General features: G+C 57.9%; 45 protein-coding genes, 2 tRNA genes and 1 rRNA gene (1 of these 48 running past the window's edge). 37 read left to right on the top strand and 11 right to left on the bottom strand.

Features of this window, described 5'->3' with window-relative positions:
* The 13 genes from ACFQZG_RS13625 to ACFQZG_RS13685 form a co-directional block, all read left to right on the top strand.
* Positions 1 to 123, top strand: a 23S ribosomal RNA gene (locus ACFQZG_RS13625); the annotation flags it as partial.
* A 233-nt stretch (positions 124 to 356) separates the two neighbouring features.
* Positions 357 to 1,592: a putative glycoside hydrolase gene (locus tag ACFQZG_RS13630; protein ID WP_378153347.1), complete on the top strand. Its 1,236-nt coding sequence runs from the start codon at positions 357 to 359 to the stop codon at positions 1,590 to 1,592.
* Between the two features lie 151 nt (positions 1,593 to 1,743).
* The gene (gene guaB / locus ACFQZG_RS13635) at positions 1,744 to 3,201 is read left to right on the top strand and encodes an IMP dehydrogenase (RefSeq protein WP_378153349.1); all 1,458 of its coding nucleotides are present in this window, start codon (positions 1,744 to 1,746) and stop codon (positions 3,199 to 3,201) included.
* A gap of 136 nt (positions 3,202 to 3,337) precedes the next feature.
* Positions 3,338 to 4,702: a D-alanyl-D-alanine carboxypeptidase family protein gene (locus ACFQZG_RS13640; protein ID WP_378153351.1), complete on the top strand. Its 1,365-nt coding sequence runs from the start codon at positions 3,338 to 3,340 to the stop codon at positions 4,700 to 4,702.
* Between the two features lie 96 nt (positions 4,703 to 4,798).
* Positions 4,799 to 5,680 carry a pyridoxal 5'-phosphate synthase lyase subunit PdxS gene (pdxS, locus tag ACFQZG_RS13645; protein ID WP_378153353.1) on the top strand — a complete coding sequence of 294 codons (882 nt, stop codon included), beginning with the start codon at positions 4,799 to 4,801 and terminating at the stop codon, positions 5,678 to 5,680.
* A 117-nt stretch (positions 5,681 to 5,797) separates the two neighbouring features.
* Positions 5,798 to 6,388, top strand: coding sequence for a pyridoxal 5'-phosphate synthase glutaminase subunit PdxT (pdxT, locus tag ACFQZG_RS13650; RefSeq protein ID WP_378153355.1), 591 nt, complete (start codon positions 5,798 to 5,800; stop codon positions 6,386 to 6,388).
* 5 nt (positions 6,389 to 6,393) lie between these two features.
* Entirely contained in the window at positions 6,394 to 7,680 is a 1,287-nt protein-coding gene (gene serS, locus ACFQZG_RS13655) for a serine--tRNA ligase (protein WP_378153357.1), read from the top strand.
* Between the two features lie 77 nt (positions 7,681 to 7,757).
* Positions 7,758 to 7,846: transfer RNA gene (locus ACFQZG_RS13660), tRNA-Ser, on the top strand.
* 602 nt (positions 7,847 to 8,448) lie between these two features.
* Positions 8,449 to 8,796: a hypothetical protein gene (locus ACFQZG_RS13665; RefSeq protein ID WP_378153359.1), complete on the top strand. Its 348-nt coding sequence runs from the start codon at positions 8,449 to 8,451 to the stop codon at positions 8,794 to 8,796.
* Between the two features lie 14 nt (positions 8,797 to 8,810).
* Positions 8,811 to 8,987 carry a hypothetical protein gene (locus ACFQZG_RS13670; protein WP_378153361.1) on the top strand — a complete coding sequence of 59 codons (177 nt, stop codon included), beginning with the start codon at positions 8,811 to 8,813 and terminating at the stop codon, positions 8,985 to 8,987.
* Between the two features lie 18 nt (positions 8,988 to 9,005).
* Positions 9,006 to 9,158, top strand: a complete 153-nt coding sequence (locus ACFQZG_RS13675; protein ID WP_378153363.1) for a small acid-soluble spore protein P — start codon at positions 9,006 to 9,008, stop codon at positions 9,156 to 9,158.
* Between the two features lie 111 nt (positions 9,159 to 9,269).
* A complete protein-coding gene (locus ACFQZG_RS13680; protein WP_378153365.1) occupies positions 9,270 to 10,184 on the top strand; it encodes a YitT family protein in 915 nt (304 codons plus the stop codon).
* A 126-nt stretch (positions 10,185 to 10,310) separates the two neighbouring features.
* Positions 10,311 to 11,408: a hypothetical protein gene (locus ACFQZG_RS13685; protein ID WP_378153367.1), complete on the top strand. Its 1,098-nt coding sequence runs from the start codon at positions 10,311 to 10,313 to the stop codon at positions 11,406 to 11,408.
* A 120-nt stretch (positions 11,409 to 11,528) separates the two neighbouring features.
* Here ACFQZG_RS13685 and ACFQZG_RS13690 read toward each other — a convergent pair.
* Positions 11,529 to 11,605: transfer RNA gene (locus ACFQZG_RS13690), tRNA-Pro, on the bottom strand.
* A gap of 78 nt (positions 11,606 to 11,683) precedes the next feature.
* Positions 11,684 to 12,712: a LacI family DNA-binding transcriptional regulator gene (locus ACFQZG_RS13695; RefSeq protein ID WP_378153369.1), complete on the bottom strand. Its 1,029-nt coding sequence runs from the start codon at positions 12,710 to 12,712 to the stop codon at positions 11,684 to 11,686.
* Positions 12,713 to 12,871: 159 nt separating this feature from the next.
* On the opposite strand from ACFQZG_RS13695, the gene ACFQZG_RS13700 reads away from it, so the two are divergent.
* The 4 genes from ACFQZG_RS13700 (at position 12,872) to ACFQZG_RS13715 (ending at position 18,217) form a co-directional block, all read left to right on the top strand.
* Complete coding sequence (locus ACFQZG_RS13700; protein WP_378153371.1) at positions 12,872 to 14,194, top strand: sugar ABC transporter substrate-binding protein; 1,323 nt, start codon at positions 12,872 to 12,874, stop codon at positions 14,192 to 14,194.
* A gap of 63 nt (positions 14,195 to 14,257) precedes the next feature.
* The gene (locus ACFQZG_RS13705) at positions 14,258 to 15,568 is read left to right on the top strand and encodes a carbohydrate ABC transporter permease (RefSeq protein WP_378153373.1); all 1,311 of its coding nucleotides are present in this window, start codon (positions 14,258 to 14,260) and stop codon (positions 15,566 to 15,568) included.
* The gene (locus ACFQZG_RS13710) at positions 15,565 to 16,389 is read left to right on the top strand and encodes a sugar ABC transporter permease (RefSeq protein ID WP_378153375.1); all 825 of its coding nucleotides are present in this window, start codon (positions 15,565 to 15,567) and stop codon (positions 16,387 to 16,389) included. The genes ACFQZG_RS13705 and ACFQZG_RS13710 overlap by 4 nt, the downstream gene beginning before the upstream one ends.
* 40 nt (positions 16,390 to 16,429) lie before the next feature.
* Positions 16,430 to 18,217, top strand: a complete 1,788-nt coding sequence (locus ACFQZG_RS13715; protein ID WP_378153377.1) for an alpha-glycosidase — start codon at positions 16,430 to 16,432, stop codon at positions 18,215 to 18,217.
* A 67-nt stretch (positions 18,218 to 18,284) separates the two neighbouring features.
* On the opposite strand, the gene ACFQZG_RS13720 is transcribed toward ACFQZG_RS13715, so the two are convergent.
* Complete coding sequence (locus ACFQZG_RS13720; protein ID WP_378153378.1) at positions 18,285 to 18,587, bottom strand: hypothetical protein; 303 nt, start codon at positions 18,585 to 18,587, stop codon at positions 18,285 to 18,287.
* A 112-nt stretch (positions 18,588 to 18,699) separates the two neighbouring features.
* Between ACFQZG_RS13720 and ACFQZG_RS13725 the strand changes: the two genes are divergently transcribed.
* Positions 18,700 to 19,395: a cupin domain-containing protein gene (locus ACFQZG_RS13725; protein ID WP_378153380.1), complete on the top strand. Its 696-nt coding sequence runs from the start codon at positions 18,700 to 18,702 to the stop codon at positions 19,393 to 19,395.
* Between the two features lie 78 nt (positions 19,396 to 19,473).
* On the opposite strand, the gene ACFQZG_RS13730 is transcribed toward ACFQZG_RS13725, so the two are convergent.
* The 5 genes from ACFQZG_RS13730 to ACFQZG_RS13750 all read right to left on the bottom strand — a co-directional run bounded on the left by ACFQZG_RS13730 (position 19,474) and on the right by ACFQZG_RS13750 (position 24,533).
* A complete protein-coding gene (locus ACFQZG_RS13730; RefSeq protein ID WP_378153381.1) occupies positions 19,474 to 20,193 on the bottom strand; it encodes a YebC/PmpR family DNA-binding transcriptional regulator in 720 nt (239 codons plus the stop codon).
* A 165-nt stretch (positions 20,194 to 20,358) separates the two neighbouring features.
* Entirely contained in the window at positions 20,359 to 21,426 is a 1,068-nt protein-coding gene (locus tag ACFQZG_RS13735; protein WP_378153383.1) for an NAD(P)/FAD-dependent oxidoreductase, read from the bottom strand.
* Positions 21,426 to 22,436, bottom strand: a complete 1,011-nt coding sequence (locus tag ACFQZG_RS13740; protein ID WP_378153384.1) for an ABC transporter substrate-binding protein — start codon at positions 22,434 to 22,436, stop codon at positions 21,426 to 21,428. Before ACFQZG_RS13740 ends, ACFQZG_RS13735 begins: the two co-directional genes overlap by 1 nt.
* A gap of 79 nt (positions 22,437 to 22,515) precedes the next feature.
* Complete coding sequence (locus ACFQZG_RS13745; protein ID WP_378153386.1) at positions 22,516 to 23,523, bottom strand: FecCD family ABC transporter permease; 1,008 nt, start codon at positions 23,521 to 23,523, stop codon at positions 22,516 to 22,518.
* Positions 23,520 to 24,533 (bottom strand): FecCD family ABC transporter permease, encoded by a 1,014-nt coding sequence (locus tag ACFQZG_RS13750; protein WP_378153387.1) that lies wholly within the window; start codon positions 24,531 to 24,533, stop codon positions 23,520 to 23,522. Before ACFQZG_RS13750 ends, ACFQZG_RS13745 begins: the two co-directional genes overlap by 4 nt.
* A 171-nt stretch (positions 24,534 to 24,704) precedes the next feature.
* On the opposite strand from ACFQZG_RS13750, the gene ACFQZG_RS13755 reads away from it, so the two are divergent.
* On the top strand, positions 24,705 to 26,621 hold the full coding sequence (locus ACFQZG_RS13755; RefSeq protein WP_378153389.1) for an ABC transporter substrate-binding protein: 1,917 nt from the start codon (positions 24,705 to 24,707) through the stop codon (positions 26,619 to 26,621).
* A 67-nt stretch (positions 26,622 to 26,688) separates the two neighbouring features.
* On the opposite strand, the gene ACFQZG_RS13760 is transcribed toward ACFQZG_RS13755, so the two are convergent.
* Positions 26,689 to 29,031 carry a helix-turn-helix transcriptional regulator gene (locus ACFQZG_RS13760; RefSeq protein ID WP_378153391.1) on the bottom strand — a complete coding sequence of 781 codons (2,343 nt, stop codon included), beginning with the start codon at positions 29,029 to 29,031 and terminating at the stop codon, positions 26,689 to 26,691.
* A 250-nt stretch (positions 29,032 to 29,281) separates the two neighbouring features.
* Here ACFQZG_RS13760 and ACFQZG_RS13765 point away from each other — a divergent pair, with 250 nt between their 5' ends.
* From ACFQZG_RS13765 to ACFQZG_RS13835, 15 genes are all read left to right on the top strand, one after another.
* Positions 29,282 to 30,220, top strand: a complete 939-nt coding sequence (locus tag ACFQZG_RS13765) for an ABC transporter permease (protein WP_378153393.1) — start codon at positions 29,282 to 29,284, stop codon at positions 30,218 to 30,220.
* A 10-nt stretch (positions 30,221 to 30,230) separates the two neighbouring features.
* Entirely contained in the window at positions 30,231 to 31,115 is an 885-nt protein-coding gene (locus tag ACFQZG_RS13770; protein ID WP_378153395.1) for a carbohydrate ABC transporter permease, read from the top strand.
* A 75-nt stretch (positions 31,116 to 31,190) separates the two neighbouring features.
* On the top strand, positions 31,191 to 32,723 hold the full coding sequence (locus ACFQZG_RS13775; RefSeq protein WP_378153396.1) for a DUF3502 domain-containing protein: 1,533 nt from the start codon (positions 31,191 to 31,193) through the stop codon (positions 32,721 to 32,723).
* A gap of 31 nt (positions 32,724 to 32,754) precedes the next feature.
* Complete coding sequence (locus ACFQZG_RS13780; RefSeq protein ID WP_378153398.1) at positions 32,755 to 33,801, top strand: glycoside hydrolase family 130 protein; 1,047 nt, start codon at positions 32,755 to 32,757, stop codon at positions 33,799 to 33,801.
* A gap of 245 nt (positions 33,802 to 34,046) precedes the next feature.
* A complete protein-coding gene (locus tag ACFQZG_RS13785) occupies positions 34,047 to 39,485 on the top strand; it encodes a discoidin domain-containing protein (protein ID WP_378153400.1) in 5,439 nt (1,812 codons plus the stop codon).
* A 304-nt stretch (positions 39,486 to 39,789) separates the two neighbouring features.
* Complete coding sequence (locus ACFQZG_RS13790) at positions 39,790 to 40,389, top strand: hypothetical protein (RefSeq protein WP_378153402.1); 600 nt, start codon at positions 39,790 to 39,792, stop codon at positions 40,387 to 40,389.
* 2 nt (positions 40,390 to 40,391) lie between these two features.
* Complete coding sequence (locus ACFQZG_RS13795; RefSeq protein ID WP_378153404.1) at positions 40,392 to 42,470, top strand: 3-keto-alpha-glucoside-1,2-lyase-like domain-containing protein; 2,079 nt, start codon at positions 40,392 to 40,394, stop codon at positions 42,468 to 42,470.
* Between the two features lie 135 nt (positions 42,471 to 42,605).
* Positions 42,606 to 44,369: a sensor histidine kinase gene (locus tag ACFQZG_RS13800; RefSeq protein ID WP_378153406.1), complete on the top strand. Its 1,764-nt coding sequence runs from the start codon at positions 42,606 to 42,608 to the stop codon at positions 44,367 to 44,369.
* Positions 44,356 to 45,984 (top strand): response regulator, encoded by a 1,629-nt coding sequence (locus ACFQZG_RS13805; RefSeq protein WP_378153408.1) that lies wholly within the window; start codon positions 44,356 to 44,358, stop codon positions 45,982 to 45,984. The genes ACFQZG_RS13800 and ACFQZG_RS13805 overlap by 14 nt, the downstream gene beginning before the upstream one ends.
* Before the next feature lie 129 nt (positions 45,985 to 46,113).
* A complete protein-coding gene (locus tag ACFQZG_RS13810; RefSeq protein WP_378153410.1) occupies positions 46,114 to 47,532 on the top strand; it encodes an ABC transporter substrate-binding protein in 1,419 nt (472 codons plus the stop codon).
* A 119-nt stretch (positions 47,533 to 47,651) separates the two neighbouring features.
* Positions 47,652 to 48,551 carry a carbohydrate ABC transporter permease gene (locus ACFQZG_RS13815; RefSeq protein WP_378153412.1) on the top strand — a complete coding sequence of 300 codons (900 nt, stop codon included), beginning with the start codon at positions 47,652 to 47,654 and terminating at the stop codon, positions 48,549 to 48,551.
* 25 nt (positions 48,552 to 48,576) lie between these two features.
* The gene (locus tag ACFQZG_RS13820) at positions 48,577 to 49,476 is read left to right on the top strand and encodes a carbohydrate ABC transporter permease (protein ID WP_378153414.1); all 900 of its coding nucleotides are present in this window, start codon (positions 48,577 to 48,579) and stop codon (positions 49,474 to 49,476) included.
* A gap of 42 nt (positions 49,477 to 49,518) precedes the next feature.
* Positions 49,519 to 50,538, top strand: a complete 1,020-nt coding sequence (locus ACFQZG_RS13825) for a glycoside hydrolase family 130 protein (RefSeq protein ID WP_378153416.1) — start codon at positions 49,519 to 49,521, stop codon at positions 50,536 to 50,538.
* Positions 50,535 to 51,890, top strand: a complete 1,356-nt coding sequence (locus ACFQZG_RS13830; protein WP_378153418.1) for an FAD-dependent oxidoreductase — start codon at positions 50,535 to 50,537, stop codon at positions 51,888 to 51,890. The genes ACFQZG_RS13825 and ACFQZG_RS13830 overlap by 4 nt, the downstream gene beginning before the upstream one ends.
* Positions 51,891 to 51,918: 28 nt before the next feature.
* Positions 51,919 to 52,752, top strand: coding sequence for a helix-turn-helix domain-containing protein (locus tag ACFQZG_RS13835; RefSeq protein ID WP_378153420.1), 834 nt, complete (start codon positions 51,919 to 51,921; stop codon positions 52,750 to 52,752).
* Here the strand turns inward: ACFQZG_RS13835 and ACFQZG_RS13840 are convergent.
* The gene (locus ACFQZG_RS13840) at positions 52,740 to 54,263 is read right to left on the bottom strand and encodes an FAD-dependent oxidoreductase (protein ID WP_378153422.1); all 1,524 of its coding nucleotides are present in this window, start codon (positions 54,261 to 54,263) and stop codon (positions 52,740 to 52,742) included. The genes ACFQZG_RS13835 and ACFQZG_RS13840 overlap by 13 nt on opposite strands.
* 202 nt (positions 54,264 to 54,465) lie before the next feature.
* On the opposite strand from ACFQZG_RS13840, the gene ACFQZG_RS13845 reads away from it, so the two are divergent.
* The gene (locus tag ACFQZG_RS13845; protein ID WP_378153424.1) at positions 54,466 to 55,713 is read left to right on the top strand and encodes a glycoside hydrolase family 130 protein; all 1,248 of its coding nucleotides are present in this window, start codon (positions 54,466 to 54,468) and stop codon (positions 55,711 to 55,713) included.
* 59 nt (positions 55,714 to 55,772) lie between these two features.
* Positions 55,773 to 56,861, top strand: coding sequence for a S1C family serine protease (locus tag ACFQZG_RS13850; protein ID WP_378153426.1), 1,089 nt, complete (start codon positions 55,773 to 55,775; stop codon positions 56,859 to 56,861).
* Here ACFQZG_RS13850 and ACFQZG_RS13855 read toward each other — a convergent pair.
* Positions 56,821 to 57,117 (bottom strand): YkgJ family cysteine cluster protein, encoded by a 297-nt coding sequence (locus ACFQZG_RS13855; RefSeq protein WP_378153428.1) that lies wholly within the window; start codon positions 57,115 to 57,117, stop codon positions 56,821 to 56,823. The genes ACFQZG_RS13850 and ACFQZG_RS13855 overlap by 41 nt on opposite strands.
* A 312-nt stretch (positions 57,118 to 57,429) precedes the next feature.
* On the opposite strand from ACFQZG_RS13855, the gene ACFQZG_RS13860 reads away from it, so the two are divergent.
* A protein-coding gene (locus ACFQZG_RS13860; protein ID WP_378153430.1) for a carbohydrate binding domain-containing protein crosses the window boundary here: on the top strand, positions 57,430 to 57,671 show its 5' portion. The gene runs 2,536 nt beyond the window's last position; only the first 242 of its 2,778 coding nucleotides appear in the window; the start codon lies at positions 57,430 to 57,432; its stop codon lies off the right edge, out of view.

A 57,671-nucleotide genomic window follows, 5' to 3' on the forward strand; every position in this document is an offset into this window, starting at 1 on the left:
TGCCTCAAGATGAGATTTCCCAATTCGTAAGACCCCTTGAAGAACACGAGGTTGATAGGCTCGGGGTGGAAGCGCGGCAACGCGTGCAGCTGACGAGTACTAATCGGTCGAGGGCTTATCCTAATGACACGGATGGCCACGGATGTTTCAAACTTTCACCAACGCTTTGTTTCGCATCCAGTTTTCAAGGCGCAAGCCTTATATTAGTTCGTGAACCGTCCTTAGGGGCGGTTTTTTTGTTTTGCATAATGCAGCCACTTCATGCAAATCCGACCTGCCCTCCCACTAACTCCATTACACGTCAAGGCGCGACCGAGCAAACACTAAAGGCATTCTTAATGCGGAGGTGTCTTGTCATGCACATCATGCGCGGTCGTTCCTCCATTCGGAAGTTCCTGTCCATACTGTTAGTGTTGTCGTTGGCGATTAGCGGATGCATGCCGGTGAATACGGATTCTTCCGGTGGCGCTAAGACTCCGGCCGGACAGTCCGGAGCGGCGCCGATTCATAAGTCCCCCGACGCCAACACCAACGGCAATTCAATGACGACTTATGACGTATGGAAAGCCGAAGACGCGGAGAAAGTGAGCTTGCGTAAACCCGGCGAGCCGGTTCGCGGCATCTACGTCACTTCGCATGTCGCGCGCAGCCGTCGCATGGACGAACTCATCGCGCTCGTGGATCAGACGGAATTGAACGCGATGGTCGTCGATATTAACAGCGGCATGGCGTTGACCGCGCTTCCGAAGTCTCCGCGAGCCGCATCCTACCCGATATCGAACACGAAGTCCGCGAAGCAGATGAAGCAATTGATCGCGAAGCTGAAGCAGCATCGCATCTACACGATCGCGCGAATCATTACGTTCAAGAATCCCGAGCTCGCTCGCGCCGTTCCCTCATGGAGCATTAAGCGCAAGGACGGCCGGGTATGGCAAGATCGCGGGGGCTCCCCTTGGATCGATCCGTATCGCCAAGAAGCATGGGAATACCCGTTGAAGCTGGCGGAGCATGCGGCGAGCATCGGATTTGACGAGATCCAATTCGATTACGTGCGGTTCCCTGAGAACGAGAAGCGAGTGGATCGGGAAGTCGCATACGCGAATCCGAACAAGTGGACGAAGAGCGAAGCGATACGCAAATTCCTCCATCGCGCCTCGGTGAGAGCCCATAAGGCCGGAGCACGCATATCGGCAGACGTATTCGGACTCGTCGGCTCGTCCACCGACGATATGGGAATCGGCCAGAGCTGGAAGAGCATCGCGAGCGAAGTCGACGTCGTCTCGCCGATGATCTATCCGTCCCATTACGCCGACGGGATATGGGGCGTGGCGCATCCCGACCTTACGCCAAGTCCGATTATCGCGCGCGCGCTTAAGGATATTACTCGGCAGAATGAGCGGATGAACGCCCAAGGAATCGATACGGCGAAAGTCCGTCCATGGCTGCAGAGCTTCACGGCGACTTGGGTGCATCCGCATCAACGGTACGGCTTGCAGCAAGTAAAGGAACAGATCGCGGCATCGCGCGCGGCCGGCTATCCATCCTACTTGCTCTGGAATTCGGCGAACCGATACCCGCAATTCGATCGCTGACTAAGCAATGCCGAAGCGGCGAAAACGCTTTATTGGCGCGGTTTTCCACCCTTCCGATTGTGCTTGACAGTCACTAGTGCCTCTGCTAAGATTGCAGATAATCAATCGGAGACTAAACGCCGGAAGCATCCGGTACAGGGGGTAATTGCACGTGTGGCAAAATAAATTCGCCAAAGAAGGACTGACGTTCGACGACGTTCTGCTCGTTCCACGGAAATCTTCCATTCTTCCGCGGGACGTTGATGTATCGACGGTACTCAGCCCTTCGGTGAAGCTTAACATTCCGTTGATCAGCGCGGGGATGGATACGGTCACGGAATCGGCTTTGGCGATCGCGATTGCGCGCGAAGGCGGCATCGGCATTATTCACAAGAACATGTCCATTAGTCAGCAAGCGGAAGAAGTCGACCGCGTGAAGCGTTCGGAGAGCGGCGTTATTACGAATCCGTTCTCGCTGACGCCGGAGCATCACGTATACGACGCGGAAGAGCTGATGGGCAAATACCGGATTTCCGGCGTTCCGATCTGCAACGATCAAGGGAAGCTGGTCGGCATTCTGACGAACCGCGACCTTCGCTTCGTGCATGACTTCTCCATTAAGATCAAGGACGTCATGACGCACGAGAACCTCGTTACCGCTCCCGTAGGCACGACGTTGCAGCAAGCGGAAGGCATTCTTCAGAAGCATAAGATCGAGAAGCTTCCTTTGGTGGACGAGACGAACACGCTTAAAGGACTTATTACGATCAAAGATATCGAGAAAGCGATCCAGTTCCCGAACGCGGCTAAGGACAGCCACGGTCGTCTGCTCGTCGGAGCGGCGGTAGGCGTGTCCAAGGATACGTTCGAGCGCGCGGAAGCGCTCGTTCGTTCCAGCATCGACGTATTGGTCGTCGACTCGGCGCACGGTCATCACATCGACATCGTGTCGATGGTTCGCAAGCTTCGCGACAAGTATCCGGAGCTTACGATCATCGCAGGCAACGTGGCTACGGGCGAAGCGACTCGCGATCTGATCGAGGCGGGCGCATCTGTCGTCAAAGTCGGCATCGGACCGGGCTCGATCTGCACGACGCGTATTATCGCGGGTATCGGCGTACCTCAGATTACGGCGATCTACGATTGCGCGACGGTCGCTCGCGAATACAACATCCCGATCATTGCCGACGGCGGTATCAAGTATTCGGGCGAAGTAACCAAGGCGATCGCGGCGGGCGCAAGCTGCGTCATGCTCGGAAGCTTGTTCGCCGGTACGGAAGAGAGCCCTGGCGAATCGGAGATCTACCAAGGCCGCAGATACAAGTCCTACCGCGGCATGGGCTCCATCGGCGCGATGAAGGAAGGCAGCAAGGACCGTTACTTCCAAGAGAACGAGAGCAAGCTCGTTCCGGAAGGCATCGAGGGCCGAGTTGCATACAAAGGACCGCTCAAAGACACGATTCATCAGCTTCTCGGCGGCCTCCGTTCCGGTATGGGCTATTGCGGCACGGCATCGATCGACGAGCTGAAGAACGACACCGTGTTCGTTCGCATCACGGGCGCGGGCTTGCGCGAGAGCCATCCGCACGACGTTCAAATCACGAAGGAAGCACCGAACTACTCGCTGTAATTCGATAGGGCATTACGTCTAAATATTGGAAGCCGCAAGCTCTAAACATTAGGGCTTGCGGCTTTTTTCTTTCGGAATAGGTGTGTTACAATAAAGGCTGCTGAACGAGAATGTTATCGAAAAAGGAGAGAACGCGTTGAATCGCTATCATCTATTGTCAGGACTCGCCTCTAAATCATTGAAACGGTTCGTTGCCTATAGCGTACTGTCCTCCTTCTTATTCTTATACGTACTTACCGCGGGAGCGTCGATCGCATCGGCGGACGAAGCGACCGATTCTCTTACGACCGGCGCGGTGCAACTGAGAGCCAAGGCCGCCATCCTGCTCGATGCGGCGACCGGGCAAGTGCTCTATCAATACAACGCCGATGAAGCTAGACCGCCGGCGAGCATGGCCAAGGTCATGACGGAGTACTTGGTCAATAAGGCCGTCAAGGAAGGCAAGCTGTCTTGGGATCAGGAGATCGTCATCGGCGACAACGCCGCGAAGCAAGATCGCCGCGGCAGCTTGATTCTGCTCAGTACGGGCGAGAAGTACACCGTCAAGCAGCTGTACCAGGCGATGGCGATCTATTCGGCCAACGACGCGGCGGTCCAATTGGGCGAAGCGATCTCGGGTTCCGAAGCGAACTTCGTCGAGTTGATGAACGATACGGCGAAGCAGCTCGGCATGAACAACACGCATTACGTGAACGCGACCGGCCTTGAACTCTACATGATGCCGGATGGTTACCGCCCGGCGACGAAGGACGAGACGGTTATGTCCGCGCGCGATACGGCGACGCTCGCTTATACGATTATTAACGAATTCCCGGAGATTCTCGAGACGTCCCGCATTCCGAGCTTGAAGTTCCGCGAACGCGACAAGGATCCGATGATCAACTGGAACTGGATGCTCGAAGGCAATAAGTCGAATGCTAACTTCAAGAAGTTCGCTTATACAGGTGTTGACGGACTGAAAACGGGCAACACGGATTCCGCGGGCAAGTGCTTCGTCGGTACCGCGCTCGTCAACGGCACTCGTCTCATCTCGGTCGTCATGGGCGTCCCGGGAACGACCGAGCAAGGCTATCGGTTCATCGAGACGGCCAAGATGTTCGATTACGGCTTCAACGGCTTCGAGAAGCAGACCATTCTCGAGGCGAAAGCGACCGTGCCGGGCTTCGAGACGTTCAAAGTCAAGAAGGGCAAGTCGAAGACCGTGGCCGTCGTGACCGCGACGGACGTAACGCTGCTCGCGCCGAAGAACTCGAAGACGGCGCCGGAGCTCGTGGAAGCGAAGCCGAACGAGGATCCGCTTAAGGCCCCGATCGAGACGGGCGCTAAGGTCGGAACGGTCACTTACAAGTACAAAGACCCTTCGACGCTGGAAGAAGAGACCGTAACGATCGACCTGATCGCCGCGGAAGACGTCAAGAAGGCGGGCTGGTGGCAGTCGTTATTCCGCGCGATCGGAGACTTCTTCTCCAGCTTGTTCAAGGGGATCGTAAACCTGTTCTAACCGGATACCAGACCGCTTGATTCCGAGTGAAATGGTTGTATATTAAGCACACTTCATGTAAAATTAATGGTTAGAATCTTTGGGAGGCATGGAAACATGGAAACGGGTACTTCAAGAGTTAAACGCGGTATGGCCGAGATGCAAAAAGGCGGCGTAATCATGGACGTCATGAGCGCCGAGCAAGCTAAAATCGCCGAAGCGGCGGGCGCTACCGCCGTTATGGCATTGGAACGCGTACCGTCCGACATTCGCGCGGCCGGCGGGGTTGCCCGCATGGCGAACCCCGAATTGGTCGAGCAAGTCATGAAGGTCGTGAGCATTCCCGTAATGGCGAAAGCTCGGATCGGCCACTACGTAGAAGCGAAAGTACTGGAATCGCTCGGTGTCGACTACATCGACGAGAGCGAAGTGCTCACGCCTGCGGACGAAGTGTATCATATCGACAAATCCCTCTTCACGATTCCGTTCGTCTGCGGCGCGAAGGACCTGGGCGAAGCGTTGCGCCGTATTCAAGAAGGCGCTTCGATGCTCCGCACGAAGGGCGAGCCGGGAACGGGCAACATCGTAGAAGCCGTTCGCCATATGCGACTCATCAACGGACAAATTCGCAAAGTACAGAACCTGTCGAAGGACGAGCTGTACAACGAAGCTAAAGTTCTTGGCGTACCTTACGACTTGCTCTTGAACATTCACGAGACGGGCCGTCTGCCGGTTGTTAACTTCGCAGCCGGCGGCATCGCTACGCCATCGGACGCGGCGCTTATGATGCACCTTGGCGCTGACGGCGTATTCGTCGGTTCCGGTATTTTCAAATCGGACAGCCCGGAGAAGTTCGCTCGCGCGATCGTCGAAGCGACGACGCACTATACGGACTACGAGCTTATCGCCCGCGTATCCAAGGATCTCGGCGAACCGATGAAAGGTATCGATATCTCCAAGCTGCACGCTGCCGACCGGATGCAAGATCGCGGCCTGTAAGCCGAGGGACGACGTCGTCCGGTTAGCCGGACAAGCAACACGAATATCATCGAGCGGCTTCCACTCGGCTAATTAGGCCGAAGGAAGCCGTTTGAGATTAGGGAGAAGGAATACGGGATGAACATCGGCGTATTGGCGCTGCAGGGAGCAGTCGCGGAGCATATTCGAAGCATCGAATTGGCGGGCGGACAGGGCGTAGCCATTAAGAGAACGGAGCAGCTGGCCGACATCGACGGGCTGATCATTCCCGGGGGCGAGAGCACGACGATCGGCAAGCTGATGCGCAAGTACGACTTCATCGACGCGATTCGCGCGTTCGCGCTGGAAGACGGCAAGGCGGTATTCGGAACGTGCGCGGGATTAATCGTGCTCGCGGAACGACTCGAAGGAGCGGAAGAACCGCATCTGCGCTTGATGGACATGACGGTCGCGCGCAACGCGTTCGGCCGGCAACGGGAGAGCTTCGAGACCGATCTCGACGTGAAAGGAATCGACGAGAAGCTCCGCGCGGTATTCATCCGGGCGCCCCTCATCAAGGAAGTCGGCAAGCGCGTCGACGTGCTCTCCGTGTATAACGGCGAGATCGTAACGGCAAGGCAAGGGAATCTGCTGGCGTCGTCGTATCATCCCGAGCTGACGGACGATTACCGACTCCATTCGTATTTCATCGATATGGCTCGTCAAGCGGCGGGCGACAAAAGGGGTTAACGTTCATGTTAGATGTCAAATTGCTGCGCAACAACTACGATAAAGTGGAGCAGGCGCTTCGCAACCGCCAAGCTTCCCTAGAGCTGATCGCGGAATTCCCGAAGCTCGACGGCAGCCGCCGAGAGAAGCAGACGGAGAGCGACCAACTGAAGAACCGCCGGAATGTCGTATCGCAAGAGGTCGCCAAATTGAAGAAGAGCGGCGGCAACGCCGACGAGCTGATCGCGGAGATGAAGGAAGTCGGCGATCGCATCAAGCAATTGGACGAAGAAGTGCGAGAGATCGATGTCCAGCTTGACGCGTTGCTGCTATCGATCCCGAACGTCCCGCACGAGAGCGTGCCGGTAGGCGCATCGGAAGACGATAACGTCGTCGTCCGCAAGAACGGCGAGCCGCGCTCGTTCGAATTCGATCCGAAGGCGCACTTCGATATCGGCCACGATCTCGGTATTCTCGATTTTGAAGCCGCAGCGAAAGTAACGGGCTCCCGGTTCGTGTTCTATAAGGGTCTTGGCGCGCGTCTCGAGCGGGCGCTCATCAACTTCATGATGGATCTGCACGCCGATCAGCATGGCTACGAGGAAGTGCTGCCGCCATATATCGTGAACCGCGACAGCCTCGTCGGTACGGGTCAGCTTCCGAAGTTCGAGGAGGATCTGTTCAAGCTGGAAGGTACGGACTATTTCCTCATTCCGACGGCGGAAGTACCGGTGACGAATATCCACCGCGACGAGATCCTGTCCGCGGAATCGCTGCCGAAGCGTTTCGTCGCCTTCAGCGGTTGCTTCCGTTCCGAAGCCGGCGCGTCCGGGCGCGATACGCGCGGATTAATTCGCCAGCATCAATTCAATAAGGTCGAGCTTGTCCAGCTCGTGAAGCCGGAAGAATCGTACGAAGTGCTCGAGCAATTGACGAACCATGCCGAGAAGGTGCTTCAGCTGCTCGGACTTCCGTACCGCGTACTCGCGCTGTGCACGGGCGACATGGGCTTCGGTTCCGCCAAGACGTACGACATCGAAGTATGGCTGCCGAGCGCGGGCACGTACCGCGAAATCTCGTCCTGCACGAATTTCGAGGACTTCCAAGCTCGCCGCGCGGCAATCCGTTACCGGCCTGAGAGCGGCGCGAAACCGGAAATCGTGCATACGCTGAACGGCTCGGGCTTGGCGCTCGGACGGACGGTCGCTGCGATTCTTGAGAACTATCAGCAAGCCGACGGCACCGTCGAAGTGCCGGAAGCGCTGCGTCCGTATATGGGCGGTATCCAATACCTGTCGCCGCGCAAGGGTTGAACAACGAACGGGGCTTGTGATATGATTACGTGGCAGTAAGCCGACGTCGCCGCAAGGCGGACGTCCGCTGCCATCGTGGAGAGATACCGAAGCGGTCATAACGGGGCGGTCTTGAAAACCGTTAGGGTGCAAGCCCACGTGGGTTCGAATCCCACTCTCTCCGCCACCAACAAAAAACGAAGCCGATTCCCGAGAGGGAATCGGTTTTTTGTTGGTGGTGTGTGGGATTCGAACGGGCCGTAAAGCGAACATGCCGGGGGCATGTTCGTAGGCCCCGGGACTCGAATCCCACTCTCTCCGCCATTGCGAAAAAAACGAACCGATTCCTGAAAAGGAATCGGTTTTTTGCTCAATGGCGAGTGGGATTCGAACGACCGTTAAGCGGAGATGCCCGGGGGGCATGTCCGTAGGTCCGGGACTCGATCCCACTCTCTCCGCCACCAACGGTTTTATTAGCGGACACACGGGACGCTATTTTACAAAAACTCCCGATTAACGCCGTGGTTGCGGACACAGCGACCTTTATTCGGAATTCGACACTCCTAATACTGCATTTGATCAAGAATAGCGGCTGCTGTGTCCGCCAATTTCGATTAGACGCGGGTTTTCGGTTAGATAAGGTACTGTGTGTCCGGATGGACATCCGAAGCGGGGTTGTTTCGATTCGGCGGCGCGGATCCTGGCACGTTTGGCTTTCTCATTGAACGCGTTCGAACGCCGCATAACTTCACCCCATGTGGTCAACCTAACAAGGTGGAGGTGCTTATCATGGCAAGCAACGACGAATTGAACGTCCCGCAGGAAGATCTTGTGCGCGCGTGGCAGGAAACGCTCCCCGAGCGGTTGACGAACGGCGACAAAGCGGAAGTGATGTCGGACGAAGCGGATCCGAACGGGCTCAGAGTCCAAATCCGAACGGCCGGCCATCAGATGATGGAATTCGACTTCGCCGTCCGCTACATCGACAGCCGGGAGATCGACATCCAGCTCACCGACGTCGAAAGAGATGGCCAGACGATCGACGAGCGGGGAGATATCCCGCAGCAACTCATCGCCGACTATCGGCGCCATCTGCACGAGACGGCGCAAGCGTTGCATCATTATACCCATCATTAAGGAGGGAACCGGCAGTGTCTAACGCGAACGGCTTCGCCGATAAGAACTTAAGCAACGTCGCCGAGCAATTGGAGAACGATCCGGTGAACGCGCACCATGCCCAGCAATTGCAGCAGGACAAGAACGATCGCAGGCACCAAGCCGCGCTTAACCACGACGAACCCGTCGATCTCGCGCATCCGAAAAGCTAAGGAGGCGGACATAGCCGCATGAGCAAGCCGAAATCTCAAGCCGTCAATCAGCCGGGGCAACAGCACAACGCGCCCGACGTAACGAACAATCCTTTTCCGAACGAACCGCTATCGGGATCGAAGAAAGTGAAGAACCGCAACCATGTAAGTCATCATAACCCGCAAGGTTAAGCCGATAAATCCGAGTTCCCGGTGAAATTAACCGGGACTTTTTGTTGTCGGGATTATAAACCGATTGGTATAATAAAGCGATACATAATTATTCCGAAGGAGGAAATACCGATGACTGATCAGACGTTACCCGTACCGCCACGACCGCCTACAAAGACGAAGCAGATTCACCACCACAAGCTATCGCCGCTAGAGCTTGCGCGCCGGATATTATTAATCATTCTAGGGGCTACGCTCGTCGGAGTCGCGCTTGAAATTTTCCTTGTTCCGAATCAGGTCATTGACGGAGGCATTACGGGTCTATCCATCATGTCCTCGCACTTATCCGGAATCCCGATCGGGATCTTCCTAACCGTCCTCAACCTTCCCTTCTTGATTCTCGGTTATCGTACCATCGGCAAGACTTTCGCATTATCGACGCTGCTCGGCGTTATCGTCCTCTCGATCGCCACGACGCTGTTGCACCCGGTCCCTGCTTTTACGGACGAGATCTTCCTGGCTGCCGTATTCGGAGGCATCTTCCTCGGCGCGGGCACGGGTATCGTCATCAGGGCAGGCGGATCGCTCGACGGCACGGAGATCGTCGCGATTCTATTCAGCAAGAAGTCTCCCTTCTCGGTGGGCGAGACGGTTATGTTCATCAACTTCTTCATCCTCGCAACCGCCGGCTTCGTCTATTCGTGGGACCGCGCGATGTACTCGTTGATCGCTTACTATATCGCCTTCAAGGTGATCGATCTGACGATCGAAGGGTTGAACGAGTCCAAGTCTTGTTGGATCATTAGCGATAATTACAGGGAGATCGGCGACGCTATCGTTGACCGTCTCGGCAGAGGCGTCACGCTGCTGCACGGCGAAGGCGGTTATACGGGGGATCAGAAGAAAGTCATCTTCTGCGTCATTACCCGTCTGGAAGAAGCGAAGCTGAAGTCGATCGTCACGGAACTGGATCCGGTCGCTTTCTTGGCCGTCGGCAACATCCACGACGTGAAGGGCGGACGCTTCAAGAAGAAAGACATTCATTAGGAATTAGATATGGGAATTGCCGGCTTTATCGAAAATTTAACACAGAAAGTCTTTTCGCTCCTGCGGAATTGAGATAGAATTAGTTCTGTTGCATTAATAAGGTTAGGTGGAGAGGGGAACGTCCTAATGTTAAAGAGAAAATACGGCTTCGGGCTCGTCGCGATGCTGCTGGCGATCGCGCTCGTGCTGAGCGGATGCAATTCCAAAGATAAGTCGCCGAAAGACGCGCTGCAAGCTTCGTTGACGACGTCGAGCGAACTGAACTCCTATACGTTCAAAGGAAACATGAAGTTCGAAGAGTTCGATCTCGCGCTCGCGGAGATGACCGAAGACGACACGATGACGATGAACATGTTCAAGAACGCGGAGCTGTCCTGGACGGGCGCGTATAAGAAAGATCCAATGCTCGCGGAAGTCATCCTGAAGCTCGAGCTGAAAGGCGATATGGCCATCAACTTCACCATTCCGATCATCGTGTCGGAGAAGAAGCTGTGGGTGAAGGTGCCGAACGCCGCTATGCTTCCGATTCCGGAAGAGCTCGTAGGCAAGTACCTGGAGCTTGATATGGACCAGCTCGCGGAACAAGCCGGCCAAGAGATTCCGACCATCGATCCGGCGCTGTCCCAAGACTTCGTGAAAGACTTGGTCGATATCGTATTCAAGCATATCGAAGCGGACGATTACCTGTCCAACGTCAAGGCGAAGGACGCCGGCATACCAGACGACGTCGACGTGAAGCAAGTCGTTCAAGCGCATGTCGAGAAGTCCCAGATCGAACCGCTTCTGAAGACGATCATCGAGAAGATCGCTCCGGAAGTATTGGATCTGCTCGAGAGCAACGACAAGTACCGCGAAGTCGCGGGCTTGACGGCCGAAGAGATTACGGCTGCCAAGGACGCGCTGAAAGAAGCGGACACGAGCGAGCTCGACGCCGGCTTGGCGGAGATGAAAGAACAGCTGAAGTCGCTGAACATCGTCTCCAACATCGGCATCGATAAGAAAGATTACCCCGTGTACACCGATGCGACGCTCAAAGCCGCATTCGACGTAGACGGCGACTCGGGCAGCTTCGCGATCAAAGTCGTGTCTCAACTGTCCGACGTCAACGAAGAAGTCAAATTCGAAGTCGGGGAGCCTGACGCGAGCGAAGTGATTCCTTTCGAGGAAGCATTCGGCGATCTGGGCAGCCTGATGGGCGGCGTTGGCTTAGACGAATCGCTCTAATACGCGGTAATACGGAAAATACGGAACCCCTCGCCATTCGGCGAGGGGTTTTTCTTGCTTCCTCGGGTTCCGCGAACATAAAAAAATCACGGCAGGTATGCCGTGATCGGTTGCGTATGGTGGTCGGGACGACACGATTCGAACATGCGACCCCCTGGTCCCAAACCAGGTGCTCTACCAAGCTGAGCTACGTCCCGTTGATCGCCCGAAAGCAGCGAACGAAATTGATTATAGCACAGCCGCGGAGAAATGCAAAGTCAGTTATTGGATAAGTTTCATTCCGGTTGCCGAGCGTCTTGCCGGCGTGTCGAATCGCGCGAGATCAGCCTCGGCTCGAGCTTGTAGCTGCTCTGGACGGGCGCTTGTCCGATCTTCTCGAACAGCACCCGCGAGGCGAGCACGCCCAAGTCGAACGTGTCGTTGTCGATCGCCGTCAGCGACGGCGTCGTGAACGGAGCGAGCGGATAATTATCGAAGGCGACGATGCCGAGGTCGCGGGGAATAGACAGCTTGCGCTCCGAGGCCGCTTGAAGCGCGCCGAAGGCCACGTAGTTGTTCACGCAGATGACCGCGTCCGGAGGCTCCGGCAGCTCCAGCAGCGCCAGCATGTGCCGGCGGCCGGATTCTTCGTCGGCGCTGCCGAGGCGCACGTATAGATCGTCGTTCGAGGCGTTCAGCGATTCCATGACGCTCCGGTAGCCTAGCAAGCGGTTGTGGGAGATCGCTTCGCCCGGAACGCCGCCGATGAACGCGATTCGCCCATACCCTTGCTCGAGCAGGTGAGAAGCCGCCATCCGACCTCCCAGATGGTTGTCGATGTCGACGAACGTCACGTCGACGTCTTCCTTCGGTTGACCGACGACGACGTACGGAAAATTCAGCTCATTCAATTGTTCGGCCCTGCGCTTCGTCAGGACGGTCGTATGCAGCAGCATGCCGTCCAGCTTCTTGCTCTGCACGTACCTGGCGATGAAGTCGTCGTCGTCGCGGCTGCTGACGTTGGAGATCGTCATCTCGTAGCCTTGCTTGCAGACGACGCTCTCCGCGCCGCCGACCATGCTATACACGAACGGATTCAGGAAGTCGTCCTTATGGTCGACGTCCATGATGAACCCGATCGCGAAGCTGCTCTGGCGCGCAAGCTGCGTTGCGATGCTGCTCGGCGTGTAGTTCAATTCCTTCATGATCGCGCGCACTCTGCGCTTCGTCTCTTCCGGAATCGTCGGCGCGTCGTTGAGCACCTTCGACACGGTCGACTTCGCCACGTTAGCTGCGCGGGCGATATCGTTGATCGTTACTTTCATCGTTAAACCTCGCTTTGAACCTCATTATAACATAGTTATAATAGCAAATTTATATAAAAAAGTTATTGATTTCCTAAAAATCCTATGTTACCGTTGATTTAGGAAACCGGTTCCCTAAACGAATTATAAACGATAACGAGAGGCGGGTTCAACAGGATTATGGCAAAAAAATTAAGTTACGCGATCATTCTCGCGATGTTGGCGATGAGCGCGGCGGCATGCGGCAATTCGAACGACTCCTCGGAAGGATCGCAACCTACGGAGAGCGCGGAACAGACGCAAGGCGCTACGGAATCGGCTTCGGCGAGCAATGAAAGCGCTGCAACGGACGAAGAAGTGAAGCCGGAATCCGGCGCGGAGCTGAAAATCTGGGTAGACAAGACGGAGAAGACGTTCATCGAGGCGGTGCTCCCGCTCTACACGGCGACCTACGGCGTGCCGGTTAAGATCGAGGACGTGAACGCGCCGGACCAGCTCGGCAAGCTCGAGACGGACGGACCTGCAGGCGTCGCCGGCGACGTGCTCATGATGCCGCACGATAAGCTCGCGCAAGCGGCTTCGGCCAACTTGATCATGCCTAACGATCTGTTCGAAGAAGAGACGAGGGCGAACGCGCTCGAGACGGCGGTTCAGGCAAGCACGTACAACGGTATTCTGTACGGCTATCCGGAGACGATCGAGACGTACGCGCTCTTGTATAACAAAGACCTGATCGCGGAAGCGCCGAAGACGTGGGAGGAAGTCATCGCGTTCGCGAAGACGTACAACGATCCCGCGAACAAGAAGTACGCGATCGCATGGTTGCACAATCTGTACTTCAACAATATGTTCATGCAGCCTTACGGGGGCTATGTTTTCGGTAAAGACGGCACGGATCCGAGCGATATCGGGATTAACAACGAGGGCGCGATCGAGGGCATGAAGTTCTATCAGAGCCTGTACGACATCGTACCGATCAAGACGACGGACATGAAGTTCGATATCCAGACCGAGCTGTTCTCCACGGGCAAGCTGGCGATGACGATCGACGGTCCGTGGTCGGTCGGCAGCTACCAAGGCAAGGTGAACCTGGGAGTCGCTCCGCTTCCGGATCTGCCGGGCGGGAAGAAGTCGATCTCCATGGCCGGCGTTCGCTCGTTCTACGTTAACTCCTACACGAAGTATCCGAAAGCGGCGAAGCTGCTCGCGAGGTTCCTGATAACCAAAGAAGTGCAAATGAAGGACTTCGAGATGGCGCATATCATTCCGGCGAACAAGGAAGCGAACAACGAATCCAAGATCAAGGACGATCCGATCATCAGCGGGTTCGTCGAGCAATTCAAGAATTCGATCCCGATGCCGTCGATTCCGCAGATCAACAACATGTGGGCGCCGACGGACGCGGCATTCGCATCGATCTGGGATAGTAAGAAGGACGTCAAGGAGACGATGGACAAGGCGGTTGAGTCCATCAAGCAGCTTAACGAGACCGTCGGCCAATAAGGTCGGCCCCTTAGGCATCCGGCGCCCGCCGGGTGCCTTCGGAGAGAGGAGCGGAACATTCGAATGCGCAACAAGACTTGGGCGGCCGCGGCGTTGTCCGCCGCGTTCATGGGGCTGGGCCAGTGGTATAACCGGCAATGGCTGAAAGGGCTGCTGCTCTTCGCGATCGGAATCGGCGGCGCATGGTGGATCGTCGAGAGGCTGGCCCGGGACGTCGCGGGCATGATTACTCTCGGAGACGCGCCGAGAGAGATGGTCAAGGTCGGGAAGACCTATCAATTCGTGGACGGCGACCATTCGATCCAACTGCTCGTGCAGGGGCTGATCGCGCTGATCTTCGTCCTGCTGCTGGCGTCGCTGTACGCCATGAACGTGCGGGACGCATGGGCGACGGCGAAGCTGCGGGAAGCCGGCATCGCGCCGTATTCGTTCTCGGTCACGCTGCGACGCGTCGCGGAACGGCGATTCCCGCTAATGATCCTGGCGGTGCCCGTTACGGCCGCGATTCTGCTGACCGTCATGCCTATCCTGTTCAGCGTCCTGGTGGCGTTCACCGATTACGCGGCACCCAATCTGCCTCCCGCGAATCTCGTTCATTGGATTGGATTCGACACGTTCGGCAACCTGCTGCGCATGTCGAGCTGGAGCGGAACGCTCGTCTCGGTCGCGCTATGGACGCTGCTCTGGTCGGTCGCGGCGACGCTCACGACGTACGGTCTCGGAACGATGGTCGCCATCATGATCCAACAACGGGGAGTTCGCTTCAAGAGATTGTGGCGGACCTTCATGGTCGTGCCGTTCGCGATTCCGAGCTTGGTGTCGCTGCTCGTGTTCCGCAACATGTTCAACGAACAATTCGGACCGATCAACCAGTACTTGGAGATGATCGGCCTCGGCGCCGTTCCTTGGTTGAACGACTTGCTATGGGCCAGGATTACCATTATCGGGGTCAATCTGTGGCTCGGCTTCCCTCTGATCATGATTCTCGTATCCGGGGTGCTGACGACGATTCCGCGAGATCTGTACGAGGCGGCGGAAGTGGACGGCGCGAGCCGCGCCTACATGTTCCGGCACATCACGCTGCCGCTGCTGCTATTCGCCACGGCGCCGATCCTGATCATGCAATTCGCGTTTAACTTCAATAACTTCAACGTTATCTTCCTGCTGACGAACGGCAACCCGATACAACCGGATCTCATGTATGCGGGCGGGACGGACCTGCTCGTCACGTGGATCTATAAGTTGACGCTTACGAACAGCCAGTTTAACTTCGCGTCGGTGCTCAGCATCATGATCTTCCTCGTGATCGCGACGGTGTCCGTGCTGTACTACCGGAATACCCGATCGTTCAAGGAGGAGGACCTCATCCAATGAAGCTAAGACTGGGATTCACTTACGTCATCTTGAGCCTCATGACCTTATCGATCGTCTATCCCGCGCTATGGATCGTCATGTCGTCCTTGAAGTCGGGCAACGGCTTGTATAGCGAGACGCTCATCCCGCGGTCGTTCACGTGGGAGCATTACCGCGACTTGTTCTCGAGCGTGAAGTATCCCTATGTCCGCTGGTACGGGAACACGCTGAAGGTGGCGATCCTGTCGACGATTCTAGGGACGTTCCTGACGCTGCTCGGCTCTTACGCCATGTCGCGGTTCCGGTTCGTCGGCCGGCAGTTCGGTCTGACCGCCATGCTCGTACTCAACATGTTCCCGAGCTTCATGTCGATGATCGCCATCTACGTGCTGCTGGCGCAATTCGATCTGCTGAATACGCATTGGGCGCTGATCCTGGTGTATAGCTCGGGCGCTTTCATCAACAACGTTTTCGTGGCAAAAGGGTTCTACGATACGGTGCCGCGAAGCCTGGAGGAAGCGGCGCGCATCGACGGGGCGTCGCACTGGAAGACGTTCACGAAGGTGATGATTCCGCTCTCGAAGCCGATGCTGACGTACGTCAGCTTGGTCATCTTCAACGGGGCTTGGATCGACTTCATCTTCGCCCGGCTCATTCTGCGGACGACCGATCAAGAGACGCTCGCGGTCGGCTTGTACGGCATCGTGAACCAGCAGACGTCGACGGACTTCACGTTCTTCGCGGCGGGGGCGGTACTGCTCTCCGTTCCGGTACTGCTGCTCTTCATCTGGCTGCAGAAGTTCCTCATCGACGGGTTGACGGCGGGCGCTTCCAAAGGGTAATGAGCCTATTCTAAAGCTGCATAAGGAGTATGGAACCGATATGTTAAAAGAAGCGATCCATCATATTAACGACGTACCGTATCTGTTCCCGATCGGCGAGACGGAGGCGAAGGTTCGCATCCGGTCGAAACGCGGGGACGTCGAGAAGGCTTACGTCCTCCACGCCGATCGCTATACGCCGCCGGGCTCGGAGAAGGCCGAGCGGCTGACGAAGGTCGCGTCGACGGAGGCGCACGATTATTACGAAGGCGTGTTGCGCGCGGATACGCAGCGCATTCGCTACGCGTTCTTACTCGAGGGCCGAGACGGCGAGCGGGCATGGATCGGCGAGAACGGCGTATCGGAGGACCGGAAGCTTGCCGGCTACTTCCATTGTCCGTTCATCGGGGCCTCCTGGGAGGGGGCATATCCGACGTGGGCGGACGACGCCATCGTGTACGAGATCTTCCCCGAACGGTTCCGCAACGGGGATGCCGGCAACGATCCGCCCGGAGCCGAGCCATGGGATTCCCAGGCATCGCCGACGCCGCAGTCCCGCTACGGCGGAGACTTGCAGGGCATTATCGAGAAGCTGCCGTACTTGCGGGAGCTTGGCGTCAATCTCGTCTATATGACGCCGTTGTTCCGCTCTCCTTCGAATCATAAGTACAATATCGACGACTATTACGAGATCGATCCGGCGTTCGGCACGGCGGAGGACGTGAAGCGGCTCGTCGACGCCGCGCACGCGCTCGGAATGAAGGTGATGCTGGACGCGGTGTTCAACCATTCCGGCGACGGGTTCTTCGCTTTCCGGGACGTGATGGCGAACGGAGAAGCGTCCCCTTACAAGGATTGGTTCTTCGTCCGGGATTACCCGGTCGTCCAGCGGCCCGTCCCGAACTACGCGACGTTCGGGTCGGAGGTCACGATGCCGAAGCTGAACTGCGCCAATCCGGAAGCTCGCCGGTACATGCTGGACTTCGCCCGCCACTGGGTGGAGCGCTACGGCATCGACGGCTGGCGGCTCGACGTCGCGAACGAGGTCGATCATTCGTTCTGGCGAGAGCTGCGCGACGAGATCAAGGGCATCGACGGCGAGCTGTTGCTCGTCGGGGAGATCATGCACCATTCGGCGCCGTGGCTTCGCGGCGACATGTTCGACGGGGTCATGAACTATCCGCTGCGGGACGCGATAGTAGAGTTCTTCGCCGTGCAGATGATCGGCGCGAGGGCGTTCGTCGGCCGGTTCGAGTCGATTCGCATGCAATATACGGACCGGGCGAACCGGTGCATGTTCAATCTGCTCGGCAGCCATGACACCGAGCGCTTCCTGACAGCGTGCGGGCGAAGCGAGTGGGGCTGGAACGAGAAGCGGGAGAAGGATCGGCTGCGGCTGGCGATGGCGTTCCTGTTCACGTACGTGGGCATGCCGATGCTCTATTACGGCGACGAGGTCGGCATGGACGGCGCGCACGATCCGGGATGCCGTAAGCCGATGGAATGGGACGAGAGCCGGCAGGACGTCTCGCTGCGCGAATACTGCCAGCGATTGATCGCGCTGCGTAAGGAGCACCGGGCGCTTAGCGCGGGCGACCTGCGCGTCTGGTTCGCGGACGACGCGAAGAACACGTTCGGCTACATCCGCTACGACGAGGACGAGACATTGGGCGTCATCCTGAACAACAGCCCGGTCGCCCAGCGATTGGAGCTGCAAGCGCCGGAAGGGTTCGCCGTCCTGTCCGTCCAAGGACTGTTCGGCGGGACGTCGTTCAGTGTGAACGAGCGGCGCGCCATTATCGGGGAAGTGCCGTCATACGGGGCGGCCGTCATTCAATTAATGCCATAATGCAGCGCAACGCCCGCGAATCTTGAACTCGCGGGCGTTGTTGCGTTACATGGCGATGGGCGCAGGATCAGATCGCCGGACTGCCGTCGCGATCCGTATAGCGTATCGCCGTGCCGTACGCGTGCACGAGCTGACCGTTCGCGGCGATCGGAGCAATGACGAGGCCGATGACGGCGTCGCATTCCGGAATGGCGCCGCCGGCGGCGCCGAGCTTCTGCAGGACGTTGCTCGGATAGGCGGTGTTCACCTTGCCCGCGAACACGGTGCACAGCAATTCGTAGCTTCTCGGCATCGTATGCACGGTATAGACGGGCACTTCGCGCTGCGGCGAGGATTCCGGGCTTGGCTGTTGGGGTTTGTTGCCGAACATGGTCGAGTCCTCCGAACGAAGAAGAATTTTGACGAGCTTGCCATCCATATTTCCGCTTCCGGGGGAATACGCATAGTACAGACGAATCCACACCCGGGGAGGAAAGAGCGAAATGGCGGTTTCTTATATGGATTTCACTTCTCCTAGCGTACAATATTTCTTCGATCTGCGGAACAACCGATCGTTCACGAAGGACAATCGGAATTACATTAACGCGCTCGGCGTGCAACAGCTGAACACGCTGGGCAATGTCTCGTTGCTGGATATCTATCTATCCAGGGCCAACGTCGTCGAGCCGCACGTTCACCAGAACGCGTCGGAGCTCGTCTATTGCATCGCCGGCGCGGCGACCGTATCGATTCTTAATCCGTTCACGAAGACGGTGATTAACGTCAACATCGTGCCGGGCCAAGTCGCCAACATCCCGCAGGGTTGGTTCCACTGGGAAATCGCGACGGTGGACGATACGCACCTGCTGGCGATCTTCGACGCGCCGGTTCCGGAATTCATCGCCGTGTCGGACTTCCTCAGGCTCGTGCCGCGCAACACGCTTGCCCATACGTATTGCCTCGACGAAGCATTGATCGCGAAGGCGCTCGCGCCGATCAAGAGCACCGTGACGATCGGTCCGCCGGCCGATTGCCAGAAGAACCAGCGCCATGCCCCTCACGAGGGCCAGCCGCAGGGCCAACCGCCGCAACCTCAGCCGGGCGGCGGTCCCGTGCCGTATCCGGGTTATGCGCAGCCGAGCGCGCCGCAACAGCGGTATCCGGATTACCCGGGCATCGGGAACGGGTTTCCTCGTTGATCAAGTTATACGAATCCGCTGCGAATAATAACGAAAACCCCGCGCCTAGGCGCGGGGTTCGTGCGTATTCAGCTCCGTTCAATCTTCGAACTCGACGTTATGGAACACCCGTTGGACGTCTTCGTTGTCCTCCAACAAGTCGATCAGCTTCTCGAACTGGGCTTGTCCGTCCGCCGGCAGCGTAACGTACGTCTGCGGAAGCATGACGATCTCCGCCGTCGTGAACTCGGTAATGCCGCCTTGCTTGAGCGCTTCCTGCACGGCATGGAATTGGTCCGCGTCCGCGTAGACGATCGCTTCGTTGTCTTCGTCGACGACGTCGCGCACGTCCGCGTCCGCTTCCAGCAGCAGCTCCATGATTTCGTCCGCGGACTTTTCCGCGATGCCGAAGATGGCCGTCGAGTCGAACATGTAAGCGACGGAGCCGCCGACGCCCATGTTGCCGCCGTTCTTGTTGAACGTGGAGCGCACGTCGGCCGCGGTGCGGTTCACGTTATTGGTGAGCGCGTCCACGATGATCATCGATCCGTTTGGCCCGAAGCCTTCGTAACGAAGCTCGGAATACATCTCGTCTCCGCTGCCTTTCGCCTTCTCGATGGCGCGGTCGATGATCGCCTTCGGCACGTTGTACGTCTTGGCGCGTTCGAGAACGAATCGCAGCGATTGGTTCGACTCCGGATTCGGCTCGCCCTTCTTGGCCGCGACGTAGATCTCGATGCCGAACTTGGCGTATACGCGGCTCGTGTTGGCGTCCTTCGACGCTTTCTTTTCCTTGATATTGTTCCACTTGCGTCCCATGATCGTCCTACTTTCCGATTCCGATAATAAGTTGTCGCGAACATTGCTCTTTCTTTATTTTATCTTATAATTCGATCGAATCAAAGTGTTTCGAGCGGCCGGCGGGAGATAGCGCGTAGGCGCACAACAGCCGGAGTCCCAAAAGGACCCCGGCTGTATCTTTATTTATGCTCGTTCTTCCTTAGCCTGCAAAGCTTTGTTCCGCTCGTTGAAGATGCCATTATGGGATGACACGTATGCCATGCCGAACGCGGACGGCTCCAAGTACTTCTTGGCCCCGTTCACCGCGACTGCGGCGTCTGAGATCGCGCCCGCGATCAGATTCAGCTTGTTGGCGAACGACGCGGGATCGCCCGCGACGAAGACGCCGGGCAAGCTCGTCGCCATCTTGTCGAACGCCCGGATGCGGTAGTCGTCGAATTCGACGCCCCAACGCTTGAAGTCCTCCAGGTTGCCCTTGTAGCCGTGATTGATGATGACGGCATCGAACGCGATGCGCTCCTGTTCGCCGCCGGTCTGGCGGCCGTTCTCGTCCGCGGGGGCCAACGAGACCGATTCGATCGCGTTACCCGCGGCATTGCCGTACAGCTTGGCGATGACGTAAGGCGCCATGACCCGGATCGACGATTGCTCGAGCAGATACTTGACGTTCACCTCGTGCCCGCCGATCCGGTCGCGCCGGTGAACGAGCGTCACGGAAGCCGCGATCGGCTCCAGCTCCATCGCCCAATCGACGGCGGCGTCGCTGCCGCCGGAGACGAGCACGTGCTTGCCCCGGAAAGCTTCGAGGCTGGTTACCGTATAATACAGGTTCGATACCTCGTAACGGTCCGCGCCTTCGAGCTCGAGCTTGTTCGGATTCGCGACGCCGAACCCGGCGGCGATCAGTACCGTCCGCGTATGGTGGCGCTCCCCGGTGTCCGAGGTCAGAATCATCGTGCCGTCGTCGAGACGCTCCAACTCCTTGATCTGCTGGCCGAACGCGACGGTCGGCTCGAACGTAAGGGCCTGCTCCACCATCTGTCGAATCAGCTGCTCGCAGCGGATCGGCGTGACGCCGCCGACGTCCCAGATCATCTTCTCGGGATAGGTCAGCAGCCGTCCGCCCAGCTCGAGCTTGGCCTCGATCAGCTTCGTCTTCATGTCCCGCATGCCGCCGTAGAACGCCGCATACAGTCCGGCGGGACCGCCTCCGATGATCGTCAGATCATACAGCTCCAGGTCCCCGCTCATTACGCGCCACCCAGCAGGTATTCGCGGACTTGGTCGATGACCGCCATGTAGGCGATCGGCCCGTTGCCCTCAACCCATAGATCCGACGCGATCGGGTACACATGGTTGTTCTGTACCGCCTTCATGCTCTTCCATACGGCGCTGCCCGCGACCTGGTCGTCGAAGAACTTCTTCGAGCCTTCCGCCGTCGAACGCACTTCGAGGAAGATATGGTCCGCGTCGTAATCCGTCAACGCTTCGAGCGAGATGTCGGTCCAAGATTGCGGCAGGTTCGCCGGAGATTTAAGCCCGAGATCCTTGTACAGCACTTCTTCGGTGAAGCCGTCGCCGTTGCCCCACAGCATGATGCGGTTCTGCTCGACCCGCAGAATCATGACCGTCTCGTCCTTTAGCTTGGCCGCGAGCTCTTCCTTCGCCGCCGCCGCCTTCTCGTTATACTTCGCCATGAACGCGTCGTACTCGGCTTTCTTGCCGAACGTTTCCGCCAGATAGAGGAACACGTCGCGCCAAGTCATCGGCTTGTCTCCCTCGCCGAGCACGATCGTCGGCGCGATCTTCGAGAGCTGGTCGTACGTCGTCTGTTCCACCCATGGGTCGCCCAGCACGAAGTCGGGTTTCGCCGCGAGTACCGCCTCCGGCTTCGCCGGAAAATCGCTCAGGATGTTCACGCCGTCGATATAGTCCTTCAGGTGATCGACGTTGCCGAGGGCGATGATCGTGCCCGGCTTGATGCCGAGCGCGAGCAGCGGATCGGCGAAGCGCTGTAGCGTGACGAACGCGTTCTGAGGGTTGGCGGGAATCGTCGTAACGCCGTACTTGTGCTTGGCTTCGAGCGTCGTCGCGGCGGCCGGCTCAGCCGGCTCGGATGCGCTCGGCGAAGCCGCGGCGCTGGACGGCGCCGCGGACGATGATGCACCGGCGTTGTCCGAAGCGTTGTCGTTGTTGCCGCAAGCGGCGGTGAGGGCGATAACCAATACGAGCGCGAGGATGACTGCTAAATTCTTGTTCATGTGCGTGTAACTCCCCTTCTTAATCGTTGAATGTGTTGTATTCTGCAGGGACGACTCCGGCGTCCCGTGGAACCGAGGGTCAGACTCTCTTCATTAACAAGTAGATGAAATACGGCGCTCCGATAACGGCGGCCACGATGCCGGTCGGAATCTCCGTCGACTCGATGCCGTATCGGGCGATCGTGTCCGCCAATAGCAGCAGCAAGCCGCCGATGAACGCCGAGGTCACGATCAAGTATTGATGCTGCGGACCGACGAGCCTGCGGGCGACGTGCGGCGCGATCAAGCCGACGAAGCCAATCGTGCCGCCGATGGCGACGGAGGAAGCGGCGAGCGCGACCGCGACGGCCAGGAAGAAGAACCGCTGCCGGGATACCGACGAACCGAGTCCGACGGCTACGTGCTCGTGAAGGCTGATGACGTTCAGCGAACGCGAGCGGTAGATGGCCAGCGGAATGAGAATAAGGATCCACGGCAGCAGCACCAGGACGTGCTTGTAGCCGGTCGCCCAGATGCTGCCCGCCAGCCAGACGTTCACGAAGTTGAAAGTGAACGCGTCGAGCCGGATCGAGATCGCGAACGTGGCCGCGCTTATGCCCGCGGCGACGGCGATGCCCATCAGGATGAGCCGCATCGGGGAGATGCCCTCTCCCTTCTTGATCGAGAGCACGTAGATGAGCAGCGCGGCGGCGAATCCTCCCGCGAAGGCGATCATCGGCACGAACAAGGCGGGCGCCGCTTGGTTGATCGGGTAATACGCGAAGAACAGCAGCACCGCCAACCCGGCCCCCGCGTTGATGCCCATAATGCCGGGATCGGCGAGATCGTTGCGGGTAATGCCTTGCAGGATCGCGCCGGATACCGCCAGTCCCATGCCGATGAGCAGGGCGATGAGGATGCGCGGCATGCGGAAGTCGAACAGGATAAGCTCCTGCTCCCCCGTGCCCTGTCCGAAGAGAGTCGCGAACACGTCCTTCGGGGAAAGCCGAATCAAGCCGGAGTTGAGGCTGATCAGGAAGACGAGCACGATGAGCGCCGCGACCGCGACGTTGACGAGGGCGAAGCGGCGAAGTTTAGCGTCGGTCACGACAGATCCCTCTTTCCGGAACGGCACAAGTACACGAAGAACGGTACGCCTATGATCGCGGTGATGATGCCGAGCGGTGTCTCGTTCGGCGGGTTCAGGACGCGCCCGACGATGTCCGCGGCGAGCGTGAGCAGCGCGCCGTAGATCGCCGAGGCCGGGATGATCCATCGATAGTCGACGCTGAGCACGGCTCGCATAATGTGCGGCACGACCAGGCCGACGAAGCCGATCGGACCGACGACCGCGACGGACGCGCCCGCCAGCAGCAGCACGACGACGTTGCCCGCGAGCTTGATCCAGCCCTTGCGCATGCCGAGCCCCGTCGCCACGTCTTCCCCGAGGCTGAGGATGGTGATCGCCGGCGCGAGCAGCAGCGCCGCGGCGATGCCGACGACGGCGAACGGCAGCATCATGTCGATCTGGAACCACTTCACGTTGGCGATGCCGCCGGCCGACCAGAACGCCATGTCCTTGGCGACCTTGGCGTAGATCGCGATTCCTTGGCTAAGCGCGGTCAGCAAGGCGCTGACCGCCGCGCCGGCCAACGCCAGCCGCAGCGGCGTCAAGCCGCCCCGGACGATCGCGCTGATGCCGTAGACGAGCGCTACGCCTAATCCCGCCCCGATCATCGCGCAGACGATGACGCTTCTGAACGGCATGAGCGGGAAGAAGCTCAGCACGATCGCGAGAGCGAAGGTCGCGCCGGCGTTCACGCCGATCAGATCCGGGCTGGCCAGCGCGTTGCGCGTCATGCCTTGCATCATCGCGCCGGCGACCGCGAAGCTGGCGCCCGCGATGACGGCCATGACCGTGCGAGAGAGCCGCAGCTCGCGGACGATCTTATGCTGCAGGGTGTCCGGGCCGTTATGGAGGATCGCGTCCCATATCGTCCGGTTCGTAATGTCCTTGGCGCCGACCGTCATCGACAGGAAGAAGAAGAAGACGAGGAGCCCGAGGCCTCCGCAGACGATGAGCATTTTCAACGAAAGATCGAATCGCTTGGAGATCAAGCTTGCACACCAACTTATTATTATTAATAATGATAATCATTATCAGTAACTTATATTAAGCGCGGAAACTTAATCTGTCAATAGATGGTTGCGAAAGATGTCGATTATTCCAACAGGAATTGTCAATCCAATGTCGAAAAATGGAGAAGACACACTTAAGGAGCACCGCCCATGACGACGAACGACGACTTGAAGTTCTGGTACGAAGCCCATCTGGATATACGCGATATACGGCTGATCCGGCCGGATGAACCGTCGGAACGGTTCGCCTATACGTTGCCGTCGAGCGCCTTCGTCTACTTCGCGAGAGGTTCGGCAGCGGTAGGCATGGACGCGCATAGGCACCGGATCGGCGGCGACTTCTTGCTGCACGGAGGCAAGGGCATGTCGTTGACGATCGAGGCCGGAGATTCCCTGGAGTTCTACCTGATTCTCTATAAAGCCAAGCTTCCCTCGGCATCCTCGGGAACGGCGAACGATCATCCGTCCCAACGGCACTTCGCGATGACGCCGCTCTATCCGGGAGAGCTTCGCGAGACGGCGGAGCGAATGTACCGCGCCTGGCGCGCGGCATCGGCGCTGAACCGGCTGCAGGCCAAGTCGCTGTTCCAGCACTTCGTCTACCACGCGCACTGGCAGCTGCAACGCCAGCCGATCATTCCGCAGCGGCCGAGCTTGTTCGATCAGGCGATTCAATTCATGAACGATCATTACGCCGAACCGATTACGGTCGATTCCGTCGCCCACGCGGTCAGTTGCAGCCCGAGGTACCTGAACAAGCTGTTCCATCAGAAGCGGGAGGAGAGTCCGGCCCGCGTGCTGACGCGTATTCGTCTGGAGAAGGCGAAACAATTGCTCGCGGCTACGGACCTTCCGCTGCACGAGATCGCCAAGAGCGTCGCCTATTCCGATATTCGGGCGCTTAGCCGCATCTTCAAGAAGCTGTTCGGGGTGACGCCGCAGCAGTACAGATCGGATAGCGGCGCGAGCGGGGGGCTAGTTCCGAAACGGTCAGGCAACGGTGCCGATCGCGTCATTGTTGCGTCTTTTTCCCGGTGCTATATTGAGAATGGTAATCATAATCAATTAGACCAAGATCAAGGTCGCAAGGGAGAAGAATCGCACATGTGGAATCGCTCGAAACCATCGATCGCCGCCGTCATGCTCGTCTGTTTCGCGGTCATACTGGGAGCATGCGGAAGCGCGTCGAACAATAACGACGAAGGAACGGAGACGGCGAGCGTCAAGTCGTATACGGACCAATTCGGAACGCGCGACATCCCGACGGAGCCGAAGCGCATCTATGCGATCGGGGCGGCGTCGGCGCTCATCACGCTCGGCATCGAGCCGGCCGGGGCGCCGAAGTACGAGGTGGAGCCGGATTACTACCTCAGCAGCCATGAGCCTAAGATCAACGTCGTAGGCGACTATCCGCCGGATTACGAGGCGATTCTGGCGCTGAAGCCGGATCTGATCCTCGCTTCGGATTACATCGACGCGGAAGTGTACGGCAACCTGGCGAAGGTCGCGCCAACGGCGACGTTCCAATGGGCCGGGCAGGATATCTACGACCAGCTGAATCAGATCGGCGACATCGTCGGCAAGCCGGACGAGGCGAAGAAGTGGATCGAGGAGCACAAGGCGCGGGCGGAGAAGGCGAAGCAAGAGGCTTCGGGGCTCGTCGGAGCGGACGAGACGGTGTCGATCCTCTGGATCTCCAAGGATTCGTTCCAAGTCGTCGGCAACCGCAACGTCGGCCACGTACTGTACAGCCTGCTTGGCTTGAAGCCGCATCCCGCGATCCAGAAGCTGATCGACGACAACAAGGGCGAGCTCGTGTTCACGGACAAGCTGTCGCTCGAGGCGCTTCCGGAATACGACGCGGACCGGTTGATCGTCATGGTGTCCGACGTCGAAGCGGGATCGGTCGAGAATTTCAAGGCCATGCAGCAGTCCGGCGTCTGGAAGACCCTCAAGGCCGTCAAGAATAACCGCGTGTACGAGGTGCCGTACGACAAGTGGTGGTCGTATACGATCTTGTCGGCGGACGGCTTGCTGGAGGACGCGGCGGCTTTGTTCAAGAAGTAACTTTATCCGCTTATTAATAAGAACCGCGAGCCTCGGCGCCGCGGTTCTTTTGCTTCCAAGAAGTCGTTCAATCTTGGTGGGATACCCGATCCAAGGAATCGCCGTTGCGATGCGTCCTCCGGTATTGGGCAGGCGTCATGCCGTACGCTTTTTTGAAGATGGTATAGAACGTATTAAGAGACGTAAATCCGAAGTGCTGGACGATAGGCTCGATCGGCGAATCGGAGGCGAGCAATTCCCGGCAAATGCAATCCAGGCGCTTCTCCGATATCTTGTCCGTGACGGACTGGTTGGTTTCCGCCTTATACAAGCTGCGGAAATAATTTACGGACAATCCCAAATGATCGGCCAGCATGGTCGCGGACAAGTTCGGATCGGTTAATTGTTCGTCGATGAACCGGTCCGCTTGTTCGATCAGGGCCGCGTTCTTGGACAGGCTGCGGGCGGCCGCGATATCGTCGAGCGTCTTGGTCACCAATGCTTCTATCCAAGGAACGACGTTATCCATCGTCTCCTGCTGTGTGATCTGCTTCTCGATGGAAGTCAGCCCCCACGAGCTGGGAAGCGGCTGAACGGAGTACTCCTGCATGAGCCTGCGTATGTCCATGAACAAGGTAATCAACGACATTTTACATTCGAAATAGGGAATGGCCCGCAGCTTGTCCACGGAAGAGCGTATGACTTCCAGAACCGTAGCGGCATTCCCCTTGGGAAGGGCCTGGGCGATCTGCCGCTCTTTGTCCACGGGCAGATGATACAGCTCTCCGGGAGCGTCGGGCAGCCACGCCCTAACGACGAGCGCCCTATGCCCGAATCGGAACCGTTCCTGCGTCAGTTCATACGTCTCCATATAGATCTCGTGCATGTCGGTTAAGGCGGGAAGCGTCCGGCCCCAAGCGACGGTCGTTCCGACCGACAAGTACTGCTCGATTAACTGTTGGGATACTTGCAATTTCCTCGCGAATTCCTCGGACAACGGGGCGGATAAGACGACCGCCACGTGATCGTCTCCCATATCCACCGTCAGCAGCTTGTGCTTGGACGATTGCAGCGATTCTTGAATAATGTTGGACATGGCATATCGGAGCAGTCGCCGATCCTTCTCGGAGTAGGTGTCCGAGAATTCCGGGAATCGGTCGATCCGGAAGATGGCCACGGACAGCTGATCTTGCGGCAGAGCGATTTCCCACTCCAGGAACTGGGCTTCGATTTCCGCTGCCGAATAGTAGGTCTCCCCCAGAAAATCCCGCAAAAACCTCTCTCTGCCCCATGCTTTATTATGCCGGCGTTGCTCGGTCAGTTCATGAATCTGATTGCGTTGGGCCGTGAACACGTTGGATAAATAGTCAAGCTCGTTCGCGCTAAAGGCGGGGCCGGACTTCTCGGCTTGATGCTGTCGCATTACCCTGCTGATCAGTTCTTGAATCGGCGAGTAAACCCGTTTGGAAATCAGAACGATAACGGTTAGGGACGCGACGAACAGGACGAAGAACAAGATTAGGCTCGTATTGCGAAGAACGGTGATTTTCCCTAATATAACGGACTTCGGTATCGTCTCGATGAAGGTCCAATCCTGAATTCCTTTAATGGAAGAGTCCGCGTAAACCATGAGCTGCTCTCCCTGATCGCGAGGCTGGAAGAGCTCCCATCCGCTTGTCCCCTGACTCCCCTGGTTTCTAAGCTCCGCGATTCGTTCCCGATTCATGGGCGTACTGCTGAATACCGTCTCGTCCCGATCGTTCAGAACCGTAATCGACCTGTCGGCGTACTTCGAATTGTTCCGAAGCAGGGTCATGAGACTATGAGTATCTACGTTCAGAACGAATGCGGAGATCGAGCTGCCTTTTTCGTAAAATCTCACGATGGTAATGACGTCTTTGGGACGATTGCCGGTAAGAGGAAGCGACAGGGTTCTCGGAATGAGAACGCTGCGGTCCGCCGTAACTGGATCACGCAAACGCTCGAGGATGTCCTGATCGTAGAAGGTTTCCGCATCGTTCAATCCAAGCCTGGAATCGACGACCGTATTCGTGTAATCGTTGATGAGGTAAACCGAATCGATAGACGGATTGGCGTTCTTGATGTCCGTTAGCCGGCTCCATACCTCGAAGGTTTCAAAATCGCTGTATTGATCCGAAAGGGCGTACACTTTGAGCGTACTGTTATTGCTGGAGGAGAAGCTGAAGTCCAGAGCCCATTCCATCAGTCGAGCCGTGTTCCCGGCGCCGTTCACCAGCAAGGATTCGGAATGATCTCCGATCTCTTTCAACAGCGTTCTGGAAGATTGCCAGTAGAGCAGCGCGAAAGAAATCGCCAGAACGAGAACGTTGGCGCCGACGAAGTAGAAAATAATCTTCATATAGGTGGGATGCCGCTTCAGCGAAGCGAGAAGTGGAAGTCTGAATTTCATTGTTCAAGAACCCCCGATAATAGCTGCCGCGTTCAAATTGGTGGGTTCATTATAGCATAAGGAGCATTTTCGTCTGCCGAATCGTTTATTTTCGATAGAGTGTTGTTTTTGGGAAGTCCGTAAATCGGCGCTTGCAGGAATAATCGGAGCTTGTCGGAATTGTCGCGGCGGTTAGGGTTGGCTAGAGTAGCGTTATACAACGGTACGCCGATGCGATTGTCGGTCTCGAAGAAAGGAGGGAAACAAAGCGATGCACTATCAAGTTCAACCAAGTAAAACGTCCAAGCTGAAGCATATCGTTCGGAATCCTTTTCTCTACGCGATGGCCGTTCCGGGGCTGCTGTTCTTCCTCGTGTTCAGTTATTTTCCCATATACGGGATCATGATCGCCTTCAAAGACTATAACTATGCCAAAGGAATTACGGGCAGCGATTGGGTCGGCTTTCGAAACTTCGATTATTTCTTCACTTCGGACGACTTCTGGGTCATTCTGCGAAACACGCTGTCGTTGAACGTGCTGTTCATTGCGTTCACCACGGCGACCGCGATTATAATCGCGCTGGCGTTCAATGAAATTCGCAATAAGTATTTCAAGCGAATTTCGCAATCACTCATCTTTCTTCCTTATTTCATGTCCTGGATCGTGGTCGGCATGATCGTCCAATCGTTATTCGGCGGGGAAGACCCGATGATCAACAACTGGCTGCAAAATATCGGCTTGGAACCGGTGAACTGGATGTTCGAGTCGAAGCTGTGGCCTTACATTTTGACGGTTATCCGCGTGTGGCAGGGAGCCGGTTATCTTTCGATTATTTTTCTGGCCGCGATTACGAGCATATCGGAGGAAATGTACGAAGCCGCGCGAATCGACGGGGCATCCAAGCTGCAGATCATGCTGCGAATTACGCTTCCGTTGCTCGTTCCTACCATTATGATCATGACGCTGCTGGCGGTAGGCAAAATCTTCAACGGGGACTTCGCCATGATCTATGCCATCATCGGGGACAATTCCTTGCTGTATCCGACTACCGACGTCATCGACACCTTCGTATTCCGTTCCATGAGACAGCTGCACGACTTCGGGATGTCTTCGGCGGTCGGCCTGTTCCAGTCGGTTATGGGTCTGATCTTCGTCATTACCGCCAACTGGGTAACCCGGAGGGTGTCTAAAGAATCCGCTTTATTCTAGGAGAATAACGATGAGACAGAAACAGAGCGCCGCGGATCGAACTTTCACGGCATTTGCCTATGCGTTTATTATGTCGTTCACCTTATTTTGTCTGTTTCCTTTCCTGCTGATGATCGTCGGCTCCTTTACGGACGAGGGCGAACTGATCGCGCACGGCTATACTTTATTTCCGCAACAATTATCGCTGGACGCTTATCGGGCGGTATTGCGATCGGACGTGTTGTGGAGCGGTTATACGGTCACGATTTTTATTACCGTCGTAGGGGCATTAAGCGCGTTGTGCATTTCCGCGATGCTCGGCTACTCGCTGGCTAACAAACGGAATGTCGTGAGAACGCCCTTTCTGATTTTTTGCTACTTGCCGATGCTTTTCTCCGGGGGCATCATTCCTTTCTATATCGTGGTCAGCCAGTGGCTGCAGTTGCAGAATTCCATCTGGGTGCTCGTGTTAACCCTGCTCTGCCAGCCGTTCCTCGTCTTCCTGCTCGTCAGCTTCTTCCGAACGATTCCCGAGGAATTGGAAGAAGCCGCAAGAATAGACGGAGCGAACGAGATGAGGATTTTCTTCCAGATCATGATCCCCATCTCGAAGCCGATTCTGGCTTCCGTCGGTCTGTTCTATGCGCTGAACTATTGGAATGACTGGTTCATGGGACTGATGTTCGTGGACAACGAGAAGCTGTTCCCGCTGCAGTTGATTCTGCGCCGGATGGTATCCAATATGGAAGCCGCCAAGAATCTCATTCCCTCCGGGGTAGCTATCTCCGTGACGCCGCCGACCTACGGCGTGCGGATGGCGACGACCGTGCTGACGATCGGTCCGATCGCGTTGCTGTATCCGATGCTTCAGAAGTATTTCGTCAAAGGTCTGACGGTAGGCGCCGTCAAAGGGTAAGCGTCGATGTCCGGCATTAACCGGATTAGCCCGGTTAATCATAGATTTCTTCAATAGACATGGGAGGGTAACAGAATGAAATTCAGAAAAGCGTTTGGCGTAACGACGACGGCGGTATTGGCTTCGTCGCTGATGTTGGCGGGCTGCGGCAACAATACGGACAACGGCGGCAAGGAGGGGAACTCTCCGGCGAATACGGAAAGCGCCGCGGCCGGTCCGAAGGAAACGGTGACGCTGAAAGCTTATTTTCCGGGAGACAAGCCCGCGGGCTTCGACGACGTGCTGCAGGCCGTCAACGACAAGTTAAAGGCGGACAACGTCGGGGCGGCTTTGAATATCAACTTCTTGCCTTGGACCGACTACGGGAACGCGATATCCGTGAAGATGTCCGCCGGGGAAGACTTCGATATGTATCTGGATGCTCCGTGGCTGTCCATGAATCAGATGATCGCCAGTAATTCCTTGACGGAATTGGATGCTATGGTAGCCGAACGTCCGGAGCTCAAGGCGTCCATCCCCGCCGAGATGTGGGAATATAACAAGTTCGACGGCAAAATCATGGGCATACCTCTCGGTACGACCCAAGGTCAGCTGTACGGCGTGCTGATTCGCAAAGATTTGCGCGTGAAATACGGACTTCCCGAGCTGAAGACGCTCGACGACTTGGAGAAGTTCCTGTATGCGGTCAAGGAGAACGAGCAGGATATCAAGCCGTTCGTCATTAACGGCATCAAAGCCGATAAGCTTCCGTTCATTCTGAGCGAATCCGCGAATCAAGCGCTCGACGAAGTGCTCGAGATCGGCGTCAACATGTTCGCCTATTCGACCAAGGACAAGAAAGTCGTCGGCCAATGGGCAAGCCCGACGATTGCCGATGCGTACGAACGCGTCACTAGATACTATAAGGACGGCATCCTGTCGAAAAATATCGCGCAGGAACAAAATGCGGAAACGCTGTTCAAGCAAGGCAAATACGCGGCTACTTATTATGCGGCCGACGGCGTGGAAGGGCTGAAATATTCGGAAATGCTGAAGGACGGCAGCGACAAGCTTGAAGTGTTCGTGCCGAACGGCGATAAGGCCAAGCCGTACACCGCGTTCCAGCAATGGAATTTCCTAAGCATCCCTACCTCGTCCAACAATCCCGAGTTGGTCATGGACGTGGCCAACTGGTTGTCCATTAAGGAGAACCATGACTTGATGGAATACGGCGTTCAAGGGAAGGACTGGGAGCCGGTCGGCGATACGAGCTATAAGGTGCTGTCCGCCTATTCGTTCCCGGGCTACGTGCTGACCTGGCGGCCGACGTTGAACCGCACGCCGGACACGATGACGCCGGACGACAAGAAGTGGTTCGACTTCTCGACCGACCCGGCGAACTTCACGCTTAGTCCGACGGCGGGCTTCAACTTCGACGCCGAGAAGGTGAAGACGGAGTATGCCAAGATTACGCCGCTTCACGATTCGGTCTTCCTGCCGCTGAACCAGGGCGTACTGTCCGCGGATAAAGGCAAAGCGATGATGGACGACAAAATGGCGAGCCTCGGCGGACAAAAAGTGATCGACGAAATTCAAGCGCAAATCAACGCCGTTTCGTCCGGTAAGTAACGGCGCTTCCACGCTGAAAGAGGGATTGCACATGAACGTAAAACGCTATACGCAAAATCCGATTATACAGGCCGAAGACGTTACGCCTTCCCGTCCCGACTTCCGGGTGCTCGGGGCGTTCAACGCGGGCGTCGCGCAAGCGGGGGAAGAAACGATCCTGTTGCTGCGCGTCGCGGAGGCTCCGGTATCGGACCGCGAGGACGAAGTGCTCGTCCCCGTGCTGGACGAAACGAATTCCGCCGTCATCGTAGAGCGCTACGACGCGACCGATCCAAGATACGATTACTCCGATTCGCGCTTCATCGCGCGGAACGGAAGCACGATCAAGCTCACCTCCTTATCCCATCTGCGCGTGGCGCGAAGCAAGGACGGCGTTCATTTCGACATCGAGCCGCGGCCGGCTTTGTTTCCGGAGCACGCGCTGGAGGCTTGGGGAATCGAAGATCCGCGCGTGACGCAGATCGGGGACGTCTATTACGTCACGTACAGCGCTGCGTCCTTGCACGGCGTCGGCGTCGGCTTGGCGGAGACCCGGGACTTTCGGACGTTCAAGCGGCGCGGGATTATGCTGGCTCCCGAGAATAAGGATGTCATGCTCTTCCCGGAGACCATCAACGGCAAATATTACGCCCTGCACCGACCGGTGCCGAAGGCGTTCGGCTCTCCCGAGATGTGGATCGCCGAATCGCCCGATCTCGATCATTGGGGCAATCATCGCTTCCTGATGGGGCTGAGCGAGCAAGGCTGGGATTCGGCGCGCATGGGCGGAGGCGCGGTTCCGATTCGAACCGATCGCGGTTGGCTCGTGCTGTACCACGGTGCGGACGGCAATCATCGCTATTGCATGGGCGCCGCGCTGCTAGACTTGGAGAATCCCGCCAAGGTGCTTGCGAGATCCCGCGTTCCCGTGTTGGAACCGGAGGCCGATTACGAGGTGAACGGATTTTTCGGCAAGGTCGTGTTCTCGTGCGGAGCCATCCTGATGGATAAGACGGTCCGCATGTATTACGGCGCTGCGGACGAAGTGATGGCCGTGGCGGACATCTCCTTGGACGAGATCTATCGTACGTTCGATTAACGAGTCGAAGGCAGCGCAAGCTGCCTTCTTCCATACTTGTATGGGAAAGCGCTGTCAACGACTGTATACGCGTGTTAACAAAGGAGCGTATGTGAATGACCATTCCAATGAGAAGGTTCATGCAGAGGTGGGCCTGTCTTGCTATTGTCTGCGCAATGCTATCGTCAATCATGTTATATTCTCCCGTATCGGCGAGTACTTCCGAGTCGGCGAACGCCGCTCAAGAGATTGCCGATATCCGAACGATGAAAGAGCGAATGGTCGCGTTCTACATTTCCAGAGATATTATCAACGACGGAACGAACGGCCGGGTCGAATGGACCTTCAAGTCTCAAGCCGGAACGTACTTATCCATTCAGAACGCGGACGGAAGCTGGGCGGACGTCGATTACGCGAATACGACCTCCAGCGCCAACGGGCGAGCTTGGTCGCCCTACCTCGCGTTGGATCGAATGCAAGCGATGGCACAGGCGTTCGCGGACCCGAGTAGTCCGTCCTATCATAGCGAAGCCCTGTTAGCGGGCATTCAGAAGGGGCTGGACTATTGGTTCACGGCATTGCCGACTTCTACCAACTGGTGGGAGACCGGAATCGGCAAACAACTCCGGTTGGCGAAAATCGCGATTCTATGCGAAGGATATCTAACCGAGACGCAAGCCGCCAATATTATCGACACGTTAGATCGCGAACCGAACACGGTCGATGGCGCCAACTCGTCCTGGTACAATCAGAATTATATGATCCGCGGACTCTTGCTGGAAGATGTCCGGATCGTTCGCAGCGCCGTGAACGCGTTCAACGTGCTGTCGAACGTGACGACGACCGTGACGGGAATCCAGTCGGACATGTCGTTCTTCATGCACGGCAAGACGAACTATACGACGGGCTACGGCAGAAGCTTCGCCAGGGATATGTCCTTCTGGGCGTACGTGACCTCGGGTACCGTATTCTCATATAGCAAGGCGGCGATCGATTCGCTATCGTCCTACTTGTTGGACGGCACTAGGTATCTCGTGAGAGGCGACGTTGCCGATCTGGGCATGGGGATGAACGGACCCGAATGGCCGGGTTACGAAAGCTCGGCTTTGACCTTCTACGAAGATCCGTTGCAGTGGATGCTGACGGCCAACCCCGAGAGAGCCGCGGAGTTCGCGAGCTTCCTCCACAATATTCGCGAGGTCGGCACGAGCACGAGCAACGGACAGATCGCCAACAATACGACGCAATGGCAGACGCTGGTCTCCTCCCATATGCGCAACGACTATGGCATTACGGTCAAGATGGCATCGAGCACGGTCAAAGGCGGCGAGTGGAGAACGATCAATCCCGGCGGATATAACCTGTTGTATTGGACGAACCAAGGGGCCACCGCCATTCAGAGAACCGGCGACGAATACAGAACCATCTACCCGTTGATGAACTGGGCCCATGTTCCGGGCACGACGGCACCGAACGTGCTCACGAAAGACGGGAACTTCAACAATCCCAAGACGTTCGTAGGCGGCGTGACCAACGAACGCTATGGCGCGACCGCGTTCGACTTCAACAAACTCAGTACCAGCGGGAAGAAGGGCTACTTCTTCTTCGATGACGAGATGGTTGCGCTCGGCGCGGGAATTACTTCGACGAACGCGGCTGCCGTTCACACGACCTTGAATCAGAGCCGGGCGGTCGGACAAGCGCTCGTAGACGGCAATCCGATCGCGGACGGACCGTTGCAAACGACCGGACGCTGGGCATATAACGATAGCATCGGCTATGTATTCCCGACAGCGACGACCTTCCAAGTCAATCGGGAGACGAAGACCGGAAGCTGGAGCGATGTCGTTACGGGAAGCTCGACGGAGCCGATCACGGAATCGATCTTCTCCATCTGGCTCGATCATGGCGTAAAGCCCACGAACGCTTCCTATCAGTACATCGTATTGCCGAACAAATCTTCGGCCGAGGTGGGCGACTACGCGGGCAATATTCCGGTCACGATTCTGTCGAATACGCCGTCGATCCAGGCAGTCCGGCACAATACGCTGAATATTGTCGAAATGCTGTTCTATAAAGCCGGAACGGTGACGGTGAGAGACGGTTTGACCGTCAAAGTAGATCAGCCCTCGATGGTTATCGTGGACGAATCCGTAACGCCTGCGCGCATCTCGGTCTCCAATCCCGAAACGCCGGGAATGATCGTGAACGTGACGCTGGATCGTAACGGAGTAACGACCACGACAAGCTACAAGCTCGGCAAGGATACGTTCACGGGCCGAAGCGTAACGATGAACGAGGGCGCCTCCATCGACGATAGAGGATTCGATCTCGCTTACGACAAAGGCGCAACCGCTTCATCCAGTAAAAACGGACATGCTTCCTCGCATGCTACGGATATGTACAGAACTTCGTATTGGAGTTCGAACGATTCGGACAATGAATGGATCAGCGTCGATCTGCAAGATCAATACGTAATCGATAGAGTGAGGCTGAGTTGGGAGAACGCGTACGGGAAAAGCTATAAAATTCAAGTATCGAACGATGCGGTTACCTGGAGGGACGTCTACTCGACGACGACGGGGGACGGAGCGATCGACGAGATCTCGTTCCGTTCGATCAGCGCCAGGTACGTTCGGATGCAGGGCGTTCAGCAGGGTACCGGGAACGGCTACTCGCTATCGGAATTCAAAGCGTACGAAGCGTTGCCGCCTAACCTTGCGGAAGGCAAGACGATTGTGGCAAGCTCGTCCAGAGCCGCGGACGTGGCGGCGGGCAATGCCGTCGACGGCATCGCGAATACCCGTTGGGGATCCAACTATTCCGATGCGCAGTGGGCCTACGTGGATCTTGGCGCCAGCCAAATGATCCAGAAGGTCGTTCTGCGTTGGGAATCGTACGGCAAAGAGTTCGAGATTCGGGTGTCCGACGACTTGACGAATTGGAATACGGTCTACAGCACCGCGAACGGAGCGGGCGGGACCGATACGATCACCTTCGAGCCCGTGCAAGCCAGATACGTTCAGATGTACGGCATCAAGAGAGGGACGACATACGGCTACTCGCTCTGGGAATTCGAAGCGTATGGATCGCTCCCGCCTAACCTTGCGGAAGGCATGCCGGCAACGGCAAGCTCGGCCAGAGCGTCGGACGTGGCGGCCGGCAGCGCCGTCGACGGCCTATTGAATACCCGTTGGGGATCCAACTATTCCGATTCGCAGTGGATTTACGTCGATCTTGGCTATAGCAAGCCTATCGATAAGGTCGATTTGCACTGGGAAAGCGCGTACGGGAAGGAGTATCAAATCCGGGTTTCCGACGACGCGGCGAACTGGACGACGGTTTACAGCACGACGACCGGAGCCGGCGGCGTCGAGAAAATCGCCTTCGCGCCGGTCAACGCGAGATACGTTCAGATGTTCGGCACGAAGAGAGGGTCTTCATACGGCTACTCGCTCTGGGAATTCAAGGTGTATTCGCCTCTCGTCACCTTCCCGGACGCTCCCGTCGACGTACAAGCCATCGGTCGCGACGGGTCCGCCGAGGTGAGCTTCGCCGCGCCGATCCGTAACGGCGGAAGCGATATCGTGCGGTATACGGCTACCGCTTGGCTGAACGGTACGGCCGTTTCTTCGGAACAGGGGAACGTCAGTCCGATAACGATTGCCGGCTTAACGAACGGCGAGACGTACGACATCACGGTCGTCGCGACGAACGCGATCGGCGATTCGGATCCTTCCGCTCCGATAAGCGTTACGCCGACGCTCGGATTGCCTTCGGCGCCGCAAGCTCCGGCAAGCTTGACCAGCGTCGCGGGCGACGCCTTGGTTACGCTGAATTGGAGCGTGTCGGACGGAGCGGTCAGTTATTCCGTGTACAAGTATGAAGGAACGGCGGCCCCCGTCGATCCGGGCGACTGGGCGATCGTCCAAGCCAGCGTCACGGGCGCTACGTACGACGTAACCGATCTGACGAACGGAACGAGCTACGCATTCGCGGTGAAGGCGGCGAACGCGGGGGGCGAGAGCGGATTCTCCGACGCGACGATCGCAACGCCGACGTCGGAATTGCCGCCGGCGCCATCGGCGCCAGCCGGTTTGACAAGCGTTGCGGGGGACGGCAGAGTCGCGTTGCATTGGAATGCCGTGACGGGAGCGGCAAGCTATGACGTCTACCGGTACGAAGGCGCCGAAGCGCCGGCCGATCCGGGCGACTGGGAGCTCGTCCGATCCGGCGTCGTGCTGGATACGTATACGGTCACCGGATTGACGAACGGAACGAGCTACGCGTTCGCGGTGAAAGCGATCAATGCAAGCGGCAATAGCGGCTTCTCAGGAGAGACCATCGCTGCCCCTGCCGCGGAACTGCCGCAGGCGCCGGCGGCGCCGGGAAGCTTAACCGGCACGGCAGGAGACGGAAGAGTCGTGCTCGCTTGGAGCGCGGCAGCAGGTGCGGACAGTTATTCCATATACATGCATGAAGGAACGTCGGCACCGGTCGATCCGAGCAGCTGGGCGCTCGTTCAAGCCGGCGTCACGACCGTCACGTATACGGCGAACGGGTTGACGAACGGAACGACCTACGCGTTCGCGGTACAAGCGGTCAATGCGGGCGGCGGCAGCGGCTTCTCCGCGGCGGCCATCGCGACGCCGGGGGCCCCGACGACCGGAAATCCGGACGGCGGCGGAAATTCCGGCAACAACGGCAGCGGTACCGATACCTCCGTCATTACATCGACGAACGGCAGCATTCTCATCCCGAGCAGCAGAGCCGGCGAAGTCAGCCTCGATAACGAGGTTAGCCTTGCGATAGGCGCGGGAGCGGCGGAGCAGGAGCTGCGCATCGAGATCGTGAAGCTCCTCGACATCGCTAACCTCGCGTTCGATAGAGAGACGCTGGTCAGCAACGTCTTCGAATTGACGAAGAACGTGACCGGCAACTTCAAGCGTCCGATCGTCATCTCGATGAAGTTCGATCCGTCTCTTGTCGGAGACGATCAGAAGGTCGCTATCTACTATTACGACGAAGTAAACCAAGCATGGATCGAGATAGGCGGCGTCGTGAACGGCGATCGGATCACGACGGAGGTCGATCACTTCACCAAATTCGCGGTCATGGCGGTCGGCGAGAAGGACGAGGGCGGCGAACCGAATACCCCGGCGCCTTCGTTCACCGATATCGCGGGTCATTGGGCGATGAACGACATCTTGAACGCGGCATCCAAGCGGCTTGTCAGCGGCTACCCGGACGGAACGTTCCAACCGAATGCCGACATTACCCGCGCCGATTTCACGGTCATGTTGGCGAATGCGCTGAAGTTGCAGGCAGCGTCTTCGATGGCAGCGTTCACGGACGAAGCCCGAATCGGCGGATGGGCGAAGCAAGCGATCGCCAGCGCGGCGGAAGCGGGCATCGTGAGCGGGTACGCGGACGGCAGCTTCCGGCCGGACGCGCGGATTACCCGCGCGGAGTTGGCGGCGATGGTCGCCAGAGTGCTTAAGCTGTCGGCCGAAGCAGGCGCGAAGACCGGCTTCTCTGACGATAAGGACATCCCGGATTGGGCCAAAGGCGCAATCGAGGCGGTTCGGAAGCTGGGCCTCGCGAGCGGCCGCGGCGACAATAAGTTCGTTCCGAACGGTACAGCGACCCGTGCGGAAGCGGTGACCTTATTGGTGCGGATGTTGAAGCAAGTAACGGAACGATAATAGGATCGGAAGCCCTCGTTCGGCCAAAGCGCCGGGCGGGGGTTTTCGGTTTATCGCATCGGATGCATATGCGGCGACTGTAGGGACAGCCTCTTCGTCTACAGTGAAAATGTATCCTCGGACAGTAGGCTCACCCCACTCCCTCCTTGCCGATTACGGACTATAATCCAATCTGACGGTATCAAAGCGTTAGCGGAGGAGGCTGATCGGCAGGAAACAGGCTGTTCGTCTACGGCATGATGACAGCGTTTACACGAAACCGCGAACAGGCGGGCATACGAACGATCCCGAGGAGGAATTGTTAATGAAGAGTACAAGAAGAGCAGTCGGTCTATTGGTCATGCTAGCCATGCTGATTACGGGAATGTTACCCCATACCGCCGGCGTGGCCGAGGCCGCTCCCGCTACGATTCAGACGTATCCGATGCCATCCATCTATACCGCATCCGGCGTGTATTCCTTGAAGGCGGATACCCAAGCGGTTCCCGTCGTCAGCTATCTTCCCGACTACGATTACGCGCAGTTTTCTTTTGCCGGGAAGGTCGCGATCGAAGTGACGGCCAACGCGCCGATTACTTCGTATTCCATCAGCCCCTTGGCCAAGAACATCGAGGGAACGGTTAGCGGCAACAAACTGACGTTCTCGCTCTCGACCTCGACTTACGTCATCGTAGAGATCAACGGCATGACGAAGAAGCTCGTCATCGCGGCGGACCCGCTGGAGACGAATATTCCTCCTTCCTCGGGCGCCGGGATCTACAATGTAACGCAGTCGCCTTTCAACGCGGATAACACGGGGGCGACGATGGCGTCGGGCGCGATTCAGCAGGCCATCATGCAGCCCATAATGCGGGCGGAGGCGTCGTATTCGTCCCGGCCGGGGTATACAAGAGCGGGAACCTGACCTTGAAGAGCAACGTCACCTTCTACGTGGCCGGAGGAGCCGTCATCCTCGGTACGGGCAAAGGCGAAGACTACGCGATCGACTTCCGCAAAACGTCGCGCAACGCGGACGGCACGTACTTCATCCGTACGACCGCGGGATCCAGCAATATTACCGTGCGCGGGAGGGGAACCATCGACGGCAAGGGCATCGCGATGCGGGAGCGCAAGATGCCGGCCCCGAACAAGGACGAAGGATTGCTGAACAACCTGCTCGTTCCGATCCAGACCTCGAACTTCGCGTTCGACGGATTGATTCTGCGCGATGCCGGGTTCTGGTCGTTCATGGTCGTACGCTCTGACAACGTGACCATCAAGAACCTCAAGGGCTTCCAGGACCTATACAAGATCGAGAACGACGTCATCGATATTAACGAGAGCCAGAACGTGCTCGTGAAGCATTCGATCGCCATCTCGGACGACGACACCTATTCCACGAAAACTTGGCTGCAGACGGGGATGTCCAGCGGGTGGCCGGGAGCGCTCGAGCATCTGGAGAACGTGGTGTTCGACGACGCGTTCGCGTGGACGAGATGCGCGGCCTTCAAGATCGGCCAGGGAGTCGCCCAGGCGCAGATCGGGGTGACGGTCCGCAATTCGTCTATCTATCAGAGCGCCCGGGCATTGCTGATCGATCACGGCTACCTCTATAACACGCTTCCGGAGGAAGGCTACGCTCGGAATGTCACGTTCGAGAATATCGATATCGAACGGGTCGGCATCAATCAATTCGGGAATTATTGGCTTGGGGTCAGTACGAGTACTTCAGGCAATGTCGGCAACGTGCTCGTGAAGAACGTCAATATTCGCGAGCAGGGTTCCCAGCAGTCCCGGATTAAAGGGAATGCGACCAACGGCGGGACGGTTAACGGCGTCACGTTCTCGGACGTCGTCGTGAAAGGCGAGCTCGCGACGAGCTTGAGCGACTTGAAATTGAGCGTGGGCGATAACGTAAACGGCGTCCTCATCGTCAACTCCAACCGGTTGTTCGCCGACGGCTTCGAAGACGGGGATACGGCGGGATGGACCTCCGCGTCGGGCGGCTGGAACGTACCGACCGTCGGCGCGAATCGCGTGCTATCCAGCGGGAACCAGACGGTTACGTCGCTGATTACGGCCAACGCCGGGAGCTCGTGGACGGATTACGCGTATCAAGCCAACGTGAGATTGCCCGTCGCCAACGCCAACGCGGGCATCGTCTTCCGGGTACGGAATGCCGACAATTATTATATGTATCGCATCAATGGATCCAATCAGACGCTGGAGCTGTACAAGTCCGTGAACGGGCAACTGACGTCGGTCGCGAGCACGCCGTTCGCCGCAGCGGAGGAGCAATCGTATGTTCTTAAGGCGGTTGTTCAGGGGAATAAGATATCCGGCTACGCGGACGGACAATTGTTGACGGAATGGACGAATCCCGTCACGGAGCTGACGACGGGGGGAATCGGATTCCGCACGACCTCCGCGGGCGTCCGGTTCGACGACGCCCTCGCGGCCGAGCCTCCGATGCATTCGCTTCCCGCGATCGACCGGTTCGTCGACGATTTCGAGGACGGGAACATGGCGGGATGGGCGTCCGCAACGGGTACTTGGAGCGTAGCGGCTGACGGAACGAACGCCTTAATCCAGCAGGCTTCGGCCACCGGGCTTATTACCGCGGGCAGCTCCTGGACGAATTATACGGCCGAAGCGAAAGTGAAGATGCCGATCGTCAATGCGAACGCGGGCATTCTATTCCGGGTACAAGACGCGGCTAACTTCTATATGTTCCGGATCAATGCGGCGGCCCAGAAGCTCGAGCTGTACAAGTCCGTCAACAACGTCATGACCCTCGTATCCGATACGCCGTTCGCGGCTCAAGCGAACCAATGGTATACGATCGCGGCCGCCGTTCAAGGGAACGCGATAGCAGGCTACGTGAACGGTGAAATGAAGGTGCAATGGACCAATCCGGTATCGGAATTGACGGCGGGAAAGATCGGCTTCCGGACTACCTCCGCGGGCGTCGCGTTCGATGATGCCTTCGTTCGGACACCGGCTTAGATTCGACAGGCAATCATACGGAGGAGCTGTCCCCGGGGCCATGATAAGGCTTCCGGGACAGCTTCGTTTATCTCATATTGTCGAACGGCGCGCCGGGGTGACATAATCAACGGATAGACAGTCTTAACGGAAGGCGTGAGCAGCTTGGATTACCTCGGCAGGCAATCGTTCCGCAACAAATTGAAAGTCGCGTTCCTGGCCGTCATCGTGCTGTCGGTGCTGATGACCGGAGGGTTGTCTTACTATATCTCGGCCGCCACGCTGGAGAAGAACGCGCTGAAGCTCACGCAGGACACCGTGGTCAAGTCCGCGCAGATCGTGGACGAGAAGCTGAACAAGCTGATGCTGATCATGATGACGTTCATGATCAGCCAGCCGTTCTACGACATGCTGAAGGATGCCGCCTCGGGCACCGACGACAACTATTACAAGCATCTGAACGATCTGGACAACGTGTTCTCGCAGGCGAGAATCGCCGAGCCGCTCATCCATTCGATCTATGTCTATACGCCGATCGGCGAATTCTATCCTTCGTCCATGAACCGCAATCGGCTCACCGCGTTCCCGGATACCTCCTTGTACGAGCGCATCGAGAGGGAGCAGAAGAACCTGTGGGTGGAAGGCCACGAGGATATGATCTTCTCCGGCAAGGACCGAGTCCTCTCGCTCATCCTGAAGCCGATCTTCGACACGCCGGTCAACGGCGTATACATCGTCGTGAACATCCGCGAGGACGGATTCCGCAAGCTGGTGCAGGGCAACACCGGGGAAGGAGCGCACAGCTTCCTGCTGAACGCCGAAGGAGAGACGGTATATCCCGCCAAAGACGCGCTGGTCCGGGAAGCGGTGGACGCGGGCGATCTGAAGGACATGATGAACCGCGCGGAGGGCAGCCAATCCTTCGAGCTGGGCGGCGCGACTTATTTGCTGAATTACGACCGTCTCGGCATTGCCGATTGGACGATGACCACCATCCGGTCCCAGGCGGACGTGCTGAAGGATCTGGTGTACGTCAAATGGCTGATCGCCGCGGTCGCTCTTGCCGTGTTCACCGTAACGGTGCTGATCTCCGGCGTGTTCTCGCGCTATCTGCTGAAGCCGCTTCAAGGGCTGCTGAAGGTGATGAAGCGGGTAGAGAGCAACGATCTGACCGCCCGGTTCGAGAGCGGCACCGGGGACGAGCTGGGGCAGGTGGGCGTTCGGTTCAACCGGATGCTGGAGCAGATCGTCGTGTTGATCGACGAGGTTACGGAAGCGCAGACGCATAAGCGGACGGCCGAGATCAAGGCGCTGTCGGCGCAGATGGATCCGCATTTTCTATACAATACTCTCAACACGATCTACTGGAAGCTGAAGCTCAAACAGATCGAGCCGTCGCAGCAGATGGTCATGGCGCTCTCCCGCTTGTTCCAGCTCGGGCTGAACAACGGCCGGGAGATTACGACGCTGTCGAAGGAGCTGGAGCATGTTCGTCAGTATCTCGAGCTGCAGATCAGCTGCTACGAAGGTCTGTTCGCTTACGAGATCCATGTGCGCGAGCCGGAGCTGGCCGAGCTCTCGATACCGCGCATTCTGTTGCAGCCGTTAGCGGAGAACAGCATCTTGCACGGCTTCCGCGATCTGAAGACCGGCGGCCGTATCGAGATCGAAATTACCGGAGAAGGGGAACGCTGGACGATCGCCGTGCGCGATAACGGATGCGGCATGGACGAAGAACAGGCGCGCGCGCTCTTGAGGCCGGATTCGAAGAAGGGCTATGCGGTGTCTAATCTCGTTCAGCGGCTTCAGCTCTATTACGGGGATAGCGCGGCAATCGAAGCGGACAGCGCGCCGGAGCGCGGAACCGAAATACGGATTTCTTTACCCAAGATAGGAGTGCATGCGGATGAGCAATCCTGAGGCGATCAGTCTCTGCATTATCGACGATATTCGAAGCGTAGTGGACGGGCTGACCGCGATGGACTGGGAAGAGCAGGGCATTCGGGTCGCGGGCGTATCGAGCAACGGGGAAGAGGGGCTTGCGCTGATCGGCGAATTGCGGCCGGATCTGGTCATTACCGATATCCGGATGCCGCGAATGGACGGGCTGAGCATGCTGCGCGCGGTGCTGGAAGAGAACCGCGATTGCAAGGTCATTCTGATCAGCGGCTACGCAGACTTCGAATACGCGCAGCAGGCGGTGCAATTGGGCGCTTACGACTTCGTCGTGAAGCCCTTCTCCGAAGATGACATCATGTCGGCGGTGCTGCGGGCCAAGGCGGAGATTATGGAAGAGAGGAAGAAGCTGCTGAGCCTTCGGGAGATGGAGAGCAAGCTCCGCGAGAGCATGCCGGTGCTGCGGCAGGAATACTTCTCGTTGCTCGTCAACCACCGCACGTCTTGGAAGGAGGCTTCGGCACGGTGGGAGTTTCTGAATATCGAGCTGGAGCCGCGAGGCTTCGTCGTCATGCTGATCGAGATCGACCGGTTCCGCGAGCAAGATCCCGAACCGTCCATTCGGGAGATGGAGCTGACCCGCTTCTCCCTGCTGAACATCGTGCAGGAGACGATCGCCGAATTCGCGCGCTGCGTCGTGTTCCGCGCCGGTCAGGATCGGTACCTGGCGGTGTTGAACGATACGGGACCGCAGTCGAGTCCAATCGAGATCGCCGAGCGGATCTGCTGGAATATCGAACGGCATACCAAGTTCACCGTGTCCGTCGGGGTCGGCGGCGGAGCGGAGGAGATCTGCGAGCTGCCGGATTCCTACCGCCAGGCCCAGCGGGCGCTCTCCCATCGGCTGTTCACCGAGGGCAACGCGGCCATTCCGTATGCCGATATTCGCCAGAGCGAGAGCCAGGAGCCGCTGGCGCTCGAGTACAAGGACGAGCTGCTGCTGGCCCTCCGTTCCGGCCATGTCGGACGGACCGAAGCCATACTGTCCGCGATCTCGGAGTCGCTGCAGAAGCGGGTTTCCCGGCACAATCCGGATTATCTGCTCAGCCTGTACGACGAGCTGGCCGCTTCGGCGATTCGCGCCTTCTACGAAATGGTTCCGTATTCGGACATCCAGCCGCTCGTTCAGAAGTTCAGGAAGGCGCAAGGAACGGCGGGGCTGCCGCTGGCCGCGTTGCAGCGCCAGCTGCATGCCTTGTGCGCGGAGGGAGCCGCTCTGGTATGCCGGAACAGCTTGTCCGAAGGACAGAAGGTCGTCTATAGAGCCATCGACTATATCAAGAGCCGGTTGTCCGAGGATATCGCCGTCGGCGATTGCGCCGCCCATGTGCATCTCAGCGCCAGCTACTTCGCCAGCTTGTTCAAGCAGGTGACCGGGATGACGGTCACGCAGCACATCACCTCGGAACGCATTCATAAGGCGAAGCAGCTGTTGGTGGACGGGGCGCAGGTGCAAGAGGTGGCTTCGGCCGTCGGTTACGAGGAACGCAGATACTTCAGCGAGATGTTCAAGAAGATCACCGGCCAGACGCCGTCGGAGTTCAGGGCGGGCTATCACGCGGACCGGCCGGAGGCATGAGGAGCCTGCCGCGCAGACCGTAGATTTGTATCCCATGAGAGTGAAGTTGCCGTACTCCTTCTTCGAATAGGAGCACTTATAATAAAAAACGAGCTCACCAACCATTCGTTAATCAAAGGGGTAGAACGCATGCAGAAGAAATGGGCAGGTCTCGGATTAGGCCTTGCGCTAGCCGTCGGAATCGCGGGTTGCGGCGGGAACGACAACGATAACGCCAATAGCGGCGCATCGAACGCACCTTCGGAAAGCGGCGCGGCTTCGGCTTCGGCAACTCCGTCGGCGGAGACGAACAAACCGCCCGTACAGTTGAAGTACTGGACGGACGACCGTCACGACCAAGAATACATCAAGGAATTGATCAACAAGTTCAACGAGACGAACGAAGACAACATTCAAGTGGAATTGACGGTGTTGTCCGAGAATTACGCGCAGAGCGTCGACATCGCCTTCTCCAGCAACCAAGCGCCGGACTTGCTGCGCATCAAGAGCGGCAATGCGGCCGGCTTCGTCAAGAAAGGGTATCTCGAACCGATCGATGCCTATCTGACCGACGACATCAAGTCGAAGTTCGGCAAGCTGCTGCTCGACGACGTCAACCGGTTCGGCGGCAAAGTATACAGCTTGGCCAATACGGGCAATACGTTGCGTCTGATCTACAATAAGGACCTCTTCGCCAAGGCGGGCATCGCTAATCCTCCGGTATCGCTGCAAGAAATGGTCGACGATGCCAAGAAAATCACCGAAGCCGGCAAAGGCGACGGCGTCTACGGCTTCGCGCTGAACTTCAAGAGTCCGAAGTCGGCGTTCGACCGTTCCGTTCGGGAGATTCTGTCCTTGAGCGGTCATCAAGGCCTCGGCTTCGATCTGAAAACGGGACAATTCGACTTCGCGCCTTATTCGCAGGTCATCGAATACTTCAAGCAAATGCACGAAGACGGAAGCATTCTTCCCGGCGCGGAAGCGCTGGACATCGACCCGCTGCGCGCCCAATTCGCCGCAGGCAAGATCGGTATGTACCTCTCCTTCTCGACGGAACCGGGCGTGTACAAGGATCAATTCCCGACGACGATCAACTGGGGCGGCGCGCTGGCTCCGACGCTGGACGGACAGATCAAGGGAACTTCCGAGATCGTGTCCGCGGGGACGTGGCTCGGCATCAGCGCCCAGTCGGCGAATAAGGATGCGGCTTGGAAGTTCATGCAGTACATGTACGGCGACGATATCTTGAAGACCTATCATGAGAAAGGCTTCGGGCTTGCGGTCGTGCCTCACATCGTGGAACAGGCCAACAAACCGGAGATTAGCGGCATGGAAGGCTTCTTGGTCGGCGAACACGATTCGATCTGGCCGGTCTCGCCGAACGTTACGCCGGAAGGCGCCGTCTACGCGGATGCATTCTTCAAGTATATGCTCGCCGGCGGAGACGCGAAGGCGATTACGGACGATCTGAACGCCAGATACAACGCCGCGTTGTCCAAGGCGGTGGAGAAAGGCGAGGTCGTCGTAACGCCGAACCCTGCCTTCGATCCGGCTAAGCCGCAGGGATAAGGACAGGCAAGAATGGGCTGCCGCACGCCGTATTACGGGCGGCAGTCCTTTTTCTTTCCCCGAAGGGCGAGTTCGTTCGAGCCCGACGAAGATCCCATTGTATCGAGGAGGAACGGATCATGAGATGGAGATGGAAACGACTTGGGGAGAATGCTCTGTTCCTGTCCCCGAGCATTATTCTGACGGCAGCCTTGGGCATCTATCCCTTGATATGGATGCTGCGTTATATGTTCTACGACTATGCCGGATACGGCGAGCCGTTGTTCGTCGGCTTGGACAACTTCGGCCGGCTGATGCGAGACGCGTTGTTCTGGGAAGCGGTCGTCAATACGTTCGTCTACGCCGGAGGCAAGCTGCTGCTGACGCTGCCGATCTCGTTGCTGCTGGCGGTCATTCTGAACGGTAAGCTGCGCGGCGGCAATCTGCTGCGCGGGATTTACTTCATGCCGACGATAATCAGTACCGCGGTCATCTCCGTGGTGTTCTATACGATCTTCAATTCCTATAACGGAATGGTCAACGCCGTCCTGATGAAGCTGCACCTGGTCTCCGAGCCGGTCAACTGGCTCGGGCCGGAACATGCGATGTTCACGGTCATTCTCGTGGCGGTCTGGGGCGCGGTCGGCAACTATATGTTGCTGTTCCTGGCCGGCCTGCAGAGCATTCCGCAAGACTTGTACGAGAGCGCGTCCATCGACGGCGCGAACGCCTGGAGACGATTCTGGCACATTACGCTTCCGATGCTGGCTCCGGTAGCCCAGCTGGTCATCATGCTCGCGATTATCGCGTCCTTGAAGGGATACGAGAGCATCATGCTGATGACGGAAGGCGGACCGATCGGCAAGACCGAGGTCATGTATCTCTATCTGTATAAGCTATTATTCCCGGTATCCACCGGATCGCCCGTCGAGCAACAGCTGGGATACGGCAGCGCCGTGGGCTTCGGAACGGCCGTTATCGTCGGAGCGATCACCGGCCTGTACTTCCTATTGAGCCGTAAAATGAACAAGATGTATTAGCATCGCAAGAGAGGAGGTTCGGCGAATGAACGAACAAGCGATATCCCGACGGCCGGATCGGCGAGGCCGCGTCGCCGCCCCGCCGTCCAACCGAACGGGCGCGATCTTGAGCCGTACGGCCATGTGGCTGTTTCTGCTATTAACGGCGTTACTGACCGTATTCCCTCTATTGATGACCTTGTCCGGTTCTCTCAAGACCGGCGCCGAGATGATGACCGGCGGCACCTTGTTGCCGGCCAAGCTGCAGTTCGCCAACTATGCGGAAGCCTGGAAGCAGGCGAACTTCGCGCGATATACGTGGAACAGCGCTTGGGTCAGCATCATGGCTACGGCGGGCACCTTGCTGGTAGCCGCCATGGCGGCTTACGTGGTGGACCGCCGCCGATTCCCCGGCAAGTCCCTGTTCGTGACGGTCCAGGCGTCGATGATGTTCATCTCCGTCGGTGCCGTCGTGCTGCGCCCGCAATTCGATATGATGGTCGCGCTGAACCTGAATACGACGCTATGGGGCGTCATCCTCATTCTGATCAGCGCCCATTCCGGCACGTTCTTCATGCTGCTCGGCTTCTTCAAGGCGATTCCCCGCGAGCTTGACGAAGCGGCCATGGTGGACGGCTCCGGCTTCTTCCGGACGTTTTTCCGGATTATCTTGCCGCTCTTGACGCCGGGGCTTGGCGTGACCGGGCTGTTCGCCTTCCGTCATGCTTGGAACGAATATATATTGCCGCTGGTGTTCACGATGACGAATCCGCAGCTGCAGACGCTGACCGTCGGGCTCGCGAATCTTCGGTACGGCGCTTCCGCCGCGATGCAGATCCACCTGATGATGGCGGGAGCCTGTCTGTCCATCCTGCCGATGCTGCTCGCTTATATCGTGGCGAACAAGTCGTTCATTCAGGTGACGGCGGGTTCGGTCAAAGGGTAATGCCATTCCCTACTTACTTCATACACAAGGAGCATCATCCATATGAACGACTTCACGGTAGGGCCGCTATTCTCGAGCCCGATCATCACCCGGCATTCCGCGAATCCGATACTATCTCCGGGCGATGTGCCATACGGTCCGGCGATGGTCTTCAACGCCGGGGTCGCCAAGTTCAAAGGCAAATACGTCATGGTGTTCCGCAATGACTACGGCGATGAAAGCCGAGGGATCGTCGCCCCTCATCATACGACCAATCTCGGACTGGCCTTCAGCGACGACGGCATCAAGTGGGACGTGCAGCCCAAGCCGATCTGGTCCTGGCACGACGATGAGATCATCCGCGTATACGATCCGCGCCTGACGGTCATCGGCGAGCGATGCTATATGTGCTTCGCGGTCGATACCAAGCACGGTCTGCGCGGCGGCATCGCCGTAACCGAGGATTTCGCCTCGTTCGAGGTGCTGAGCCTGTCGCTGCCGGACAACCGCAACATGGTGTTGTTCCCGGAGCGGATCGGGGGCAAGTACGTTCGGCTGGAGCGCCCGATGCCGGTATACAGCCGCGGGGGACGAGACCGCTTCGACATGTGGATGAGCGACTCGCCGGACCTGCGATACTGGGGCAACTCCAAGCTGGTGTTGGCGGTCGAAGACGTCGCTTACGCCAACGACAAGGTAGGCCCGGGCGCTCCGCCCGTCAAGACGGATCAAGGCTGGCTAACCCTGTTCCATGCCGTCGATATCGACCGCGGCCGGGGCAAGAACGGATGGGAAGACAGTTGGAAGAAACGTTATACGACAGGCATCTTGCTGCTGGATCTCGAAGACCCCGGCCGGATTATCGGCAAGGCGGAAGCGCCGCTGCTCGCGCCGGAAGCCGCGTACGAGACGAGCGGGGGTTTCCGGAACGACGTCATCTTCCCCGGCGGCATGATTCTGGAGGATTCCGGGGAAGTGAAGATCTACTACGGCGCCGCCGATACGGTAGAATGCCTGGCGACCGCGGATGTAGAGGACTTGGTGAAGCTTTGCCTGGAAGGCGCCGGAGGGAGGACGCTATGAACGGACATCTGACGTTGCCGCCCGCCGCCATTCCCGTTGCCCGCGAGGTAGACGTGCTGGTCATCGGCGGCGGGGCTTCCGGAATCGCAGCGGCCATTGCCGCGGCGAAAGAGGGAGCGCGCACGATGCTGGTGGAGCAGAGGGGATTCCTTGGCGGCATGGGGACGGTAGCGCTCGTTCCCGCCTTCTGTCCCTTCACGGATAAGCGGAAGCCGATCATTCGCGGTCTCGGCCTCGAGCTGATGGAGCGAATGAAGCAAGCCTGCGAACCCCGGTACCGCGAGGAATATCGAGAGATGCTGGATTGGGTGCCGATCGATCCCGAGGTGCTGAAACGAGTGTATGACGACGCCATTCTGGAACACGGCGTTACGCCGCTCTACCACACCTTCGTCTACGATGTCGTCTTGTCCGAGGACCGCCGGACGATCGAAGGCGTCGTTGTCGTCAACAAGACGGGGCGTTCCTTCATCCCCTGCCGGTATATTATCGATTGCTCGGGGGACGGGGATATTGCCGCTCTGGCTGGCGTTCCGTTCCAGAAGGGCGGGGAAGCGGGCGAGCTTCAGCCCGGCAGCATGTGCTATCTGCTCGCGAACGTAGACCGTCCGCGGTTCCAACGGTTTCTCGAGGAGAGCGGAGATACGGGCCAACTGCACAAGACGGTGGAGCGGGCGATCGCCGACGGCGCGTTGCCGGAGGGCCGCAAGTCGATCTCCGGCCTCGCTTGGGTCAGCGACTACTTGGTCGGCGTCAACTTCGGCCATGTGTTCGGCGTCGACGGTACGCTCGCGGAAGATCTGACGCGAGGGGCGATCGAAGGCCGCCGCACGGCGGAGCGCCAGCTGCGGTTCTTCCGCGGCTACGTACCGGGCTTCGAGCACGCCCATATGGTGGCGAGCGGGGAGCAGCTCGGCATCCGGGAAACCCGGCGTATCGAAGGGGACTATATTCTGACGGTCGACGACTTCCTGGCCGCGCGTTCCTTCCCGGACGACATTGCCCGCAACGCTTATTACATCGACATTCACCTCGCCGACAGCAAAGGCGCGATGACCTTCAACCACTTGCCTCCGGGGGTGTCGCACGGCGTGCCGTATCGGATCATGCTGCCGGTCGGCATCGACAACCTATGGGTTGCCGGACGCTGCGTTTCCTCTGATCGGGCGGTGCAAGGCTCCTTGCGGGTCATGCCGAACTGCTTCTCCATGGGGCAAGCTTCGGGTACGGCTGCCGCGTTGGCGCTTCGGGGCGGCACCGGCTCGCGCGGCATTGCCGTCGCCGAGCTTCAACGGAAGCTGCTGGAACAAGACGTATGGCTGGGAGAGGATTTCGTGCCGGCCTCGGAATAACGCCACGGAGTCGGGAGGAACCTTGCCTATGACGGAGTCCGATCCACGCCGATCCCGCGTCATCTATGCCGATTATTCCATACACGCCAAGCCCCACTCCGTCACGTATCGGGAAGGGCTGAACTTCTACCTGTTCCGGCTTCAGGCGGAAGGGACCTGTCGCGCGCTGGTGGGGGGCCGATATGAGACCATCATCCCCGGCGACCTGCTCATCTACCCTCCCGACGTGTCGTACGAGTTGAACGTGCAGCCCCGGAGATCTCATGATTCCGGGGTTGTTCAACCCGTCGGCGACTATTTCCTCGCCGGCGACGGGGAATGGCTGGACTCGTGGTGGCAAGACAAGGGCATGCCGATCAAGACGAACATCGGCTTCGACGATACGGTCATCACCTTATGGAAGCATCTGATCCGCGAGAAGAAGAAGGTGATGCACAACCGAGAGGAGATCATGGACTATCTGCTGCGAACGCTATGCTTGACGCTGGAGCAAGTCATTCGGACCAAGCGGCGCACCAAGGGAGAAGAAACCGCGCACAAGATCAAGCGATTCATCGAGAATCATTCGCATGAAGCTCTCCGCTTGGAGGACATCTCGGCGTCCGTCGGATTAAGCGTCTCTCGCTGCTCCTACTTGTTCAAAGCCGCCTTCGGCCAATCGCCGTTCGCCTATTGCATTGACGTGAGGATGAAGCTTGCGCAGCAGCAGGTGCTCTACGGCGATCTTCCGCTGGAGCGGGTCGCCGAGAAGACGGGCTTCCCGAGCTACGCCCACTTCTGCCGCGTGTTCCGCGAACGATTCGGGCATCCGCCGGGAGATTACCGGCGGACGTTCGGTTTCCGGTTCAATCACGAGACATGATGCTCGCATTCGCCGTCCCAATACAGAACTTGCTGATCTTGAACGAGCAGGGCATGCAGCTGCTCGTACTTGACGTTCTGTACGATGCCGTCCGCGTCGATCGCCAGCGAGGCCGCGGTCGCCGCCGATTGTCCCAGGGTCATGAACACGGGCTCCATCCGGATCGAGCCGTAGGCCGCATGAGTAGCCGACACGCATACCGGCACGATTAGATTCGTGCACTCTGCCCGTTGCGGCAAGATGGCCCGATAGCTGATCGGATAAGGCGCCTTCAGCTTGACGTAGAATCCGCCCTCCGTGCTGACATGCCCGTCTTCGTTCACGTAGTATTGGGTGTGGTGCGAGTCCATGGCGAACGAGCCCATGCCGATGGAATCCGGCACCTCTCTGTCCCGTCTGACTTCATGCTCCGTCACCACGTAATCGCCGATCAATCTGCGGGATTCCCTGACGTACAGCTGAGGCGTCCAATGGCCGGTCTCGACGAATTCATCAAGCGGGAGGCCCCAAGGCTTGTATACCGCGCGAATGTCTTCCGGCACTCTCGGATGGTTCTGAATGGTCCAGACGTAGCCTTGCTGGTAGACGCGATGGGCTTCGTGCATGCGTTCCCGCTCGCGGTAATCCGCCTCCGCGTAGCTATGGTTCATTCCGTTGTAATCTGTGGATATGCCGCTGTTGTTATTGGAATCCGTCTTGTCCGAGGTTACCCGGTTCAGCTTGAAGAACTTGGCGTTCTGTCCTTGCTCGATGGCCCGGAACAGAATCTCGTAATCGGCTTCGTCATAGCCCTCGGGCTTCTCGATCTCCAGACGGTTGTCCGGGTTGTTCGTCAGGCACATGCGGAAGTTATACGCTTGAAGCTTGGTGTCCCCGTCGCCGTGATTGCCGCCGGGATCCGGGTTGACGCGCTGAAGCAAGCCGCTCGAGGGGTCCCCCGGGACGACGTAAGGATCGATCCCGCGGGGCAGCTCGTTCTCGCTGCCGTGACGAATGCCGTTCAAGGTTTCCCCGTATTGCGCATTCGACTCCCGGCCGACGAAGTAAGAGACGCCGGATTTGCCCATCAGATCCCCTTCGTATGACGCGTCGATGAACACCTTGCCGCGATAGACGTTCCCGGATTCCATCCGAATGGAGACGATGTCGAGTCCTTGCTTCGTCACTCCGTCCCGGAGGTCGAGCCTTTCCTCGTACGCGACCTCGATGCCGTGCGCCGCCACCCAATCCTGCAACACTTCGAGCGCGACCTTCGGTTCGAATACCCAACGAGCGCCGTCCTGCGAATATTTGCGCGCGACTTGCCGGTAGAAGGTCAAGGACAGTCCGCCGACCGCTTCCTTCATTCCCACGTCCGTATCTCCCAGACCGCCGCTGGTCAAGCCTCCGATACGCCGGCTCGGCTCGATCACGACGACGCTTTTGCCCATTCGTCCGGCTTGAACAGCCGCCGCGATGCCCGCAGCCGTTCCTCCGTAGATGACGATATCATACTGCTTCCGCTCGTTCACTTTACTCCGCCTCCACCCTGTTCTCGCTTACAAGCCTCATTATAGAACGCTTGCCGATGCAGCGAGAATGATGGATCTTCCTCTTTCGTTTGATGGATCTTACTGTTTCCGAGATTCGCTGTCGTTACGATAATAGGTATGCTAATTTGGGTTTGCGAGGCAGTAACAGACTCGTACTTTCGGATGAAAAGCGGGGAAACGCATGAAACCACGATTTCGCTATAGGAACAAACCGGCTCTCGAGCCCGTACCGGGCTGCGATTGGGCGGATAAGATGGTTCTGAATCCGGCGATTATCCAAGATCCCGATTCGAACGAGATTCATATGCTATTCCGGGCAACGGGGCCGTGGCCGCAGAAGCGGCGAGAGGGCTGTCACGATCCGTATCCGATCTTCCTCGGTTATGCCGTAAGCAACGATGCGGGAGAAACTTGGGACGCGGACTTCTCGAGACCCGCGCTGGCGCCGGCGTTGGGATACGAAGATCACGAGCTGTATATTACGGATATTCACGGCCATACCGTGCGGAATTACGCGAACGGCTGCGTGGAGGACCCGCGCATCTTCTACATCGAGAACGAGTTGTACGTAACGGTTGCGTGCCGTCCCTTTCCCCCTGGACCTTATTGGCTGAGCAGTCAGAATCCGCCGGTGCAGACGCGGTTCGAATACGTTCCGGGGTGGATCTTCGAAGGCAACGATTCGGATCCGTTCATCCAAGCGGCCCGAGCCAACGATACGGTTACCGTTCTCTACAAGCTGAATTTGGACGCGTTGAAGCAGCGGAAGTATGAAGGAGCGTTTCAGTACGTTGGGCCGCTTACCGAGGGACAGGTCAGCGATAATCGCGACGTGTTCTTATTCCCGGAGAAGTTCACGATCGCGGGCAAAGAGCAATATCTGATGCTGCATCGGCCGATGAACGTCCTGCCCTTCGAAGGAGGAGACCGGGTTCGCAAGCCTTCGATTTACTTGGCGGCGGCGGAATCGATAGCGGATTTCGCTTCTCCTAGAGCGACCCATAAGCTTCTGGCTTCGCCCGTCTTCGATTGGGAGGAGAACCGCGTCGGCGCAAGCTGGCCGCCGTTGTCGATCGGGAATCGAGAATGGCTCGTATCCTATCACGCGAAGAAGAACGTACAGTTCGGTTATACGCAATCCTTCATGATTATTCGGGAGCGGGATGACGACTTTCCGATCGTTACGCACCGCTGTTCCGATCGTCTGATGTACGCGGAGCGGGATTGGGAGATGCCGGCGGACTACCCGACGCCTTGTCTGTTCACGACCGGGGGTATCGTCGTAGGCGAAGACTTAATCATGTCTTATGGAGCGGCGGATCAGAAAGTCGGAATTGCCTGGGTCAACTTCGAGGAGTTGTTGGCGTATATCCGGCGATACGATGAACATGGCAACTTGATTTCTCATGAACCTTTTAGGCGCGTTTAAGGTTCATTTTAGGTTCGGGGCGCATGATAGAGTCATCTCAGCTAGGGAGGATGATTCGAATGAACGAGTATAACGGCAATAATCCTATAAGCAACGACTCCAACGAGAACGTAACGATCTATCGGTTCGAACCTACCAGACAGGCGGCCAATCTGCAGTCGTCTTACGAGGAAGAATTGAATAAGGCATGTGCGGCGGGAGGCGGTTCCGGGAACGGGGGCAATCGGAGAGATCGTCGGGCGAAAAGCGCGGTTCGGCCGATGCTCGCGGCGTTCTTGGCCGGCGCGCTCGTCGTCGGGGGAGTCAGCTTCTCGGCGGATCGAATGAACCTGTTCACAGGCGGCGCAGCCGCGGTCGCGTCGACCTCGGCGAGCGGCGGTTCGTATGCGAATTCGGCGGGCGTAACGACAGCTTCCTTGGGCGCGGACGAGAAAATCTCGACCGTATTCGATGCCGCCAATCCAGCGGTCGTCGAGATCGAGAACTACGGCATCCAGCAGAATGCGCAGGGGTCGTGGCCGTTCGGCGGACGGGGCGGAATGATGAATCCGCGTCAGCAATCGCAGCAGGGCAGGACGGCAGAACCGACGTTGATGGGGACGGGAACCGGCTTCTTCTTCAACGAGGACGGCTACATTCTGACGAACGAGCACGTCATCGCGGACGCGACCGAGCTGAAGGTGACCGTGCCGGGCTACGACGAGCCGCTTACGGCGAAGCTCGTGAACGCGAACGCGGATCTGGACCTGGCCGTGCTGAAGGTCGAGAGCCCGGACGGAGGCAAGTTCCCGGCGCTGGCGATCGGAGACTCGGACCAGACGGCGATCGGCGACTGGGTCATCGCGATCGGCAACCCGTACGGCTTGGATCACACGATGACCGTCGGCGTGCTTAGCGCCAAGGAACGTCCGATCACGATCGCCGAGGAAGACGGCACGGAGCACAAGTACGAGCATCTGCTCCAGACCGACGCGTCGATTAATCCGGGCAACTCCGGCGGTCCGCTGCTGAACGACCGAGGCGAAGTCATCGGCGTGAATACCGCGGTCAACGCGGAGGCGCAAGGCATAGGATTCGCCATCGCGGCTTCGACGATTCGCAGCGCGCTCACGGAGTTGATGGCGGGGACGAACGTGGGGACGATGTAACGTCGGGCGCGGTCAGCCGTTCGAGCTCCGCGAGATACCGATACGCATGGGCGTCGGCGGTTCCGCACATCTCCAAGGAAGCCGGTAGTCCGCCGCAGAAGGCGGGCCGCTCGGGCTTGCCGAACAGCTTGCAGCGATTGTCGTCGGTGAGCTGCACGCAGCGCACACCCGCGGGCTTGCCGTCCGGCATGCCCGGGATCGGGGAGTTGATGGAGGGAGCGACGCAACAGGCGCCGCAGCCGGGTCGACATTCCATGATCGCTTCGCTCCTGTCCGCGTAGAGTCGTAAACATGGCTTGCTACAGTATACCATCCTGCCGCGGTATAAGCTTCATATCCCGCAGCCCCCCATTCGGGTAGTTATGAACAATTGTCGACTCGCGCTGGCGTTAACGTTCGCACCGTTCTTTGAAAATCATCAGAAAAATCAATTTTTTACTCTATAACGGCGTTCATCCTCGTCCCTATAATGGAACTGCCCGGATCTAGAAATCGTTTCCAAAGGTCTCCGCCATGGCGACGCTTGGGAGCCGAACGGGCCAATTTCATTGGGGAGGGAAGTGCAATAATGAAAAGTAACGTCAAAAGGTCGTTGCGCCTATGGTTCGCGTTCGTGCTGATCGTCTCCGCAGTGGCGCAAATGGCGCCTTCCGGCAGCGTATCGGCGGTAGGCAGCGGGTGGACGTTGAAAGCCGAGGTGAGCGGTACGCCGTCCTGGCTAGGCGCGACCGAAGACAACTTGGTCGTCTCGCAAAACACGAACTATGTGCTCAAGTTCTGGGTGTACGGCTCGGGCAAAATGACGGCCAA

The sequence above is a fragment of the Cohnella sp. GCM10027633 genome, assembly GCF_042675445.1.
GTDB lineage: Bacteria > Bacillota > Bacilli > Paenibacillales > Paenibacillaceae > Cohnella.

Coding starts and splice junctions, on each gene's coding strand:
- ACFQZG_RS13630 (WP_378153347.1), top strand. CDS start 357: ATGCACATCATGCGCGGTCGTTCCTCCATTCGGAAGTTCCTGTCCATA.
- pdxS (WP_378153353.1), top strand. CDS start 4,799: ATGGAAACGGGTACTTCAAGAGTTAAACGCGGTATGGCCGAGATGCAA.
- pdxT (WP_378153355.1), top strand. CDS start 5,798: ATGAACATCGGCGTATTGGCGCTGCAGGGAGCAGTCGCGGAGCATATT.
- serS (WP_378153357.1), top strand. CDS start 6,394: ATGTTAGATGTCAAATTGCTGCGCAACAACTACGATAAAGTGGAGCAG.
- ACFQZG_RS13665 (WP_378153359.1), top strand. CDS start 8,449: ATGGCAAGCAACGACGAATTGAACGTCCCGCAGGAAGATCTTGTGCGC.
- ACFQZG_RS13675 (WP_378153363.1), top strand. CDS start 9,006: ATGAGCAAGCCGAAATCTCAAGCCGTCAATCAGCCGGGGCAACAGCAC.
- ACFQZG_RS13680 (WP_378153365.1), top strand. CDS start 9,270: ATGACTGATCAGACGTTACCCGTACCGCCACGACCGCCTACAAAGACG.
- ACFQZG_RS13685 (WP_378153367.1), top strand. CDS start 10,311: ATGTTAAAGAGAAAATACGGCTTCGGGCTCGTCGCGATGCTGCTGGCG.
- ACFQZG_RS13695 (WP_378153369.1), bottom strand. CDS start 12,712: ATGAAAGTAACGATCAACGATATCGCCCGCGCAGCTAACGTGGCGAAG.
- ACFQZG_RS13700 (WP_378153371.1), top strand. CDS start 12,872: ATGGCAAAAAAATTAAGTTACGCGATCATTCTCGCGATGTTGGCGATG.
- ACFQZG_RS13705 (WP_378153373.1), top strand. CDS start 14,258: ATGCGCAACAAGACTTGGGCGGCCGCGGCGTTGTCCGCCGCGTTCATG.
- ACFQZG_RS13710 (WP_378153375.1), top strand. CDS start 15,565: ATGAAGCTAAGACTGGGATTCACTTACGTCATCTTGAGCCTCATGACC.
- ACFQZG_RS13715 (WP_378153377.1), top strand. CDS start 16,430: ATGTTAAAAGAAGCGATCCATCATATTAACGACGTACCGTATCTGTTC.
- ACFQZG_RS13720 (WP_378153378.1), bottom strand. CDS start 18,587: ATGTTCGGCAACAAACCCCAACAGCCAAGCCCGGAATCCTCGCCGCAG.
- ACFQZG_RS13725 (WP_378153380.1), top strand. CDS start 18,700: ATGGCGGTTTCTTATATGGATTTCACTTCTCCTAGCGTACAATATTTC.
- ACFQZG_RS13730 (WP_378153381.1), bottom strand. CDS start 20,193: ATGGGACGCAAGTGGAACAATATCAAGGAAAAGAAAGCGTCGAAGGAC.
- ACFQZG_RS13735 (WP_378153383.1), bottom strand. CDS start 21,426: ATGAGCGGGGACCTGGAGCTGTATGATCTGACGATCATCGGAGGCGGT.
- ACFQZG_RS13740 (WP_378153384.1), bottom strand. CDS start 22,436: ATGAACAAGAATTTAGCAGTCATCCTCGCGCTCGTATTGGTTATCGCC.
- ACFQZG_RS13755 (WP_378153389.1), top strand. CDS start 24,705: ATGACGACGAACGACGACTTGAAGTTCTGGTACGAAGCCCATCTGGAT.
- ACFQZG_RS13760 (WP_378153391.1), bottom strand. CDS start 29,031: ATGAAATTCAGACTTCCACTTCTCGCTTCGCTGAAGCGGCATCCCACC.
- ACFQZG_RS13765 (WP_378153393.1), top strand. CDS start 29,282: ATGCACTATCAAGTTCAACCAAGTAAAACGTCCAAGCTGAAGCATATC.
- ACFQZG_RS13770 (WP_378153395.1), top strand. CDS start 30,231: ATGAGACAGAAACAGAGCGCCGCGGATCGAACTTTCACGGCATTTGCC.
- ACFQZG_RS13775 (WP_378153396.1), top strand. CDS start 31,191: ATGAAATTCAGAAAAGCGTTTGGCGTAACGACGACGGCGGTATTGGCT.
- ACFQZG_RS13780 (WP_378153398.1), top strand. CDS start 32,755: ATGAACGTAAAACGCTATACGCAAAATCCGATTATACAGGCCGAAGAC.
- ACFQZG_RS13785 (WP_378153400.1), top strand. CDS start 34,047: ATGAAAGAGCGAATGGTCGCGTTCTACATTTCCAGAGATATTATCAAC.
- ACFQZG_RS13790 (WP_378153402.1), top strand. CDS start 39,790: ATGAAGAGTACAAGAAGAGCAGTCGGTCTATTGGTCATGCTAGCCATG.
- ACFQZG_RS13805 (WP_378153408.1), top strand. CDS start 44,356: ATGAGCAATCCTGAGGCGATCAGTCTCTGCATTATCGACGATATTCGA.
- ACFQZG_RS13810 (WP_378153410.1), top strand. CDS start 46,114: ATGCAGAAGAAATGGGCAGGTCTCGGATTAGGCCTTGCGCTAGCCGTC.
- ACFQZG_RS13815 (WP_378153412.1), top strand. CDS start 47,652: ATGAGATGGAGATGGAAACGACTTGGGGAGAATGCTCTGTTCCTGTCC.
- ACFQZG_RS13820 (WP_378153414.1), top strand. CDS start 48,577: ATGAACGAACAAGCGATATCCCGACGGCCGGATCGGCGAGGCCGCGTC.
- ACFQZG_RS13825 (WP_378153416.1), top strand. CDS start 49,519: ATGAACGACTTCACGGTAGGGCCGCTATTCTCGAGCCCGATCATCACC.
- ACFQZG_RS13830 (WP_378153418.1), top strand. CDS start 50,535: ATGAACGGACATCTGACGTTGCCGCCCGCCGCCATTCCCGTTGCCCGC.
- ACFQZG_RS13835 (WP_378153420.1), top strand. CDS start 51,919: ATGACGGAGTCCGATCCACGCCGATCCCGCGTCATCTATGCCGATTAT.
- ACFQZG_RS13845 (WP_378153424.1), top strand. CDS start 54,466: ATGAAACCACGATTTCGCTATAGGAACAAACCGGCTCTCGAGCCCGTA.
- ACFQZG_RS13850 (WP_378153426.1), top strand. CDS start 55,773: ATGAACGAGTATAACGGCAATAATCCTATAAGCAACGACTCCAACGAG.
- ACFQZG_RS13855 (WP_378153428.1), bottom strand. CDS start 57,117: ATGGAATGTCGACCCGGCTGCGGCGCCTGTTGCGTCGCTCCCTCCATC.